This window comes from Xenophilus azovorans DSM 13620 (assembly GCF_000745855.1).
GTDB classification, from domain to species: Bacteria; Pseudomonadota; Gammaproteobacteria; order Burkholderiales; family Burkholderiaceae_C; genus Xenophilus; species Xenophilus azovorans.
In genome coordinates this window covers 112,702-169,162 of record NZ_JQKD01000004.1, presented here as the reverse complement: position 1 = coordinate 169,162, position 56,461 = coordinate 112,702, and the positions used below count along the sequence as shown (strand labels likewise).

The window sequence follows — 56,461 nt, the reverse complement described above, 5'->3', positions numbered from 1 at the left end:
CGCCGACGCCGAGCGCGCCAACCGCGAGGACGGCGTCACCGACCGGCTGGCCGAGAGTGATGCGCACGCCATCGCCATCCTGCGCGACCTGGTCGGCCACCTGGGCGATGTGCCCAAGCAGCGGCGCGACGTGGCCGAGCCGCGCGAGCCGCTGCACGACACGCGCGAGATCTACGGCCTCGTCAGCGCCGACCCGCGCGTGCCCACCAGCAACCGCGAGATCGTGCTGCGCCTGATCGACGGCAGCGACCTGCACGAGTTCAAGCCCGAGTTCGGCGACACGCTGATCACCGGCTTCGCGCGCATCCAGGGTTTCGACATCGGCATCCTGTGCAACAACGGCGTGCTGTTCTCCGAGAGCGCGCTCAAGGCCACGCAGTTCATCGACCTGTGCTGCAAGCGCGACATCCCGCTGCTGTTCATGGCCGACATCAACGGCTTCATGGTCGGCCGCGAGGCCGAGGAGGCCGGCATCGCCAAGCACGGCGCGAAGATGATCACCGCGATGACCTGCGCCAACGTGCCCAAGTACACCTTGATCATCGGCGGCTCCTACGGCGCGGGCTACCTCGCGATGTGCGGCCGCGCGTTCAAGCCCAATGCGATGATGATGTGGCCCAACGGCCGTGCCGCGATCATGGGCCCCGACCAGGCCGCCACCACCTTGGCGATGGTCAAGGACGACCAGCACAAGCGCGACGGCACGAGCTGGACCGACGCCGAGCGCGAAGCCTACAAGGCGCCGGTGCGCAAGACCTTCGAGGACTTCGCCAACGCCTACAACTTTGCGCGCAACACCTGGTGCGACCTGATCGTCGAGCCGGCCGAAACGCGCGACGTGATGGCGATGCTGCTCGACCTGGCCGGCCGCGTGCCGGCGGTGCCCTCGCGCTTCGGCGTGTTCCGGATGTAAGGCGGGCCAGCACCATGTTCAAGAAGATTCTGATTGCGAACCGCGGCGAGATCGCCTGCCGCATCGCCCGCACCTGCCGCCGCCTGGGCGTGGCGGTGGCGGGCGTGCACTCGGCTGCCGACCGCGACGCGCTGCATGTGCGCGAGATCGGCGAGTCCGTCGAGATCGGCGGTGCCGCGGCTTCCGAGAGCTACCTGCGCATCGACGCGGTGATTGCTGCCGCGAAGTCGGTCGGCGCGCAGGCCATCCACCCCGGCTTCGGCTTCCTGGCCGAGAACGCGGCGTTCGCGCGCGCGGTCGAGGCCGCCGGGCTGGTTTTCATCGGCCCGACGCCCGAAGTCATCGAGCGCCTGGGCGACAAGGCGGCGGCCAAGCGCGAGGCCGACGCGGCCGGCGTTCCCATCGTGCCCGGCAGCCAGTCGCCGAGCACCGACCCCGCCGAGATCGCCGCCACCGTGCGGCGCGTCGGTCTGCCGGTCATGCTGAAGGCCGCCGCGGGCGGCGGCGGCAAGGGCATGCGCGGCATCGAGACAATGGACGGCCTGGCGCAGGAGATCGAGTCGGCGATGCGCGAGGCGAAGAACGCCTTCGGCGATGCCGGGTTGATCGTCGAGAAGCTGATCCGGCGCGGGCGCCACATCGAGATCCAGATCGCCGGCGACGGCCAGGGCAAGGTCATCCATCTCTTCGAGCGCGAGTGCACGCTGCAACGACGCCACCAGAAGGTGATCGAAGAAGCGCCCGCCGCGAACCTGAGCGCGGCGATGCGCGACCGTATGGCGGCCGATGCCGTGCGCCTGGGCGAGCGGCTGAAGTACCGCGGCGTCGGCACGGTCGAGTTCATCGTCGGCGAGAAGGACTACCACTTCCTCGAGGTCAACCCGCGGCTGCAGGTCGAGCACCCGGTGACGGAGGCCATCACCGGCCTGGACATCGTCGAGCTGATGATGCGCATCACCTCGGGCGAGGGCCTGCCGCTGGCGCAGGAGGACGTGCGCATCAGCGGCCACGCGGTCGAGGCGCGCATCTGCGCCGAGGACCCGGCGGCGAACTTCCTGCCTTCCACCGGGAGGCTCTCGCACGTGGGCTTCCCGAGCGCGGGCGTGCGCGTGGAGACCGGTGTGGAGTCGGGCGGCGAGGTCACGCCGTACTACGACTCGATGCTGGCCAAGCTGATCACGCACGCACCGACACGCGACGAGGCACTCGACCGGCTGGAGCGGGCGCTGGACGACACGCGGGTCTTCGGCGTCACCAGCAACATCGGCTTCCTGCAGCGCCTGATCGACCTGCCCGAGACGCGCAAGGCGACCTTCCACACACGGCTGATCGACGAGCAGATCGAGGGCTGGGCGCTGGGCAAGGCCGAGCACGACGAACGCACACTGGCCATCGGTGCCATGCACTGGCTGCGCGGCGAGCGAGGTGACAGTGCCGGCAGCGCCCGCAGCCCGTGGGCCGCGTGGGGCGGCAGCGGCTGGCAGCTGAACAGCGGCGACGATGGCCTGGCACCGGTGCCCAGCGTGCACGTGGAAGGCTCCGACGGCGCCAGCGCCGAGATCCGCTTCGGGCCGGTGGCGCGCGACGGCAGCCTGCTCATCGGGGTCGGTACCGCGCGGCTGCGCCTGCGGCTCGGACCGGCTGGCGGAGAGGGCCGCTTCCTGGCCATTGCCGACGGCCTGCGCGAGCTGGTGACCGTGCACCGTGACGGCGACATGCTGCACGTGCAGGACGGCCGTGGCACGCACGCGCTGAAGGCGGTGCCGTACCTGTCCTACATCAGCGCGTCGGCACAGGCCAGCGGCGACGTGAAGGCGCCGATGATGGGGCTGATCCTGAAGGTAAACGTCGCGCCGGGTGACCGCGTCGACAAGGGTACGGTGGTCGCGATCCTCGAGTCGATGAAGATGGAGATGCGCATCACCGCGGACTGCGCCGGCACGGTGGCGGCGGTGAATTGCCGCGTCGGGCAGACGGTCGAGCGCAACGCGGTGGTGGTGTCGGTCATGCCGGAGTGACATTGGGGGGAAGGGTCCGCGGCCGATGGCCGCGCCCATCAGCGCCTCACCTTTCCCAGCAGGCTGTCGCCGATGATGTTGCGCTGGATCTGGTTGGTGCCCTCGATGATCTGCAGCACCTTGGCGTCGCGGAAGTAGCGGTTGATCGGCACGTCGGCTGAGATGCCCGCGGCGCCGAACAGCTGCACCGCGTCGGTGGCCACGCGCATCGCGGTGTCGGTGGCGAAGCACTTGGCCATGGCCGCCACCGGGGCCAGGGCGGTGCCGGTCAGGCCCGCGTCCACCGCTGCGGCGGCGCTGTACACCAGCTGACGCGCGGCCTCGGTTTGCGTGGCCATGTCCGCCAGCATCCAGCGGATGCCCTGGTACTCGCTCACCGCACGGCCCCAGGTGACGCGGCCCTGCACGAACTCGATGGCGAGATCGACCGCGCCCTGCGCCAGGCCCACGCCGCGCGCGCCGATCAGCGGCCGGCTCTTGTTGAAGGCTTCCATCACTGCCTTGAAGCCGCGCCCGTCATCGCCAATTCGGTTGGCCTCGGGAACGAAGACCTCGTCGAGGAAGAGGGGGCACGAAGGCACACCGCGCGCGCCCATCTTGTCCTCGTGGCGCCCGACCGTGAAGCCCTTGCTGCCCCGCTCGACGATGAACAGGTTGATGGCGCCCGTGGTGTCGGCCTCGCCGGTCTTGGCGGCGACGAGCACGAAGTCGGCCACCGGCGAGTTGGTGCACCAGATCTTCGAGCCGCTGATGCGGTAGCCTCCTTCGCAGCGGCGCGCGCGCGTCCGAATGCCGGCCACGTCGGAGCCGCTTTGCGGCTCGGTGGTGGAAAAGGCACCGCGCAACTGACCGGCGGCCAGCGGCCCGAGCAGGCGTTGCTTCTGCTGCTCAGTGCCGGCGGCGAGGATGGCGCCGAAGGGTACCCACTGCACGACCAGCAGGTACGCGGTGTTGTAGCAGACGCGCGCCAGCTCCTCGATGGCCACCGCGGCCGACAGCATGCTGCCGGTGCCGCCGTACTCGGCCGGGAACGGGATCGCGAACAGCCCGGCCTCGCGCAGCAGCTCGAACATGTCCTGCGGGTACTCGGCCGTGCGGTCGATGGCGTCGGCGCGCGGCGCCACACGCTCGCGCGCCAGCCGGCGCACCATCTGACGGATCTGGCGCTGCTCTTCGCCGAGGGCGAAGGCCGGCGCGTTGCTCGTGCCGGCGCCGAGCACCGTCATCACGCGGCCGCCTCGCTGCGGCACTTGATCATGCGCAGCGGCGTGTAGGTGATCGCCACCGTGCCGTCCTGCTTGACGATTCGGTTGCGCGTGCGCACGAGGCCGCGGCCCGGGCGGCTCTTGCTGCGCCGTGCTTCGATCACCTCGCACTCCACGTACAGCGTGTCGCCGGCGAACACCGGGCTGTGGACCTTGAAGTCCATCTCCAGGAACGCGTAGCCCGTGTGCTGCATCGTGGCGTGCACGAGCAGCCCTTCGGCGAAGGTGTAGGCCAGCGCACCGGGGGCCACGCGGCCCTTGATGTCGGACTCGGTGCGCAGGAACTCCAGGTCGGTGAACAGCACCTCGGTCATGCCGGTGCACGAGCAGAAGTTGACGATGTCCGCCTCGGTGACGGTGCGCCCGACGGTGCGGAACTGCCGGCCGAGCGGCAGGTCCTCGAAGTGCAGGCCGATGCCCAGGGTCTCCATGTGTTCTGCCTCGCTTGGTTCGGGTTCAGCGTGCGACCAGGTCCATCAACGCCGCCGACAGCGCCGGATAGCCGCTGTCGGCCGGAAGCACCGGGATGCGCCGCCCGTCGGTGTGCAAGCCCAGTGTGGGCTGGATGCGCTGCACCGGGCGCGCCTTTGCGGCGGCCAGGGCCTGGGCGGCATTGGCGCTGTTGCCGAGCAGCGCCAGGTTGCACAGGGTCGGGAAGATGATGACGCGGCGCCGTTCCGCGCAGTCGCGCAGCGCGTCGTGGGGATGGATCCAGAACGAGTCCACCGCCTCGCGGCCGTCGTGCGCGGCCACCTGGCCGGGCGGCGCCTCGGCGATGTAGAAGTAGGTGTCGAAGCGCTTGGGAGAAATCTCTGGCGTCACCCAGTGCGCGAACGGCTGCAGCAGGTCGAGCGCCAGTTCGAGGCCCTCGCTGTGCACCATGTCGACGAAGGCCTCGGCCGACGCGGCAATGCGCTCGTGCCAGCGCTGCCACAGATCCCCGAGCGCCGCGGCGTCGAGCAGCCGCCCGTAGCGGCGCGCCAGCAGCAGGCCGCTCTCCTCGAAGGCCTCGCGCACGGCGGCGATGCGCAGCACGAGGTCGTCCTCGACGAAGTGCACGCCCGATGGGACATGCTGGCGCAGCAGCGCGGCACGGTCGGCCGCGTCCACCTTGCCGCCCGGGAACACCGCCGCGCCGCGGGCAAAGTCGATCTCGTGGTGACGCACGACCATGAGGGCCTCGAGGCCCTGCGGCCCATCGCGCACCAGCACCACCGTGGCAGCCGCCAGCGCCTGCACACTCGGAGGAGCCACGGGGTCTGCCATGGAGGCTCCTTGCTTCAGACGCGCAGTTCCTGGGCGATGATCGTGCGCTGGATCTGCGAGGTACCGCCACCGATGGTGGCCTGCATGCCCTCGCGGAAGTAGCGCTCGACGTCGGCTTCGGGCGTTGTGCCCAGGCCGCCGAAGATCTGCACCGCCTGGCGGCTCACGGTCTGCAGCGTCTCCGACGCGAACAGCTTGGCCATCGCCACCTCCTTGCGGCAGGGCAGGCCCCGCGCCGCCAGGTCGGCAGCCCGGTAGGTGAGCAGTCGCGCCGCGTCGGTCTGCGTCTGCATGTCGGCCAGCATGTGGCGGATGACCTGGAAGTCGAAGATGGGCTTGCCGAATTGCACGCGCTGCTTGGCGTAGGCCAGCGCATCGTCCACCGCGCCCTGGGCGTTACCGACGTAGCTGGCCGCCACTGCCACGCGCTCGAGCGCCAGGTGTTCGCCGGCGATGATCTTGAAGCCCTCGCCCGGGGCGCCCAGCATGTTGGACGCCGGGACGCGCACGTTGTCGAGGAAGATTTCGGTGGTCACGACCGAGCGGCGCGCCAGGGTCTGCAGCGGCCGGATCGTGAGGCCCGGCAGCTCGTTCGGAACGATGAAGACGCTCAGACCGTCGCGCTTGTCGGGGGTCTGCGCGGTGCGCACCAGCATCAGGATCACGGCGCCGCGGTTGGCCGCGCCGCTGCACCACAGCTTCTGGCCGTTGAGCACGTAGTGATCGCCGTCTGCTTCAGCGCGTGTCTGCACGTTGGCCACGTCGGAGCCCGCGCCGGGCTCCGACATCGAGATCGGGAAGCGCACTTCGCCGCGCATGAAGGGCTGCAGGAAACGCTGCTTCTGATCCTCGGTGCCGTGCAGCGAGAAGTTCATCGCGGTGAAGATGCCGCCGGCGATGGCCACCGAGAAGTCCACGCCGTAGGCCGACAGCGCCTCGCACATCAGCGCGTAGGAGAACACGTCGCCGCCATCTCCGCCGTCGGCCTCCGGTACCAGCAGGCGGTGAAAACCGAGTTGGGCCGCCTTCTCGTAGGCCTCGTAGGGGAAGGCGCGGTCCATGTCGCACTTGCGCACGTACTCGCGGCCGACGTCGCGGTCGAGCCAGCGGCGGACCGAGTCCTTCCAGGCCTGGCGCTCTTCGTCGAGGAAGTTCATCGCTGCCTCAGTGCCGGGCTGCGTCGAAGGGCACGCCGGCGAGCAGCCCGGCCAGCGGCGACAGGTCGGGCAGTTCGTCGAGGCGGTCCACCAACCCGAGCAGCTCCTCGCACGCCTCGGTGCTTACCACCGGCGCCGCCATCGAGCGGAACTTGCACTCCAGCCGCGCGCGCTGTGCACGCAGGTCCGAGGCCGGCACACCGGCGTCGTGGCGCTGGCGCAGCGTGGCGCCAGCGCTCGTCTTGATTACCACTTCGGTCTTGGTCAGCTCGGCGCAATCGGCGTGCAGCTCCACGCGCACGCGGTCACGCAAGCACTGCAGATCGGGGTCGGCAGTCTGCTCGTCCGAATAGCTCGCCAACGAAGCCGTATCCACGCCGGCAATCGCCATCGCGACCGTGTGGCGCAGGCTGAACTTGGCTTCGAGGCCGCTGCGGGGATCGGCGATGTTGCACACCCCGTCGCTGACGGCGGACGCGTGCACGATGACGCTCATCACATCGTCGGCACAGAGCTCGTGGCGCTCGGCCAGTTGGCGTGCGGCCTCGATGGCCGCATGCGTTCCATAACAGGCGGCGTGGTACTTGAACAGGTTCTGGCGCAGGTAGAGCCCGCATGCAGGGTCGCGCAAGGCCGCATCGGGATGGAAGTCGGGGCCATGCGTCGATGCGAAGCCCTGGCTGGCTTCGATCGCGTCCACGCGACTGGTGAAGCCGCGCGCCGCCAGCTGCGCGGCCAGCAGCCCGTCGGCACTCGCCTTGCCAGCGTGCAAGGGCTTGCACATCGTGCCGAACATCGACTTCAGGCCCGCCGCCTCGGTGGCCGCAATGCCCAACGCCACCGCGGTGTCGTCGGCGCGCAGGCCGAGCAGGTGCGCGCAGGCGGCCGCGGCGCCGAAGGTGCCGAGCGTGGCGGTAGCATGGAACCCCGCCGCGTAGTGGCCTGGCGAGACGGCCGCGCCGATGCGGCACAGCGTTTCGTAGCCGGCGACGAAGGCGGCCATGAACTCCGGCCCGCTGGCGCCGCGCGCCTCCGCCAGGGCCAGCAGCGGCGGCACCAGCACCACGCTCGGGTGGCCGCTGAAGCTCATGTTGACGTCGTCGAAGTCGAGCGCGTGCGAAGCAGCGCCGTTGACCAGGGCCGCCTGCCGGCAACTGGTCGCGAAGCCCTGGCCGACGACCGTGGCCTGCGCGTGCCCGCCCTGTTCGCGCGCCTCTTCGGCGAGCATGCGCGTCAGCGGTTCGTTGGCGCCGGCCAGGCACACCGCGATCCAGTCGAGCACGCACTGGCGCACGAGCTCGCGCACGTCGGCGTCCAGCGCCTCGTGCCGCCACGCGGCGGCGCGCTCCGCCAGCGCGGCGGTGAGGCAGGGCGCGCTGCCGACGCGGCCGACGGCCATGGGGGCTCGTGCCAGCGGCGAGAGGGGCGAGTAGGAGGTGTTCGCAATCATGTCAACGTCCTTTCCACTGCGGCTTGCGCTTCTCGCGGAAGGCGCGCGGCCCTTCCAGCGCGTCTTCGCTGAGATACACGGCGTCGAAGGCCCGCCAGGACGCGCGCAGTGCCGCCGTGCGGCCCATCTCGGTGGCCATGCGCACCATTTCCTTGGCGCCGCGCACCGTGAGCGGCGCGTTCACGAGGATGCGTGCGGCCAGCTCCCTGGCGCCTTGCAGGGCTTGCCCCGGTGGCGTGACCCGATTGACGTAGCCGAGCTCGTAGGCGCGCTGGGCCGACAACGGGTCGCAGGTCATCGCCACTTCCATCAGAATGCGCTGCGGCAGCATGTGGATCACCGGTGAAGCCCAGGGCATGCCGCGGCCCACGCGGCCTTCGGTGATGGCGAACTTGGCCGTTTCGTCGGCCACGCACAGGTCACACATCTGCGCCAGCAGCCAGCCGCCGGCAAAGGCGTAGCCCTGTACGGCCGCGATCACCGGCTTGGTGACCTCGATGGTCTCGCCAAGCACGGGCATGAAATTGCGCGGCGGGATGCGCAGCGCGGTGTCGGCGGCTTCGACCAGGTCCATGCCGGCGCAGAAGGTGTCGCCTGCACCGGTCAGGATCGCGATCTGCGCCGACTCGTCGGCCTCGAAGCGCGGCCAGACCTCGAACATGGCCTGGCGCACGGCGCGGTTGATCGCGTTCTTGCGCTCGGGGCGGTTGATGGTGATGACGGCGATGCCGTCGCTGACTTCGTAGAGGAGTTCGTTGCTCATGCGGTTTCGCGCGTCTTTCCAGGAGCGGGTGAATGCCGGCCCGCGTAGCCCAGCGCCTTGGACAGCCCGGCCGCGGCTTCCTGCGCCGCGGCCGTGAGCCGCTGGGCGGCGGCGCGGCCACGGTCGAGCGGCGCAGCCACGATGATGGCGGCGTCGACGCGGCCGTCGTGCTCGAACACCGGGGCTGCGAAGCCGGCGACGTCCGACGTCACCTCGCCGAGCGTCGAGCCCCAGCCCTGCTCGCGCGTGCGCTTGATCACGCGGGCGAGCTGCCGCTGGTCGGTCAGGGTCTTGGCAGTCAGCGGACGCAGCTCGACCGTCCGCAGGTATTCGGCCAGCCAGGCCGGATCCTGGTGCGCCAGCAGCACCCGACCGGCGGACGTGGCGTACAGGGGCCGCGTGGTGCCCACGGGCACCGAATAGCGCACCAGCTGTTGGCTTTCGGCGACCTCGACGTAGGTCAGCGTCCGGGCGGACCTGTCGATCACCGCCAACACCACCGTCTCGCCCGACCTCGCTTGCGCCGCGTGCAGGAAAGGCACTGCCATCGCCGCCAGCGAGCGCGCCGATACCAGGGCGGCACCGAGCACGAAGGACTGCGGGCCGAGCCGATGCATCACACCGTCGCGTTGCACATAGCCCTCGCTGAGCAGCCCGCGCAGCAGCACGTGCACGCTGGTCTTCGGTGCGCCGAGCATCGGGTGCAGCTGCGCGAGCGTGAGGCCGGCAGGCTGGGCTGCCAGCAGTCGAAGCAGGGTCAGCACTCGCGACAGCGACATCGGTGCCGCGTCGGCCCGCGCTGGCGCATCGGCCAGCGCGGCCGCCGATGCGTCGAGCGGCACAGCCCGCGATTCCAGTGTCTCCATGGGTGTTCTGATATCGGAACGAGTGTTCGGGTGAGCGACCACGTTAACAAGCCCGGTCCGACGCGTCAACGGATCGAGCCTCCGTGGTGACCCTAGGGTCGGCAAGAATCAAACTAACAGTTGTTCGAGTAACATGGGACCCATGCAATCTGCTGGTGCGGCAGCATGACCGTCGATGACGACACTTCCTTGATCTGGCAGCCCGCTGCCGAGCGCTCGGCAGCGGCCCGCATCACCGCTTTCCAGGGTTGGCTCGCGCGCGAGAAGGGCCTGCGTTTTGCCGACTACGAGGCGCTCTGGCGCTGGTCGGTCGGCGACATCGACGCGTTCTGGGGTGCACTGGTCGAGTACTTCGACCTGCCACTGGAGGGAGAGCGGACACCGGCGCTGGCCGAGCGCTCGATGCCCGGGGCGCGCTGGTTTCCGAACACGCGCACGAACTACGTGAACCAGATCTTCCGCCAGCGCAGCAGCGAGCGTCCGGCGCTGATGTTCCGCAACGAAGCCGGCGCGAGAGACGAAGTCTCTTGGGAGCGTCTGGAATGCGAAACGGCCGCGCTCGCCCAGTGGCTGCGCGAGCAAGGTGTGCGCCCGGGCGATCGCGTGGCGGCCTACCTGCCGAACATCCCTCAGGCGGTGACCGCCTTCCTGGCCGCGGCAAGCGTCGGCGCCGTGTGGTCGCTGTGCTCGCCCGAGATGGGGACGGCTGCGGTGGTCGACCGCTTCCGCCAAATCGAGCCCAAGGTGCTGATCGCCGTCGACGGCTACCGCTGGAGCGGCCGCGCGCACGACCGGCGCGAGATCGTCGCCAGTCTGCTGCAGGCGTTGCCGAGCGTGGAGCGGCTTGTGCTCGTGCCTTACCTGGATGCAGCCGCCGACGCGCAGGCCTGGCTGCGCGGCGTGGCCTGGGCCGAGACGATCGCGCGCGCCACGCCGCTGCGGGTGGAGGCGCTGGCCTTCGACCATCCGCTGTGGGTGGTGTACTCCTCAGGCACCACCGGCCTGCCCAAGGCCATCGTGCACGGCCACGGCGGCATCCTGATCGAGCACGTCAAGACGATGGCGCTGCACAACGACGTGCTGCCCGGCGACCGCTTCCACTGGTACACCACCACCGGCTGGGTGATGTGGAACCTCAACGTTGCCGCGCTGCTGGTCGGCGCGGTGATGTGCATCTACGACGGCAACCCGGCCTGGCCCGACTACGGAACGCTGTGGCGCTTCTGCGGCGAGATGAACCTCGACTTCTTCGGCGCCGGTGCGGCGTTCTTCTCGATGTGCGAGAAGAACGGCATCGAACCGCGCCAGCTCGCGGCGCTGGGCCGGCTGCGCACCATCGGCTCCACCGGCTCGCCGCTGGCGCCGCAGAGCTACCGCTGGGTGTACGAGCAGGTGCGCCGCGACGTGTGGCTGACGCCGATGTCCGGCGGCACCGACTTCGCCGGCGCCTTCGTCGGCGGCGTGCCGACGCTGCCGGTGTACGAGGGCGAAATGCAGGCGCGCTGCCTCGGCGCCGACGTGCAGGCCTGGGACGAGGCCGGGCGCGAGTTGGTCGACGAGGTGGGCGAGCTCGTCTGCGTGGCGCCGATCCCGTCGATGCCGCTGTACCTGTGGAACGACTCCGGCGGCAAGCGCCTGCAAGAGACCTACTTCGACGTCTACCCCGGCGTGTGGCGTCATGGCGACTGGCTGCGCATCACGCCGCGCGGCGGCGCCGTCATCTACGGCCGCAGCGACGCCACCATCAACCGACACGGCGTGCGCATGGGCACCAGCGAGCTGTACCGCGTGGTGGAGGCGATGCCCGAGGTGACGGACAGCCTGGTCGTCGACCTCGAGTACCTCGGGCGCGAGAGCTGGATGTCGCTGTTCGTGACGCTGCGGCCGGGCTGCGCGCTCGAGCCGGGGCTGGTGGACCGCATCAAGGGCGCGATTCGCGGGCAGCTGTCGGCTCGCCATGTGCCCGACGACGTGATCGAGGCGCCGGAGATCCCGCGCACGCTTACCGGCAAGAAGCTGGAGGTGCCGCTGAAGAAGCTGTTGCTGGGCCAGCCGGCGGAGAAGGTGGCCCATCGCGACGCGATGGCCAACCCGGCGAGCCTCGACTGGTTCATCGATTTCGCGCGGCAACGTGCCGCCGTCACCGCGAAGGAGCGAGCGCCATGCGCAGACGGATGATCCTCATGGCCGCCGGTACCATGCTCGCCCTGGCGATGCCGCACGCGGGCTGGGCGCAAACGCGTTATCCGGACAAGCCGGTGCGCATCATCGTGCCGTCGACCCCGGCCGGCGTGCTCGACAACGTGGCGCGCGCTGGCGCTGCGCCTGGCCGACCGGCTCGGGCAGCCGATCGTCATCGACAACAAGGGCGGTGCCGGCGGCAACATCGGCGCCGAGGCGGCGGCGCGCTCGCCAGCCGACGGCTACACGCTGTTCATCGGCTTCAACGCCACGCACGGCGCCAACCTGGCGCTGTTCGGCAAGCTCGCCTACGACCCGGTGGCCGACTTCGCGCCCATCAGCCTGCTCGCAGCGGTGCCCAACGTCATCTCGGTGCACCCGGCGGTGCCGGTGAACAGCCTCGCCGAACTGGTGGCGCTGGCCAAGTCGCAGCCGGGCAAGCTGAGCTACGCCTCGTCGGGCAATGGCACCTCCACGCACCTGGCGGCCGAACTCTTCAAGGCCACCGCGGGCATCGACATGCTGCATATCCCGTACAAGGGCAGTGCGCCGGCGGTGGGCGATGTCATCGCCGGCCAGGTGCCGGTGCTGGTGGACAGCGTGTCGTCGTCGACGGCGCACGTCAAGGCCGGCAAGCTCAAGGCGCTGGCGGCGACGAGCCTGAAGCGGCTCGCGGTGCTGCCCGAACTGCCCACGGTGGCCGAGTCCGGTTATGCGGGCTTCCAGTCGACCGCCTGGGTCGGGCTGCTGGCGCCTGCGGGCACGCCGCGGCCGGTGATCGAGCGCCTGCACACGGCGGTGCTGGACGTGATGGCACTGCCCGAAACGCGCGAGCGCCTGGCCGCCTTCGGCGGCGAGGTCACCACCTCCACGCCCGAGGAGTTCGCAGCGCACATCCGTTCGGAGATGGCGCGCCTGGGCAAGGTGGTGCGCGACGCCAATATCAAGGTCAACTGAACCGAGCTTCCCTTCAACCGCTACAGGAGATTTACGAGCATGTCGGACAAAGAGGTCTATCTCGAGGTCAAGGACTACGTCGCCACCATCACCATCAACCGGCCCAAGCAGCTCAACGCCTTCACCGGCGACAACATCGTCGAGATGCAGCGGCTACTGGATGTCGCGGCCAATGACCGCAAGGTCGGCGTGATCGTGCTCACCGGCACCGGTGACCGCGCGTTCTGCGTCGGCGGCGACGTCAACTGGGAGAAGGGCAGCGGCGGCAAGAGCGGGCTGGAGGACCTGAACTTCACGTTCAATCGCCAGATCGTCGAGTGCCCCAAGCCAGTGATCGCGCGCGTCAGCGGCTACGCTATCGGCGGCGGCCACCACATCGCCTACTTCTGCGACCTCACCGTGGCAGCCGACCACTCCATCTTCGGCCAGAACGGGCCGCGCGTCGGCTCGCCGGCGGGTGGCTACATCGTTTCGCACGCGGCCAACGTGCTCGGCCATAAGCGCGCCCGCGAGCTGTGGATGCTGTGCCGTCGCTACACGGCCCAGCAGGCGCTCGACTGGGGTTTGGCGAACTCGGTTGTTCCCAAGGAAAAGCTCGACGACGAGGTGCGCAAGTTCGCCGACGAACTGCTGGCGCTGAGCCCCACCTGCCTGCGCATCCTCAAAAGGTCCTTCTATCACCACATGGCGCCGATCATGCAGCGCGACATGAAGGAGCTGATCGAGGAGGTTGCGCCGAACTACTTCGAGACCGGCGAGCAGTTGGAAGGCGCTACCGCCTTTCTCGAAAAGCGCAAGCCGGACTTCTCGCGCTTTCGTTGAGGGCGGGCAAGGTTTAACCTTCCTCCGTGTGCGATACGGCGACGAGAGTGCTGCACGGGGCGTGCGTCAACGGCGACGCGCCGACCGATCTCCTCGGCCGCGTTGCAATGGGCCAGATGCACCTGGACGCGAATGCCGCCGCTGCGAAGTTGCGCCTAAACTTCGTCCAGAACGCGCTGAACCTCGTCGCGTTTGAGCGCCGTCGAGCCTGACGACGCCCCATCCTTGGACAGCGATTCGCCCCGCGGGGCGCTACGATGGTCGGCAGGTGGGCCGCTGCCACGGCAGCGCGTGCTAGCTCGGGGGTGATCGGGGTCAACCTGCTATGGATCGCGCTGGAGCGGTGGCTGATGCTCCACATCGACACCTACACGGCGCACAGGACGCTGCCAATGGCACGACCGTCAAGCCGTTGCGCGGCTTGACGGGCCTGCTGGCACAGAGCGACGCCACCACGGCGCTGTGGCAGTCAGGGGCGGCGAACTACCTCGGCAGCGTGTTCGCCGCGCAGGGCTCCGGGGTGGCCACCGCGACCCCTTCTTGCTGGTCGGGCTGACCTTCACGCTGGCGCTGCTGTCGGCACTGCTGATGGCCCGTCGTGCGACGAGGCGTTGAGCTTCACACCGGGCGGCGGCGCACGAGCAGCTTCCAGGTCCCTTCGACGACCACCTCGCCGCGCTGGTTCAGCGCTTGGCGGCGGAAGGCCACCACGCCGCGGTCGGGCTTCGATGTCTCGTTCTTCGCCGCCACTTCCACGCGCACGCGCAGCGTGTCGCCGATGAAGATGGGCTTCGGAAAGCGGCACTGGATGTCGAGCAACCCCATCAGGCTGGGCTCCAGCTGCTGGTTGAGCAGCATGCGCGTGACCAGCCCCGACATCAGCGCCAGCACCAGCAGCCCGTGCGCGATGCGCTGGCCGTAGGGCGTGCCGGCTGCATACTCGGCGTCGACGTGCAGGCGGTTGAAGTCGGCCGACAGGCCCGCGAAGTTGACGACATCGGCCTCGGTCATCGTGCGCGTCGGGCTGTCGAAGGCGGCACCGACCTCCAGGTCTTCGAAGAAGCAGGGCTCTGGCCCCACGCTCGACAGCTGCATGAAGCTACTCCGGTTGCGCCGCGGGCAGCGCGAGCACCTGCTCGACGAGTTGCGCCTTGAGCACGCGGCCGGTCAGGTTCTTCGGCACCTCGGGCATGAAGACGACGCGGCGAGGTTTCTTGTAGGCGGCCAGCCGGGCGGCGGCGAAGGCGGCCAGTTCGTCCGCCGCGGGCGCGGCACCGGGGAGCGGCACGACCACGGCGCAGATCAGCTCGGTCAGCCGCTCGTCGGGCAGTCCGATGCAGTGCACCTCGGCCACGGCGGGGTGCTGCTGCAGCACCTGTTCGATCTCGGAGGCGTAGATGTTGATGCCACCGCTCTTGATGATGTCGCGCTTGCGGCCGACGAAGTGCAGCAGCCCGTCGGCGTCGATGCGGCCGAGGTCGCCGACGGTGAGGTAGTCGCCGCGGCGCGTGCTTTGGGTGAGTTCTTCGTCCTCGAAGTAGCCGTCGTACTGCGAGTCGCTGCGGCAGCAGATCTCGCCCACCTCGCCGGGCGCCACCTCGTGGCCGTCGTCGCCCAGCAGTTTCAGGTCGACGCCGAAGAACGGCCGGCCGACGCAGTTGCCTTCCAGGTGGCGGCTGACGTCGGCACCGTCGAGGTTGGCATAGGGTCCGACCTCGGTGGAGGCGGCGTAGATGTTGAGCACCCCTTCGCCCAGGCGCTCGAGCAGCCGGCGCTTGAGCGTGCCCGACAGCGTGCCCGCACCCGACTGGATGACGCGCAGGCTCGACAGGTCGGCATCGCGCCAGCGCGGCTGATCGACCATCGCCTGCAGCATCGCCGGCAGCAGCATGGTGGATGTGATGCGCTCGCGCTCGATCGCCTCGATCGCCGCGCCGGCGTCGAAGTGTTCGAGCAGCGTGACGCTGGCGCCCAGGTACAACGGCAGCAGCGTGTACACGCAGCCGGCACTCAGGCACAACGGCAGGGCGGCCAAGGTACGGTCGTCGATGCCGAAGCCCTGCGCGATGGCGCGCTGCTCGAAACCGAAGCGAGAGCGTAAAGCGCCCTTCGGCCGGCCCGTGGTGCCCGAGGTGTGCAGCATGATCGTGCTGCCCTCGCGGCCTTGGGGCGGGGCTGGCGCGGCGGACTGCAGGAGTTCTTCCCAGCGCCAGGCGCCCGCGGGCGCGTCATGCGGGAAGTCGGCAAACACGATCGGCTGCCACGCGGCATCGGCCAGCGCCCCGGCGCGCTCGGCGAAGCCCGAGCCGAGCAGCACGAAGCGCGCGTGCGCGGCCGCGATGCCGTGGCGCAGGTCGTGGTCCGCGAGGCGGTAGTTCAGCGGCGCCGGCACGGCGCCGATGCCGGTCAGCGCGAAGTAGGCCACCAGCAAATCGGGATGGTTGTACGACAGCATCGGCACCTTCTCGCCCGGTGCGATGCCCAGCGCCGCCAGCGCTGCCGCGGCGCGCTCGGCGCGCGCCAGCAGCTCGGGGTAGCGCCAGGCCTGCTCTCCAAATCGCAGCGCCTCGCGGTGCGGCAGGCGGCGTGCGTTCAGGCGCAGCGCATGCAGCAGCGGCATGCCCATCGTGTCGGCTCCTTCAGGTGCGTTCAGGTGGCGTAGCGTCCGCCCGTCACGTGCAGCGTGGCGCCGGTGATGTACCCCGCCGCTTCGCTGGCGAGGAAGCACACGGCGGCGGCGATGTCGCGCGGCACGCCTAGGCGACCGATGGGCGTGCGGGCGAGCGCGTTGTCGCGGATCTTCGCGTAGTGCGGCAGCTTGCGCACGCCGTCGGTCTCGATGAAGCCCGGCGCGATGGTATTGACGGTGATGCCGTCGCGGCCGAGCTCGAGCGCCAGCGCCGCCGAAAAGCCCAGGATGCCGGCCTTGGCCGCCGAGTAGTTGGCCTGGCCGGGGTTGCCCAGGTGCGCGCGGGAGGAGATGTTGACGACGCGCCCCCACTTCGCTGCGGCCATCAGCGGCGCCACGGCCTGGGTGCAGAGAAACGCGCCCTTGAGCACGGTGTCGACCACCGCATCCCAGTCCGCTTCGCTGAGGCGGGTGATGCGGGCATCGCGCGCGAAGCCGGCGTTGTTGACGAGCACGTGCACGCCACCGAAGGCGGCCACCGCGGCCTGCGCCAGGCGCTCGACATCGGCTTGGCGCGTCACGTCGGCCGCCACGGCGATGGCCCGGTGGCCTGCGCCTTGCAGCGCCGCGCAGTGCGCCGCGGCGGCGTCGCCGTTGATGTCGGTGACGACGATGCATGCACCTTCTTCCGCCAGCGCCAGCGCCGTCTCGGCGCCGATGCCGCGCGCCGAGCCGGTGACGATGGCGACCCGGTCCTTCAGACCCAGCTGCATGTCGCGCCCCTCGGTCGCATGGCTGCTAGCACGCTCAAGCCAGCAACTCGTCGTCGTGCTCGCCGATGAAGGGCGCCGGCCCCGGCCGCGCCGCCGGCGTGCGGCTGAAGCGCGGCGCCGGCGAAGGCTGCACCACGCCTTCGCTTTCGAAGAAGGTGGCCCGCGCAGCGTTGTGCGGGTGCGCGGCTGCTTCGACGGTGGTGAGCACCGGGGCGAAGCAGACGTCGGTGTTCTCGAACAGCGCGCACCAGTGCGCTGCCGGCTGCGTGCGGAACAAGGCGGCGAGCCTGGCCTTCAACGCCGGCCAGGCCGCCGGGTCGCGCTGGCGCGCAAACTCGGGGTCCTTGTCGAGACTGAGCTTTTGCAGCAGCAGCGCATAGAACTGCGGCTCGAGCGAGCCGATCGAGACCCAGCGGCCGTCGGCGCATTCGTAGGTGTCGTAGAAGTGCGAGCCGCCGTCGAGCAGGTTGGTCTGCCGCTCGTCGCGCCACAGGCCCAGCGCGCGCAGCTCGCAGACGATCGAGGTGAGCAGCGCGGCACCGTCGAGCACCGCCGCGTCCACCACCTGACCCTTGCCCGAGGTGCGCGCCTCGAGCACCGCGCAAACGATGCCGAACGCCAGCATCATGCCGCCGCCGCCCAGGTCGCCGATCATTGCCGCCGGCGCCACCGGCCCGCCTTCCTTGCGGCCGATGGTCGCCAGCGCGCCCGACAGCGCGATGTAGTTGATGTCGTGGCCGGCGGCCTGCGCCAGCGGGCCGTCCTGCCCCCAGCCTGTCATGCGCCCGATGACGAGCTTCGGGTTGCGCGCCAGCAGCACGTCGGGCCCGAGGCCGAGGCGCTCCAGCACTCCGGGGCGGTAGCCCTCGATCACCGCGTCGGCGCCGTCGATCATCGCCAGCACCTTGTCGCGGTGGGCCGGGTCCTTCAGGTCCACCGCCACCGAGCGCCGGCCGCGGTGCAGCACGCTGCGCCGGCCCGAGGCCAGGAAGCCGGGCGCGCCGCGGTCCTTACCCTTGTCCGCCTTCCGATCCAGGCGGATCACTTCGGCGCCCATGTCCGACAGCATCATGGCGCAGAAGGGGCCGGGGCCGATGCCGCCGAACTCGATGACCTTCAAACCCTGCAGCGGACCCGGCATGCCTTGCCTCTCCATCGACGATGTGTCGGATTCAACCCAGCCAGCGCTTGCGCCGCCGGTAGTGCTTGACCTCGCGGAAGCTCTTGCGCCCGCCCTCGCGGTCCAGGCCGAGGTAGAACTCGCGCACGTCCTCGTTGGCGCGCAATTCGTCGGCGCGGCCCTCGAGCACGATGCGCCCGCCTTCCATCACGTAGCCGTAGTCGGCGATCTCCAGCGCGACGCGCGTGTTCTGCTCGACGATCAGCAGCGCCAGCCCCTGCGCGCGCAACCGGTGCAGCACCGCGAAGACCTCCTCGATCATGCGCGGCGCCAGGCCCAGCGAGGGCTCGTCGATCAGCATCAGCTTGGGCTCGGCCATGATGGCGCGGCCGATCACCAGCATCTGCTGCTCGCCGCCCGACAGGTAGCCGGCGGTGCGCGTGCGCAGATCGGCCAGGCGCGGGATGGCGTGGTACACGCCGTCGAGCGCGCGGCGCATCTGCGCGGCACGCGGGAACATGTGGCCACCGATGATCAGGTTCTGCTCCACCGTCATGTGCGGCAGCACGCGCCGGCCCTCCATCACGTGCACCAGGCCGCCGCGCACGACGCTGGCCGTTTCGTGGCCGTGGATGGGGAGGCCGCGAAAGGCGATGCTGCCGCCCGAGACGCGTCCGTCGTCGGACTCGATGACACCCGAGATGGCCTTCAGCGTGGTGCTCTTGCCGGCGCCGTTGGCGCCCAGCAGCGCCACGCAGCCCCCCGGCGCGACCTGCAGCGACACGCCCTTGAGCGCCAGGATCACCTCGGCATACAGCACCTCGACGTTGAGCAGCGCCAGCAGCGGCGCTCCTGCGGCGCCCACCGCCGGGCCCGCGCCAGTGGCGCCCGGGGTCTCGCTGCGCCGCGCCTCGCCCACGGCGGACTCGCTCACATCGGCCACCGGCTCACCACTTCGGGATCGCGGGCACCGGGGCGTCGGCGGCCACGCGGACGACCTTGCCGTCCTTCATCGTGGCGACGTTCACCTTCGCCGTCCCGGTGGGGAATGGGTTCTCCGGGTTGAAGTCCACGCCGGGCAGAATGCCCATCAGCTCGGCGCCGCTGAAGGCGGTGCCCAGCAGCACCGCATGCACGGCCTCGCCAGTGACGCCGGCGGCGCCCTTGGCCTTGGCCGCCGCCTCGACCGAGCGGACGGCGACGATGGCCTGCCCCAGGCCGAGCATCGTCATCGAGTTCCAGTTCGACTTCAGGCCGTACTTCGTCTGCAGCATCGCAAAGAACTTGCGCGCCGGCGTGTCGTCCTCGCTTGCGTCGGCGATCGCGCCGACCTCGAAGTCGCCGGCGAAGCCGTTGGGGTTGCCCAGCGCCTTGGACGAACCGAGCAAGCCGTTGTGCAGCGACAACATGATCGGGATGTTCTTGCCCAGCGCCTGCAGCGCACGCTTGGTGGCCACGGCCTGCGCGGTATTGGTCTGGATGACGATGACGTCGGTGCCGGCGTTGGCCAGGCGCCGCACCTGCAGCGTCAGGTCGGCGGGCTGCACCTCGGTCCAGATGGCCTCGACGAAGGTGGCCTTTTCCGGGTTGGCCTTGGCGTAGGCCTGCAGGCCCTTGGCCATGTCGGCGTAGGCCGGCGTGGCCTCCGAGGTGATGATGGCCACCTTGACCGGTCGCTTGCCCTCGAGCCTGGCAGTGCGGAACCACTCGAGGAAGCCGGCCGCCTCGTGCGGGTAGGTCGGGCGCACGTTCAGCGCCCACTGCCCGGGCTTCCAGCCGAAGCCGTAGGCGGCAGTGCCGAACAACATCGGCACCTTGTCCTCGGGCAGGCGCTGCTGCAGCGCCGCGGCGTCGGGCCCGCCCAGGCCGAGCACGATTGCCGGCTTCAGCTCGGCCTTGATGCCCGGCCACAGGCTCGCGGTCTGGGCCACGTCGTAGCGGGTGTCGTAGGTCTTGATGGCGATGCGCACGCCCATCTTCTCGCCGACCTCCTTGTTCCACCAGTCGACCACGGCGTTGCGCCCGCCCTGCATGTCGTTCATGACGTTGGCGTAGGGCCCGGCGAAATCGGCGAGGGCGGCGATGTTGACGGTGGTCTGCGCCGAGGCCGCCGAGCCGAGCGCAAGGCCGGTGGCGAGCACGAGGCCGCTGGAGACGAGATGGCGCCGATGCATGAGGATCTCCTCGTGGTTGAAGCGCCGATGTCGGCGCGGGTCGGTGGTCGGGTTCAGTGCGGGAAGGGCCACAAGCGATAGGTGGCCTTGAAGATGTTCCAGCGGTGCATCAGGCCCTTGGGCTCGAGCAGCAGGAAGCCGGTGATCACCAGCCCCAGGAAAACGTTCATGCTGGCGAAGACCAGATCGGTGCTGAGCGCCGGGAAGCGCTCGATCAGGTCGGGTCCGACGCTGGTGATGGTCTCCTGCACGGCGCGGATGACCACGGTGCCGATCAGTGCGCCGACGATCGAGCCGAGCCCGCCGACGATCATCATCGCGATGAACCAGATCGAGTTGAACAGCGTGAACTGGTCGACCGAGACGAAGCGGATCTGGTAGGCCCACAGCGCGCCGCCGATGCCGGCGTAGAAGGCGCCGACGACGAAGGCGCGCGCCTTGGTGCCGGCCACGTCAATGCCCATCATGCCGGCGGCCACGTCGTCGTCGCGCACCGCCTCGAACGCGCGGCCGTGGCGGCTGCGCAGGATGCCGAAGGCGCCGAACACCATCACCGCGGTGGCGGCGAGGAAGAGGTGGTACAGCGCGCGGTCGCTGTCGAACACCAGGGCCCCCAGCCGCGCCGGCTGCAGGCTGAAGCCGTTGACCCCGCCCAACCACGACGAGGGCAGGTTCAGCACCACGAACACGAACAGGAACTGCGCGGCGATGGTGGTCAGTGCCAGGTAGAAGCCCTTGATGCGCGAAGCGGTGAGCCCGAAGGCCCAGCCGGCCGAGGCGGCCAGCACGCCGCCCACCGGCACCGCCACCCAGAACGGCAGGCCGAGCTTGACCTCCATCACGCTGGCGCCGTAGGCGCCCACGCCCATGAAAGCCGCCTGGCCGAGGTTGATCTGCCCGGCGCAGCCGGTGGTGATCTGCAGCCCGACGACGACGATGGCGGTGATGAACATCAGGTTGGCCACCGCCACCAAGCGCGGCGAGGCGAACCAGGGAAACACCAGCAGCGCCGCTGCGAACAGCGCCAGCGCGAGCCACTGCGCGCGCGTGCGCACGAGCGCACTGTCGTGCTCGTAGCGCGTGAAGAAGGTGCCGGAGGGATCCATCGCGGGCAGACTCTTTCAGACCCGCTCGATGCGCTTCCAGCCGAACATCCCGTTGGGACGCACCGCCAGCACGACGAGCATGAAGATGTAGGGCACCACCGACGCGGCGTTGCCGCCGATCAGAGGGTCGATGTAGGCCGAGGTGAGACCCTGCACGACGCCGACGATCAGGCCGGCCAGCAGCAGCCCGCGGATCGACTCCAGCCCCGCGAGCAGGGCCACCGGCAGCGCCGCGAAGCCGATCTCGGACGACAGGAAGGTCAGCGACTTGCCGCTCAGGTAGACGATGGACGAGATCACCGACAGCACGCCGCCCAGTGCCCACGCGAAGGCGATCGAGCGGCGCACGCTGATGCCCATGGACAGCGCGATCTGGTGGTCTTCGGCCACCGCCGACATCGCCAGGCCCGTGCGGCTGCGGTTGAAGAACCAATGCAGGGCGAGCGCGAAGACCACCGCCACCACGCCGGCCGCGGCGAGCGGGCGCGGGATGATCATCTCGCCGACGATCAGCGGCGCGAGCGGGATGAGCGCGGGGAACGCGCGTTCCTGCGGCCCCCAGATCACCAGCACCAGGCCGCGCGTGAGAATGAGCAGGCCGATCGTGACCATGATCATCGAGAACACCGATTCGCCGATCAGGCGGCGGAAGAACAGCCGCTCGATCGCCAGCCCCACCACCACCGCGATGACCAGCGCCGCGGCGATGCCCAGCGCCGGGTGCAGCCCGCGCGAGGCCACCGCCCACCACACGAGGAAGGCGCCGAGCACCAGCATCTCGCCGGTGGCCATGTTGAACACCTTGCTGGCGCGGTAGATGACGACGAAGCCCATCGCCACCAGTGCGTACAGCAGGCCGAGCAGGGCGCCGTTGAGGGCGTAGTTGAGGAACTCGATGATCATGTCGTGCCCGCCGCTGTAATCACATCGGTGCCTGTCACCTTGGCGCGCAGCACGCCCTGTCGGCCGTCCTGGTAGGTGACGGCGATCTGGCAGTCGATGTCGGTGGCGCCGCCGTACAGCCCTTCGATCAGCACGCGATAGCGCTGTTCGAGGAACTCGCGGCGCAGCTTGCGCGTGCGCGTGAGCTCGCCTTCGTCGGCGTCCAGCTCCTTCGGGAAGTTGGCGAAGCGCACGACGCGCGAGCCCTCGGGCAGGAAGGCATTGATGCGCGCGATCTCGTCGCGCACCAGGGCACGGATCTCCCGCCGCTGCGACAGATCGGTGAAGGTGGAGAACGCGATGCGGCGCTCCTCGGCCCAGCGCGAGGCCACGCCCATGTCGATGTTGACCAGCGCGCCCACCCAGGGTCGCGTCGCGTCGCCCAGCACCATCACGTCCTTGATGAAGGGCGAGAAGCGCAGCCGCGTCTCGATGAACTGCGGCGGATACGCGTGTCCTCCGGCGAGCTTGACGAGGTGCTCCACGCGGTCGAGGAAGACGATCTCGCCGCGCTCGGTGGCGCGCACCGCGTCGCCGCTGGCGAACCAGCCGTCGCGGTCGAGCGCGGCGGTCTTCTCTGGCTTTTGCCAGTAGCCGAGGAAACCGGTGCCGCCGCGCAGCAGCAGCTCGCCATTGGCATCGACCCTGGATTCCAGCGCCGCGCCGAAGCCCGGTGCCACCGTCAGCAGCGGCCCCACGGTCTCGAGGTCGTAGCGCTCGCCGCGGTGGCCGGCGATGAGGCCGAACTCCGAGCAGCCGTAGATGTTGCGCAGCGGCACGCCCAGGGCGTGGAACAGGCGGAACACGTCCGGCGCCATCGCGGTGCCGCCCGAGACCGCGATGCGCGAACGCAGGAAGCCGAACTGGTCGCGCACCGCGTGCAGGGTCAGAAGTTCGGCGAGCGGCAGCAGCAGGCGAGCCGACAGCGGCGCGGTGCGCCCTTCGAGACGCGCCACGCGCACCGCATGGCCCACGCGTACGCTCCACCGGTACAGCGCGCGCGGCAGGCGGCTGGCGTGCAGCATGCGCGCCTCGATGGTGGCGGCGATGCTCTCCCACTGCCGCGGCCCGAACAGCACCATGTGCGGCGACAGCTCGCGGATGTTGGGCAGCACCTGATCCGGGCCCTCGGGGAAGTTGACCACCAGCGGCAGCATCAGCCCGAGCGTGACGCCCAGCAGCTGCTCGGTGATCCAGGCCAGCGGCGTGTAAGACAGGTACTCCATGCCGGGTTCCAGCGGCAGCGCGCTGAGCATGCGGCTGGCGTTGTCCACCAGCCAGCGGTGGCTGACCATCACGCCCTTGGGCTTGCTGGTGGTGCCCGAGGTGTAGGTGAGCAGCGCCAGGTCGTCGAAGCGCCCCGCTTCGACGGCCTGCTCGAAGCGCTCTGGGTGGCGCTCGTGCTCCTTGCGGCCGGCGGCGCACAGGGTGTCGAAACCGTGCAGCAGGTCGTGCCGGTACGACCACATGCCGGCGTCGTCCCAGTAGGCGATGCCGCACAGGCCGGGCAGCTTGGCGGCGATGGCCAGTGCCTTGTCGACCTGTTCCTGGTCCTGCGCGAAAATGAATCGGGCCTGCGAGTCTTCGCACAGGTAGAGCAGTTCGTCGGCCGTGGCGTCGGGGTAGATCGACACGGTCTTCGCGCCCAGCGACTGGGCCGCGAACAGCGACCAGAAGTGCTCGGGCTCGTTTTCGCCGACGACGACCGCGGTGTCGCCGCGCTCGAGGCCGAGTGCCGCCGCGCCAAGCGCGAGGGCGCGCACGGTGTCCTGCACCTCGGCCCAGGTGTGGCAGCGCCAGATGCCCTTGCGCTTGACGCGCTGCGCCAGTTGCTGCGGCCGCGTGCGCGCGTGGGCCAGCAGCATCTGCGGAAGCGTCTGAGTCTTCATTGCTGTCGCCGCGACGGCGCCACGGGCCGGCTCGGCCATCGCGGCGCCGCTGCCGGCAGCCTGCTTCAGGCTAACGTCCATTGCGTTCAAGCGGCCGCTCCCAGATAGGCCTGGATCACCGCCGGGTCGGCCTGCACCTGGGCCGGCGTGCCGTCGGCGATCTTGCGCCCGAAGTCGAGCACGGCCACGCGATCGGCGAGGTCCATCACCACACCCATGTCGTGTTCGACCAGCACCACCGGGATGCGGCGCGCCTCGCGCACGTCGATGACGAAGCGGGCGAGGTCTTCCTTCTCCTCGGTGTTCATGCCGGCCATCGGCTCGTCCATCAGCAGCACCTTGGGCTCCATGGCCAGCGCGCGGCCGAGATCGACGCGCTTGCGCAGGCCGTAGCCGAGCGAGCCCACCGGCTGGTGGCGGATGTTCTCGATCTCGAGGAAGTCGACGATGTCCTCGGCCACCTGGCGATGCCGGGCTTCCTCGCGCTGCGTCCACGGGAAGTAGGCAAAGGCCTGCAGCAGGCCGCCGCGCATGTGCGCGTGGCGGCCGATGAGGATGTTGTCCAGCACCGTCATGTGCGGGAACAGGTGCGTGCCCTGGAAGGTGCGCACTACGCCCTGGCGCGCGATCTCGTGCACCGGGCGGCCGAGCAGGTCGCGTCCTTCGTACGCGAGCCGGCCCTGCTGGGGGCGGTAGAAGCCGCTGAGCACGTTCATCAGCGAGCTCTTTCCCGCGCCATTGGGGCCGATCACGGCGAGCATCTCGTCGGCGCGCACCTCGATGCTCACGTCCGACAGCGCCGTGACGCCGCCGAAGCGCAGGGTCACGCCTTCGGCCTTCAGCACCGCGGCCGTCGTGGACGAGGGGGCTGTCGACGTCACGTCAGGAGAAGGCATTGAGACCGGTCAGCGCGCGGCCGATGATCAGCTTCTGGATCTCGGTGGTGCCGTCGGGGATGGTCATCATGCGGGCGTTGCGGAACAGCAGCTCGACGCCGAAGTCCTTGGTGATGCCGTTGCCGCCGTGGATCTGCACCGCCTTGGAGGCGACGTCCACCGCAATTTCCGTGGCATAGCACTTGGCCATGGCACTTTCGACCTCGCTGCGCACACCGTGGTCGATGAGGTTGAAGGCGCGGTAGATCAGGAGACGCGCTGCGTCGAGCTGGATCGCCGAGTCGGCCAGCATGCCCTGGATCAGCTGGTGCTGGCCGATCGGCTTGCCGTGCTGGCGGCGTTCCTTGGCGTAGGCCACGGCCTTGTTCAGCGCCGCCTGCGCGATGCCCACCGAGGTCAGGCCGACCATGGGCCGCGCCTTCTCGAACAGCACCAGCGTGTTCTTCAGGCCGGTGCCGGCCTGGATCATCATGTTGCCGGCCGGCACGCGCACGTTGTCGAAGAAGAGTTGCGCGGTGGAGGTGCTGTTCAGGCCCAGTTTGTCGATGTTGCGGCTCTCGTAGCCGTGCTCCTGGCGGTCGACCAGGATCATCGACAGGCCGCGCGCGCCCTCGTCCGACGTGCGTACGATGACCATGCAGAAATCGGAGTAGTGGCCGTTGGAGATCCAGGTCTTCTCGCCGCTGACGATGAAGTGGTCACCGTCGGCCTTGGCGCGGCAGGTGACCTCGGCGACGTTGCTGCCCACGCCCGGCTCGCTGATGCCGCTGCAGGCGATGATCTCGGCGCGCACCATGCGCGGCAGGTACTTCTGCCGCATCGCGTCGTTGCTGCACACCTCCAGCGAGTAGGCGCCCAACTGCTGGATCAGCAGCGAGATGGCGACGTCGCCCGAGACGCGGGCGAGGTTGTCGTACATCATCGCGTAGGTCAGCCACGGCATGCCCAGGCCGCCGTTCGCTTCCGAGATCAGGCCGTTGCCGCCCATCCCGTAGGGCAGCATCATCTGGAAGATCTCCAGCATGCGCTCCTTCTCGATCAGCTTGTCGGGCTGGTAGCGGCGCACGATGGGCTCGAGCCTGGTGTCGAGGAAGCGGTTGAAGCCCTCGACGGCGAGGCGTTGTTCGTCGGTCGGCAGGAAATTCATGATCGGTCGGCTTGTCGGAGGCTTGTTGCGGCGGGCCGTCAGCGGCCGAGGATGGTGATGGCGCAGACGGCTTCCTCGATGCCGTAGAGGCCGCCGCCGTTCTCGGCCATGGCCAGCCGCGCGCCCTGCACCTGGCGCGCGCCGGCCTCGCCGCGCAGCTGCGTGACCAGCTCGTGCAACTGGCCGATGCCGGTGGCGCCGATCGGATGGCCCTTGGATTCGAGCCCGCCCGAGGTGTTGATCGGGATGCGCCCGCCCACCGTGGTGGCGCCGCTCTCGGCCAGCGCGCCGCCGGCACCGAACTCGCAGAAGCCCAGGTTCTCGGACTGCACGATCTCGCCGATGGCGGTGGCATCGTGCACCTCGGCCACCGAGATGTCCTGCGGGCCGACGCCGGCGCGCTCGTAGGCGAGCCTGGACGCCTTCGCGGTGATGTGCCCGCCCACGTCCTCGGGCTTGCGCGTGGTACCGGTGGCCACCACCGAGGCCAGCACACGCACGGCGCGGCGCCGGTCGGCGAGGCGCGCCAGCGCCGCCTCGGAGCAGACGATGGCGGCGGCGGCGCCGTCGCTGATCGGCGCGCACATCGGCAGGGTCAGCGGGTAGGTGATCGGCGGCGCCGCGAGCACCTGCTCGACGGTGTAGGTGTTGCGGTACTGCGCCAGCGGGTTGTGCGCCGAGTGGCCGTGGTTCTTGGCGGCGACCGCGGCGAACTGCCGCTGCGTGGTGCCGAACTCGCGCATGTGGAAGCGGCCGAATGCGGCGTAGATGTCCATGAACAGGCTGTAAGGCGCCTTCGAGGTGCTGCCGTCGGGCGGCTCGATGCCGCGGCCCATGGCCAGCAGCGTCGTCTTGTTGCCCTCGATGTCCTGCAGGTCCCAGGCCCCGTCGAAGACACTGAACATCTTGGCCTTGTCGGTGCAGAACATCTTCTCGGCGCCGACGGCCAGTGCCACCTCCACCTCGCCCGAACGCACCGCCTGCACTGCCAGGTTGAAGGCTGAGCTGGCGCTGGCGCAGGCGTTCTCCAGGTTGTAGACCGGGATGCCCTCGATACCCAGCGGGCGCAGCGCGATCTGGCCGCGCACCATGGTCTGACCCTCGAGCACGCCCTGCGTGGCATTGGAGAAGTAGGCGGCCTGGATGTCGGCGACGGCCAGCCCGGCATCGGCCAGAGCGGCGGTCACCGCGTCGGCGGTGAGCTGCTTGATGCTGCGGTCGAGGAACTTGCCGGTCGGCGTCATGCCGACGCCGGCGACGTAGGCGGGGGGGAGGGCGGCGGTGCTCACGGGCATTCCTTGAAAGGGTCAGCAGCCCTTGAACTCGGGCTTGCGCTTGCCAACGAAGGCGGCGACCCCTTCGCGGATGTCGTGCGAGTGGCGGTGGGCATCCAGCACCAGGCGCTCCAGGCGCAGCGCGGTGGCCTGCGGCTGATCCAGCCCGTCGGCCACGGCCTGCTTCATGCGCCGCAGCACCAGCGGGCTCTTGGAGGCGATGCGCGTGGCGAGCTTGTCCACCTCGGCAGCGAGTTCGGCGTCGGGGACGACGCGGTTCACCAGGCCCAGCGGCACCAGCTCGGCCGCCGGCAGCGTGTCGCCGGTGAACAGCAGGTACTTGGCCGCCGTGGGGCCGATGCGCCGCGGCAGCACGGCCGCGCCGCCTGCGCCAGGAAAGACGCCGAAGTTGGCGTGCGCATCGCCGATGCGCGCGCCTTCGGCGGCGATGATCAAGTCGCAGGCCATCGCCAGCTCGAGGCCGCCGGCCATCGTCAGGCCGTTGAGTGCAGCGATGGTGGGTTTGGGCAGCACGCGCAGCCGGTCGATCATCCCGGCAATGCGGTCGAGAAAGGCGTTGAGCGGGTCTTCATCGTCCGGCGCAGCGGTGCCACCTTCGAACACGCCCTTCAGGTCGGCGCCGGCGCAAAAGGCCCGCCCCGCGCCGGTGAGCACCGCCACGCGCACGTCGCGGTCGCGCTCAATGCGGCCGATGGCATCGGCGAGTTCGTCGCACAACGCGTCCGACAGCGCGTTCATCGCGTCGGGGCGGTTCAACGTGAGCCAGGCGGTCTGCGCCCGCCTCTCGTAGCGCAGCGCCGTGTACGAATGCAAGGCTGTCTCCTTGGATTTTGTGTTCTTGGCGGGCCGCGCCCAGGAAGAGCGCGCCAGCCTCCAGATTCGTCGACAAGGTTAACGGGGCGTTGTAAAACTGTCAAGCGTTAGGTAGACTCAGGCCGACCCGTGGCGCCCCGACTTCGGCGCGAGTCGCGATCAACCCGAACCAAGGATGCAGAGCAAGGCATTGCCCCTGACCGTCGCCGACCTGCTGCGCAAGCAGGCGGTCGTGCGCCGCGACGCGCCCGCGCTGCAGGACGCGCAGGGCGCGCTGAGCTTCGGGCAACTCGATGGCTGGGCCTGCCGCATCGCGCAGGCCCTGCTGGCCGGCGGCGTGGGTGCCGGCGATCGCATCGCGGTGCTGGCGGAGAATCGGCGCGAGTACATCGGGCTGCAGCTCGCGGCGGCCAAGATCGGTGCCATCGTGGCCTGCCTGAACTGGCGGCTGGCGGACGGCGAGGCGGCGCATTGCCTCGGCCTCGTGTCGCCGCGCCTGGTGTTCGTCTCGCGGCGCCATGCCGATGTGCTGGCGCGCATCGGCTGGGCGGACTGCCCGGTGATCGGGCTGGATGCCGAGTTCGACGGCCTTCTTGAGGGCCGCAGCGAGGACGATCCACAGCAAGAGGTCGACGCCGAGCAGGGCTTGGTCATCCTCTACACCAGCGGCACCACCGGCCTGCCCAAGGGCGCCGTCATCAGCCAGCGCGCGATGGTGGCGCGTGCGATGTGCTTCGCCGCCGACTACGGCATCGGCGCCGAACACGCCTACGTGGCCTGGAGCCCGCTGTTCCACATGGCCGCCACCGACTTCAGCCTGGCCACGCTGATGCTCGGCGGCAAGGTCGTCGTGCAGGACGGTCTGGACATCGAACGCCTGTGCGCGACCATCGAGCGCGAGACCATCGGCTGGCTGGTGGCGATGCCCGGCATGATCGACCTGCTCATCGAGGGTCTGAAGCGCCACCGCACGCGCCCGCGCGGCGTGCGGCTGGTGGGCGCGATGGCCGACCTGGTGCCACTGCAGCAGATCGCCGAGCTGACCGGCCTGCTCGGTGCGCCCTACATCAACAGCTTCGGCGCCACCGAGACCGGTCTGGCGCCGGCCTCCGGCGCGCTGCTGGCGCCGGGCGTCGTGCCCACGAGCCTGGCCAAGCGCGAGTCGGGCTTCTGCCGCGTGCGGCTGGTCGACGCCGACGACCGCGACGTGCCACCGGGCACACCCGGGGAGGCCGTGCTGCGCGGCCCGACGCTCTTCTCCGGCTACTGGAACGCGCCCGAGGTGAACGCGCACGACTTCCGCGGCGGCTGGTTCCACATGGGCGACCTGTTCGTGCGCCGCGCCGACGGTTCGCTCGACTTCGTCGACCGCGTCAAGTACCTCATCAAGTCCGGCGGCGAGAACATCTACCCGGCCGAGATCGAGCGCGTGCTGCTGGCCCAGCCCGCGGTGGCCGACGCCGTGGTGGTGCGCCGACGCGACGAGCGCTGGGGCGAGGTACCGGTGGCCTTCGTCGCCGTGCAGCCGGGTGCGGCTGCCGACGGCGAGCCCCTGCTGAGCCGCTGCCGCGAGCAGCTCGCCGGCTTCAAGGTTCCCAAGGAGATCCGGTTCGTCGAGCTGGCCGCGTTCCCGCGCAGCAGCACCGGAAAGATCCAGCGCCACGAGGTCGAGCGTCAATGGCTCGCCGAATGAACCGCGCCGTGGCCACGTGCCGGCCCCGCGGCATCAACGTCTTGTCCAACCCCAGGAGCTTTCCATGAGCCACACAGTCATCGTTGCCGGCGTCGGCATGATTCCCTTCGCCAAACCCGGCGCCAGCGAGCCCTACAACGTGATGGGCGAGAAGGCCGCGCGCCAGGCGCTCCAGGATGCCGGCGTGGACTACAAGGCCATCGAACAGGCCTTCGTCGGCTACGTGTATGGCGACTCCACCTGCGGCCAGCGCGCGCTGTACCCGCTGGGCATGACGGGCATCCCGGTGCTCAACGTCAACAACAACTGCTCCACCGGCTCATCGGCGCTGTTCCTGGCGCGCCAGGCGGTGCAGTCGGGCGCTGCCGAGTGCGTGCTGGCACTCGGCTTCGAGCAGATGCAGCCCGGGGCGATCAAGGCCGCCTTCCCCGACCGCCCGACGCCGTTCGAGCAGTTCGACCAGGTCACCGACGAACTAGTCGGGCACCCTGAGATCCCGCTCGCGCTGCGCTACTTCGGCGGCGCCGGCAAGGCGCACATGGACAAGTACGGCACCAAGCTCGAAACCTTCGCCGCCATCCGCGCCAAGGCCAGCCGCCATGCGGTGAACAACCCGCTGGCGCTGTTCCGCAAGGAGGTCAGCGTGGACGACGTGATGGCCGCGCCGATGATGTGGGAGGGCGTGATGACGCGCCTGATGGCCTGCCCGCCCACCTGCGGCGCCGCCGCGGCCGTCATCTGCTCGGAGGCCTACGCCAAGAAGCACGGCTTGAACCGCCAGGTGCGCATCGCCGCGCAGGCCATGACCACCGACTTCCCCAGCACGTTCGAGGCGCACGACATGATGCGCGTGGTCGGCTACGACATGGCCAAGGAGGCCGGCCGCAAGGTCTACGAGGCGGCCGGCATCGGCCCGAAGGACATCGACGTCGTCGAGCTGCACGACTGCTTCGCGCAGAATGAGCTCATCACCTACGAGAGCCTGGGCCTGTGCCCCGAGGGCGGCGCCGAGAAGTTCGTGCGCGATGGCGACAACACCTATGGCGGCAAGGTCGTCACCAACCCGTCGGGCGGCCTGCTCTCCAAGGGCCACCCGCTGGGCGCGACCGGGCTGGCGCAGTGCTACGAGTTGACGCACCAGCTGCGCGGCACGGCAGAGCAGCGGCAGGTGAAGGGTGCGCGCACCGCCCTGCAGCACAACCTGGGGCTCGGCGGCGCCTGCGTCGTGACCCTGTACCAAGCGGCTTGAATGCCATCAACAAAGGGCCAACACCCATGATCGACAGGAAGCACATCGGCTATGCGCCGCCGCCCACGCTGTGGACGGTTGAAAAGGGGCGCATCGCCTTCTTCGCCAAGGTGATCGGCCTCACCGACCCGATCCACACCGATGAAGCCGCGGCCAAGGCCGCGGGCTATCGCGGCATCGTCGCGCCGCCCACCTTCTTCTTCGGCGCCGAGAGCGATGCCGGCGTGTCGATGAAGATGATCCAGGAATTCGAGATCGACCTGGGCAAGGTGCTGCACGGTGAGCAGCACTTCGACTACCACGCCCCGGTGTGCGCCGGCGACACCCTGCGCATCGAGACCAGGGTCACCGACATCTACGACAAGAAGGGCGGCCTGCTCGAGTTCGTGGTGCGCGAGTCCAAGGTCACCAACCAGCTCGGCGAGCACGTCGCCGACATGCGCGGCATTCTTGTCGTGCGCCACGGTTGAGAAGTGAGAGGAGACGCACGATGAGTTTCGATCCCAAGAACGTGAACGTGGGCGACGCCATGCCCATGCTCGAGCTGCCGCCGATCTCGCGCACCACGCTGGCCCTGTTTGCCGGCGCCTCGGGTGACCACAACCCCATCCACATCGACCTCGACTTTGCCCGCAAGGCCGGCATGAAGGACGTGTTCGCGCACGGCATGCTGTCGATGGCCTACCTGGCGCGCGCGCTCACCCAGTGGGTGCCGCAAAGCCGCGTGCTCAACTACGGCGTGCGCTTCGCGGCCATCACCCAGGTGGCCGACCGCGTGCAGTGCAGCGGCAAGGTCGTCGAGAAGCTCGAGTACCGCGGCCGCCCCTGCGCGCGCATTGAGCTGACGGCCTTGCGCAACGGCGAGCAGGTCACGCTCAGCGGCGACGCCATCGTCGCGCTGGACTGACCCCGCATCCACACCGAATCCCATTCTCTGGAGACACCCATGAAGAAGCTCGAAGGCAAAGTGGCCATCGTTTCCGGCTCCGGCCGCGGCATCGGCCGCGCCATCGCGATGAAACTGGCCGGCGAAGGCGCCAAGGTCGTCGTGAATGACCTCGACGCCGGACCGGCCGAAGAAACCGTCGCCGCCATCAAGGCCGCGGGCGGCCAGGCCCTGGCCTGTGCCGGCAGCGTCACCGCCGAAGGCTTTGCCGAGAAGTTCGTCAAGACCGCGATCGACGGCTTCGGCGGCCTGGACATCATCGTCAACAACGCCGGCTACACCTGGGACAACGTGGTGCAGAAGATGACCGACGAACAGTGGCACGCGATCCTCGACGTGCACCTGACGGCGCCGTTCAAGATCCTGCGCGCCGCGGCCGACTACTTCCGCCACCAGTCCAAGGTCGAGGCCGATGCCGGCAAGGAAGTGTTCCGCAAGGTGGTCAACATCTCGTCGGTCGCCGGTACCGGCGGCAATGCCGGCCAGGCCAACTACTCGGCCGGCAAGGCCGGCATCATCGGCCTGACCAAGGCGCTGTCCAAGGAGTGGGGGCGCTACAAGGTCAACGTCAATGCGGTGGCCTTCGGCCTGATCAAGACCCGCCTGACCGAAGCCACCGCCGGCGGCAACGCCTCGATCGACGTCGAGGGCCGGCAGATCAAGGTGGGGGTCAACCCCGAGCTGATGACGATGATGGAGCGCACCATCCCGCTCGGCCGCGGCGGCACGCCCGAAGAGGCCGCGGGCTCGGTGTACCTGCTGTGCACGCCCGAATCCAACTACATCAGTGGCCAGGTGCTGATCTGCGGCGGCGGCATCTCGCTCTGAAGCCTGCAAGCCGCCGCGCCGCACGCGCGTCGGCTCGACCCGCTTTCGAAGAAGGTTTGCCACCCGATGGACCTGACATTCAGTGACGAGGACCGCGCCTTCCAGCGCGGCGTGCGCGCTTGGTTCGCGGCCAACACCCCCGAAGCCCTGCGGCGCAAGGTCCAGAGCGGGCAGATGCTGACGCGCGACGACATCGTGCACTGGCAGCGCCGCCTCGACGAGCAGGGCTACCTGGTCGTGGGCTGGCGCAAGGAGCACGGCGGGCCCGGCTGGACGCCGACGCAGCGCTATCTGTACGACCTGGAGCGCGCCGCCGCCAACGCGCCGGTGGGCCTGTCGATGGGCGTGATCATGCTGGGCCCGGTGCTGATCGCCTTCGGCACCGAGGCGCAGAAGGCGCAGTACCTGCCGCGCATCCGCCGCTGCGAGGACTGGTGGTGCCAGGGCTATTCCGAGCCCGGCGCGGGCTCCGACCTGGCGAGTCTGGCCACCACCGCGGTGGCCGACGGCGACGACTACGTCATCAACGGCTCGAAGATCTGGACCACCTACGCGCACTGGGCCACGCACATGTTCTGCCTGGTGCGCACGGCCAGCACCGGCAAGAAGCAGGAGGGCATCTCCTTCCTGCTGATCGAGATGGACCGTCCCGGCATCGAGGTGCGGCCCATCGTCTCGATCGACGGCGAGCACCACCTGAACCAGGTCTTCTTCACGGACCTGCGCGTGCCGCGCAGCAACCTGGTGGGCAAGGAAGGGCAGGGCTGGGAGATCGCCAAGTACCTGCTCACGCACGAGCGCACCAGCATCGCCGGCGTGGCCGACTCGAAGGCGGCGATGGCCAACGTGTTGCGCTCGGCCGAATCGCGCGGCTGGGGCGGTGGACGGCTGATCGACCAGCCCGGCATGTCCGCCCGCCTGGCGCGTGCCGAGATCGACCTGATGGCGCTGGAGTTCACCAATCTGCGCGTGCTCTCCTCCATGGCTGCGGGTAAAGCGCCGGGCCCGGAGTCGTCGATGCTCAAGCTGATGGGCACCGCGGTGCAGCAGACATTGTCGGAGCTGGCGCTCGAGGTCGGCGCCGAACAGGCCTGGCCCTGGCACGCGCAGGGCGCGCTGGCCGATTCACCCCACGCCCATGCGATGGAGCGCTTTGCCTTCCTGCGAGCCGCCACCATCTACGGCGGCAGCGACGAGGTGCAGAAGACGGTGCTGGCCAAGTCCATGCTGGCCGGCGTGGCACGTTGAACGGATGACACGCGCATGGACCTGAACCCCACCCCCGAACAGAAGATGCTGCGTGATGCGGCGCAGAAGTACTTCCGCGCCGAGTACCGCTTCGACGCGCGCGCGAAGCGGCTGGCGTCAGCCGACGACGCCGTGGCCGGGGCGGCGCACTGGACGCGCTTTGCCGAATTCGGCTGGCTGGGCCTCGGCCTGCCGGAGGCCGTGGGCGGCTTCGGCGGCATGCCCGAGTTGATCGCCGTGTGCGAGGCGATGGGCGCGGCGCTCTCACTCGAGCCCTACGTCGCATCCACCGTGCTGGCGGCCCAGGCGGTGGCTGCTGCGGCCGACGCCGGGCAGCAACTGGCGCTGCTGACGCCGCTGGTCGAAGGGCGCAGCCGGCTGGCGCTGGCCTGCACCGAGGCCGACTCGGGCCCCACGCTCGCGTGGGTCGAAACGCGCGCAAAGCGTCAGGGCAGCGGTTGGGTGCTCGACGGCCGCAAGACCGGCGTCGTCGGCCTGCCGCAGGCCGACATGGCCATCGTCAGTGCGCGCCTCGACGGCCGCCCGGGCGAGCGCGCCGGTCTTGCGCTGTTCGCGCTGCCGGTGGGCACGGCCGGCGTGCGCATCGAACCCTACCGGCGCTACGACGGCGTGTCCGCCGGCGAGCTGCGGCTCGACAGCGTGCAGCTCGACGCCGCGGCACTGCTGGGCGACCCGGGGCGTGCACTGGAGGCGCTGGAGCGCGCCGTCGACCTGTCGACCATCGCCGCCTGCGCCGACGCGCTGGGCGCGATGACGGCCGTGCTGCACAAGACCGGCGCCTACCTGGCCACGCGCAAGCAGTTCGGCGCGCCGCTGGCGAGCTTCCAGGTGCTGCAGCACCGCATGGTGGACATGTTCGCGGCGCTCGAAGCGTCGCGCTCGATGGTGGTGATGGCGGCGCTGCATGCCGATGCTGCACCGGCCGAGCGGGCGCGTGCGGCGTCGGCGGCCAAGGTGGCGGTCGGCGAGCGCGCGCGCTACGTCGCCCAGCAGGGCGTGCAGTTGCACGGCGGCGTCGGCATGACCGAGGATCTGGACATCGGCCACTACTTCCGCCGCCTGACCCTGTTCGAGAAGGCCGACGGCGGCATCGACCACCACCTGCAACGCTTCGCGCAATCGCAGCGCAAGGAACTCGGGACGCGGCCATGACGGTGATGCCCTCCACGGTCTCGCCCGGCGGCGAGGCCTTCGCGCGCAACCACGAGGCTTACCTCGCGCGCATCGCCGACCTGCACGCACGCCGTGCGCGGGCGCTCATCGGCGGGCCCGAGAAGGCGCGCCGCCTGCACCAGCAGCGCGGCCAGCTGCTGCCGCGCGAGCGGCTGGCAGCGGTGCTCGACCCCGGCTCGCCGTTCCTGGAGTTCGGCCAGCTCGCGGGCGAGGGCCTGTACGAGGGCGTGCCGCCCGGCGGCAGCATCATCACCGGCGTGGGCCTGGTCAGCGGCCGGCCGTGCATGCTGATGATCCACGACGCCACGGTGAAGGGCGCCACCTACTACGGCATCACCGCGAAGAAGCACGTGCGGGCGCAGATGTTCGCCTGGCAGCACCGGCTGCCATGCATCACGATGGTCCAGTCCGGCGGCGCCAACCTGCCCGAGCAGGCGCACATCTTCCCGGACGACGGCCAGTTCGGGTCGATCTTCTACAACCAGATCCGCATGTCGGCCGAGGGCATCACGCAGATCGCCACCGTGCATGGCCCGTCCACCGCGGGCGGTGCCTACCTGCCGGCGCTGTGCGACATCGCCGTCATCGTGCGCAAGCAGGGCGCGATGTTCCTCGGCGGGCCCGAGCTGGTGTATGCGGCCACCAAGGAAGAGGTCGATGTCGAGACGCTGGGCGGCGGCGAGATGCACAGCCGCGTCAGCGGCGTCACCGACCACCTGGCCGAGAACGACGGCCACGCCATCGCCATCGTGCGCGACATCGTGGCCAACCTCGGCACGCCGCCGAAGCAGCGCTGGAACGTGGCCCCGAGCCGCGCGCCGCTGCACGACCCGCGAGAGATCTACGGCATCGTCAGCGCCGACACGCGCCACCCCACCGACAACCGCGAGGTCGTCGCGCGTCTGGTCGATGGCAGCGAGTTCCAGGAATTCAAGCCGCTGTACGGCGACACGCTGGTCTGTGGCTTCGCGCGCATCAAGGGCTTCCAGGTCGGCATCCTGGCCAACAACGGCGTCATCTTTTCCGAGGCTGCGGTCAAGGGCGCGCACTTCATCGAGCTGGCCTGCCAGCGCGACATCCCGCTGCTGTTCGTGGCCGACGTGTCGGGCTTCATGGTCGGGCAGGCGGTGGAGCGCGAGGGCATCGCCAAGCACGGCGCCAAGTTCATCACCGCCATGGCCTCGGCCAGCGTGCCGCGCTACACGCTCATCACCGGCGGCTCGTACGCCGCGGCGTACCTTGCGATGTGCGGGCGGCCGTTCAAGCCGCATGCGATGCTGATGTGGCCGAGCGGCCGTGCCGCGCTGATGGGCCCCGAGCAGGCCGCCACCACGCTGACGATGGTGCGCGACCGCATCCACGAACGCGAAGGCATGAGCTGGACCGACGCCGAGCGCGAGCGCTTCAAGCAGCCGATCCGCGAGCAGTTCGAGGCCTTCGCCAGCCCCTACAACTTCGCCTCCAACCTGTGGTGCGACATGGTCATCGACCCGCTAGAGACGCGCGACACGCTGGCCCTGCTGTTCGAGCTGGCCGGCCGCCAGCCGCAACGCGACACGCGTTTCGGCGTGTTCAGGATGTGACGGTGATGCTCGGCTCCGTCCTCCAGGGCCTGCGCGTCATCGACCTGACGCAGAACGTCGCCGGCCCGTACTGCACGCAGGTGCTCGCCGACCTCGGCGCCGACGTCATCAAGATCGAGCGGCCGGGCGGCGGCGACGACGCGCGCGCCTGGCGGCCGCCCGAGATCGGCGGCATGGGCACCGGCTTTGCGGCGCTGAACCGCAGCAAGAAGAGCGTCGCGCTCGACCTCGACCGGCCCGAGGGCCAGCGCATCGTGGCGCAGCTGGCCGCGGGTGCCGACGTGCTGGTGCATTCGCTCAAGCCGGGCAGCGCCGAGGCGCGCGGCCTGGGCGACGAACCGCTGCGCGCCGCGAACCCACGGCTCGTGTACTGCGCCATCAGCGCCTTCGGCGAGGCGGGGCCGATGCGTGGCCTGCCCGGCTACGACCCGCTGATGCAGGCCTTCACCGGCATCATGAGCGTCACCGGCCACGAAGGCGACGAGCCGGCGCGGGTGGGCGTGTCGCTGATCGACCTGGGCACCGGCATGTGGGCCGCCATGGCCGTGCTCGCGGCCCTGCTGCAGCGCGCCACCACCGGCCAGGGCTTGCGTGTGGGCGCCAGCCTGCTGGAGACCGGCCTGGCGTGGATGGCGGTGCCGATCGCCAACTACCTGGCCACGGGCCGGCTGCCGCGCAAGATGGGCTCGGGCATGGCTATGATGGTGCCCTACGAGCTGTACGACACGGCCGACGGCCAGGTCTTCATCGCGGCCGCCAACGACCGGCTGTTCGCCCGCATCTGCGACGCGCTGGGCTGCCCTGAGCTGGCGCGCGATGCGCGCTTCGTCGACAACCCCTTGCGCGTGGGCCACCGTGACGCGCTGCACGAGGCGCTGGCAGCGCACACGCGCACGCGCAGCACCGCCGAGTGCATCGCCCTGCTGCGCGCGGCCGGCGCGCCCTGCAGCGAGTTGAACAACGTGGCCCAGGTGCTGGAGCAGGAGCAGGTTCAGGCCCTGGGGCTGCTGACCGACGTGCCGCTGCCGCAGGCACCCGGGCACCGCGCCATCGGCCTGCCCTTCAACAGCGGCGGCGAGCGTGGCCGCACGCCCACGGCGCCACCGGCGCTGGGCGCCGACACCGCGGCCGTGCTCCATGCCTTGGGCATCGATGCAGCGGCGCAGGCCGCGCTGCAGCGCCTCGGCGTGATCGGCTGAACCGACCGGAAGGAGTCAATTTCCCATGCCGATGAACTTCGACTACACCGACACCCAGGCCCAGATCCGCGCCGCCGTGAAGGAGCTGTGCGCGCGTTTCGGCCCCGCGTACTGGCGCCAGCTGGCGCAGGACGGCCAGTACCCCGAGGCCTTCGTCGATGCGATGGCCCAGGCCGGTTGGCTGGCCGCACTGATCCCCGAGGAATACGGCGGCGCCGGCCTGCCGCTGCTCGACGCCTGCCTGATCCTGCAGGAGATCAACCAGAACGGCGCCAGCGCCGTGCACTGCCACGCGCAGATGTACACGATGGCCTCGATCATGCGCCACGGCAGCGAGGCGCAGAAGCGCCGCACGCTGCCGCGCATCGCCGACGGCAGCCTGCGCCTGCAGGCCTTCGGAGTGACCGAGCCCGACGCCGGTTCCAACACGCTGGCGATCAAGACCTTCGCGCGCCGCGTGCCCGGCGGCTACGTGCTCAACGGGCAGAAGATCTGGACCTCGCGCTACAGCCATTCGCACCTGTACCTGCTGATCGCGCGCACCACGCCGCTCGCCGAGGTGAAGAAGAAGACCGACGGCCTGAGCCTGTTCCTGATCGACATCGCCAAGGCCGGCAAGGCGCTGCAGTCGCGCCAGATCAAGACGATGATCAACCACCACACCTTCGAGGTGTTCATCGACAACCTGGAGCTCGCCGACGACGATCGCATCGGCGAGGAAGGCAAGGGCTTCCACTACCTGCTCGATTCGCTGCACAGCGAGCGCCTGCTGGTGGCCAGCGAGGCCATCGGCGACGGCCACTGGTTCGTCGGCAAGGCCGCGGCCTATGGGCGCGAGCGCGTCGTGTTCGACCGCCCGATCGGCTCCAACCAGGGCGTGCAGTTCCCGATCGCGCGGGCGCACCTCAACGTCGAGGCGGCCGAGCTGATGCGCAACAAGGCGGCCACGCTGTTCGACGCCGGCCAGCCCTGCGGCCGCGAGGCCACGATGGTGAAGTACCTCGCCAGCGAGGCCGCCTGGGAGGCGGCCGAGGCCGCGATGACCACCTTTGGCGGCTACGGCGTGGCCTGCGAGTTCGACATCGAGCGCAAGTGGAAGGAAAGCCGCCTGTTCCGCACCGCGCCGATCTCCAACAACCTGGTTCTGGCGCAGGTGGCCGAGCATCTGCTTGGCATGCCGCGTTCGTACTGAGACCGCACGATGGGAACCTACGAGACGCTGCGCGTCGAGCCAGCCCCGGGCACCTCCCCCGACGAGGGCGTGCGTTGCCTGGTGCTGAACCGACCCGAGGTGATGAACGCGATGAACACGCAGATGTTCGTCGACCTGCGCGCCGCACTGCATGATCTGGCCTACGACGACGGCCTGCGCGTGCTCGTCGTCACCGGTGCCGGCGAGCGCGCCTTCAGCACCGGCGGCGACCTGAAGCAGCGCGACGGCATGACCGACCAGCAGTGGCGGCGACAGCACCAGCTGGCCGAGGAGGTGCTGCTGGCGGTGAAGGACTTTCCGTGCCCGGTGATCGCCGCCGTGGAAGGCCATGCGCATGGCGGCGGTTGCGAACTGGCGCTGATGTGCGACTGGATCGTGGCCGCGCGCTCGGCGGTGTTCTCGCTGCCCGAGGTGCGGCGCGGCATCATGCCCGGCGGCGGCGGCATCCAGAACCTGGTGCGCGCGGCCGGGGCGCGGCGCGCCAAGCAACTGCTGCTGACCGCGCGCCGCTTCAGCGCGGAGCAGGCTGCACAGTGGAACATCACCACCACGCTGGTCGAGCCCGGCCAGGCGCTTGCCACCGCGGTGGCCGAGGCGCGCGAGGTGGCGCTGGCCGCGCCGATGGCCGTGCACTACGCCAAGGTGGCGGCGTCGCGCGGCGGCGAGGTCGACTTCCACAGCGGCTACGCGCTCGACATTGCCGCCTACAACGTGCTCGTGTCGTCGCAGGACCGGCTCGAAGGCGTGCGCGCCTTCAACGAGAAGCGGCCGCCGCGCTGGAGCGGGCGCTGATGTTCCGGCGCATCCTGATCGCCAACCGCGGCGAGATCGCGTGCCGCATCGCGCGCACCTGCCGGCGGCTGGGCATCGCGCCGGTCGGCGTGCATTCCTGCGCCGACCGCGATGCGCTCCACCCCTCGGTGATGGACGCGTCCATCGGCCTGGGCGGCGCCAGCGCCGCCGACAGCTACCTGCGCATCGACGCCGTCATCGACGCCGCACGCCGCACCGGTGCGCAGGCCATCCACCCCGGCTACGGCTTCCTGGCCGAGAACCCGGCGTTCGCTGAAGCCGTGGAATCGGCGGGGCTGGTGTTCATCGGGCCCACGGCCGATACGCTGCGCCGGCTGGGCCACAAGGGCCAGGCCAAGGCCGAGGCGCGCGCGGCCGGCGTGCCCGTGCTCGGTGGCGGCGAGGACGCCAGCGCCGACGCCGAGACGGTTGCCGAGCGCGCACGTTCGGTCACGTTGCCGGTGCTGCTCAAGCCCGCGGCCGGCGGCGGCGGCAAGGGCATGCACGTGGTGCGGCAGGCGAGCGAGCTGCACGCCGCCATCGGCACCGCGATGCGCGAGGCGCGCAGCGCCTTCGGCGATGCGGCGCTGATCGTCGAGCCCTATGTCGAACGCGGGCGCCACGTCGAGGTGCAGATCGCCGGCGACGGCCGCGGCGAGGTGATCCACCTGTTCGAGCGCGAGTGCACGCTGCAGCGCCGCCACCAGAAGCTGATCGAGGAGGCGCCCGCCGCGCCGTTGCCCTCGGGGCTGCGCGAGGAGTTGCTCGACGATGCGCTGCGGATCGCGCGCCGACTCGACTACCGTGGCGTCGGCACAGTCGAGTTTCTCGTCGCCGGCGATCGGCACTGGTTCCTCGAGGTCAACCCGCGCCTGCAGGTCGAGCACCCGGTCACCGAGGAGGTGACCGGCGTCGACATCGTCGAACTGATGCTGCGCGTGGCCGCAGGCGAAGGCCTGTCCGTACGCCAGGCCGACGTGCGCGTGCGCGGCCACGCCGTGGAAGCGCGGCTTTGCGCTGAGGACGCCGAGCGCGACTTCCTGCCCGCCACCGGGAGCATCGAGCAGATCGCCTTCCCGGGAGGTGGGGTGCGCGTCGAAAGCGGCGTGCGCGCCGGCTCGGAGGTGACGTCGCACTACGACTCGCTGCTGGCCAAGCTCGTGGCGCACGCAGCCACCCGCGACGAAGCGCTCGACCGCGTGCAGGCCGCGCTGGCCCAGACGCGGGTGCTGGGCGTGACCACCAACGCCGATTTCCTGCGCCGGCTGCTGGCGCGGGCCGAGGTGCGCGATGCCAGCTTCCACACCCGCAGCATCGATGAATGGCTTGCCCGGCCGGATCGCACGGCCCAGGTGGTGCCGCCGGCCATCGTGGCCGCGGCCGGCCTGTGGTGGATGCTCGACGAGCGCGCGCGTGCTCCCGACTGTGGGGCCTGGTCGGCGGCCGATGCCACAGGCTGGCAGATGCACGCCGGAGACGACCCGGTGAGCGCCGTGCCCGCGGTGCTGCTGCGCGACGGCACGACGGTCCACGAGGTGCACCTGGGCATCCCCGGACCCGACGGTTTCACCACCGTGCAGGTGGGCGACACGCGCCTGCGCCTGGCGCTGCGCGCGCAGCCCGGCGGCGGCTGGCAGGGCGAGCAGGGCGGCGAAGTGCAGACGCTGGCCTTCGCCCGCCGCGGGACGAACCTTTTCGTGCAAGCCGGCGGCGCCGGCCACCAGATCGATGTGCAGCCCTACCTGGCCCGCGCGGCGGCCGGCTCTGCCGGGTCCGGCGAGCTGCGCACGCCGATGATGGGCACCATCCTCGCCACCCATGCCGAGGTCGGCCAGGCCCTGCGCGCCGGCGACGTGGTGGTGACGATGGAGTCGATGAAGATGGAAATGAAGATCTGCGCCGAGCGCGATGGCGTGCTGGCGAGCCTGAGTGCCGTCGCCGGCCAGACCGTGGAGCGTGGCCGCGTGGTGGCGGTCGTCGTCGCCGCCGCCGACGCTCCCGACCCTGCCCCGGCCGATGCCGCCACCTGACAACCCGCCTGGAGAACCCGTTGGACTACAAGACCATCCGCCTCACGCGCGACAGCGCGTATGTCGCCCGCCTCACGCTCGCCCGCCCCGAGATCCAGAACGCGCTGAGCCTGGACGTGGTGCGCGAGCTGCTGCACGCCATCGCCGCGATCGGCGCCGACACGAAGCTGCGTGCGGTGGTGCTCAGCGGCGAAGGCAAGTCGTTCTGTGCGGGCGGCGACCTGACCTGGATGCAGACGGTGCTGTCGCAGAGCCGCGAGCAGCGCATCGCCGACTCGCTGCCGCTGGCCGACCTGTTCTACGAGTTCGACCGCCTGCCCAAGGTGGTGATCGGTCGCATCAACGGCCCGGCCACCGGCGGCGGCTTCGGCATGACCTGCATCTGCGACGTGGCCGTCGCGGCCAGCACCGCGCGCTTCTCGCTCACCGAGGCGCGGCTCGGGCTGGTGCCGGCCAACATCGGCCCGTACGTCGCGCGCAAGATCGGCCTCGCGCGTTCGCGCCGCTACGGCCTGACGACGCAGTTCATCGACGCCGCGCAGGCCGAGCGCATCGGCCTGGTGGACCGTGTCGTCGCGCCCGAAGACCTGGACCGCGCGGTGGATGAGGAACTCGATCTCGTGCTCTCGCTGCCGGCGAGCTCGATCGCGGCGACCAAGCAGCTGTTCAACGACGTGCACGGCCGGCCACCGCGCGAGTGCATGGACTACACCGCCAACGCGCTGGCCGATGCCTGGGAGACGCCCGAGGCTGCCGAAGGCATCGCCGCCTTCCTGGGCAAGCGCGCAGCCAACTGGAAGGTGGCCCGATGAGTACCGCCATGAACGACGCCGACACCGTGCTCTACGAGGTGCGTGACGGCATCGCCACCGTCAAGATCAACCGCCCCGAGATCCGCAATGCGCTGTCGCCGGCGGCAGCCAACCGCCTGTACGAATGCTGGGACCAGGTCGATGCCGACAAGGACGTGCGCGTCGCGATCCTCACCTCGGCCGACTGCGGCACCTTCTGCTCCGGGCTCGATCTGCGCGAGGCCTCGCGGGTGAAGAAGGAGGAGGGCGTGGACATCCTCACGAAGATGAAGGACCCGTTCCACGCCCGCCAGCGCCGCGTCGCCAAGCCGATCATCGCCGCGATGACCGGGCACCTGATCGCCGGCGGCATGATGCTGTCGCTCAACTCCGACCTGCGCGTCGGGCTGAAGGGCACCCAGGTTGGTATCACCGAGACGCGCATCGCCGGCCGCGGCAGCCCGTGGGCGATTCCGCTGCTGTGGATGCTGCCGCAGCCGCTGCTGATGGAGATGGTGCTGACCGGTGAGCTGTACCCGATCGAGACCTTCCACGAGCTTCGCTTCATCAACTACCTCGAGGACACGCCCGACGCGGTGCGCGCCCGCGCACAGGCGCTCGCCGAGCGCATCCGCGATAACGCGCCGCTGTCGGTGATGGCGGGCAAGGAGTCGATCCTCACCGCGATGAGCGCGGGCTGCGACGCCGGCATGGCGCTGGCGCACAACATCTACCGCGCCGCCTACGCCAGCGAGGATGCGCAGGAAGGCCCGCGCGCCTTCGCCGAGAAGCGCAAGCCGGTGTGGAAGGGCCGCTGAGCCCGCAGCACCGCGAAGGAACAACCGCATGTGCAGCATCGACCCCCTGATCCGCAACAACCGCGCGTGGTCGGCCCGATGCCGCGCCGAGGACCCGCAGTTCTTCACGCGGCTCGCGGGCCAGCAGACGCCACGCTACTTGTGGATCGGCTGTTCCGACAGCCGCGTGCCGGCCAACGAGATCGTCGGCCTGCGGCCGGGCGAGATCTTCGTGCACCGCAACGTCGGCAACCTGGTGGTGCACTCGGATCTGAACTGCCTGACGGTACTGCAGTACGCCGTGGAGGTGCTGAAGGTCGAGCATGTGCTGGTGGTCGGCCACTACGGCTGCGGCGGAGTGCAGGCGGTGGTCGAGCAGCGCCGCACCGGGCTGGCCGATAACTGGCTGCGACACATCGAGGACGTCGCGCGCAAGCATGAAGCCCGGCTCGAAGCAGCTTCGTCACCCGCCGAGCGCGCGCAGAGACTGTGCGAGCTGAACGTGATCGAGCAGGTGAGCAACGTGTGTCGTACCACGATGCTGCGCCGGGCCTGGGCCCGAGGCCAGGCGGTGGCTGTGCACGGCTTCGTCTACGGGCTCGAAGACGGGCTGCTGCACCGGGTCAGCGACGCGGTGGGCGGCATCGAGTCGCGGGAGTCCGGCTACATCGATGCTCTGGCCGCGCTTGGCGTTCCGTGAACGCGGTTGGCCGAAGCGCCGAGCCGCCGCCCGTCAAGCCGACAGCCTCGCCCGCAGATCCGCCACGGCCTCCGGGTTGACCAGCGAGGACAGATCCCCCGGGTTGTCGCCGCGGTATACCGCGCGCACCACGCGCCGCATGATCTTCATGTTGCGCGTCTTGGGCAAGTCGCTCACCAGCAGCACCTGGCGCGGGCGGTACGAGTTGCCCATGCCCTTGACCACGGCTGCCGCCAACTCCTGCTCGAGCGTGCCGTCGGCCGCCACACCGGGCATCGGCACGCACACGCAGACGATGGCCGAGCCCTTGACCTCATCGGGCACGCCGATCACCGCCGCTTCCGACACCTTGCCCGTGCCGGTGAGCAGCGTTTCGATCTCGGAAGGGCCGGTGCGCTTGCCAGAGACCTTGATGGTGTCGTCGCTGCGGCCGAGGATGTAGACGAGGCCGTCCTCGTCGCGCATCGCGAAGTCGCCGTGCACCCACAGGCCGGGGATGGTGCGCCAGTAGCTGTCGAGATAGCGCTCGTCGTCGCGCCACAGGCTCTTGGTGAAGCCGATGTTGGGGTTGCGCAGCACCAGTTCGCCCACCTGGCCAGGGCCTACGGGCTGGCCGGCTTCGTCGACGATGTCAACGCCCACGCCCAGGCCGCCCATGCCGAAGGAGCCCGGGCGCAACGGGTGGTGCACGGTGCCGGTGAAGTTGCAGCCGCCGACCTCGGTGCCGCCGACGATGTTCAGGAACGGCAGTTTCTTCTTGCACACATGCTCGAAGAACCAGCGCCAAGGCGATTCGGTCCAGGCCTCGCCGCCGGAGACGGTGATGCGCAGCGCCGAGAGGTCGTAGCGCTCGACGTCCTGGTCGCCGTGGCGCATCAGTCCACGGATCAGCGTGGGCGCCACGCCGAGGTAGGTGACCCGGTGGTCCTGCAGCAGTCGCCAGAAGCGGCCGGTGTCGGGGTAGTCGGGCGTGCCCTCAGCCACCAGCAGGCTGCCGCCGAAGTAGCTGGGGATGCAGGCGCACATCGCGCCCACCATCCAGCCCATGTCGCTCATGAAGAAGAAGCGGTCATCCGCGCGGAAGTCACCGCAGATGTGCATGTCGCGCGTGACCATCGAGCCGAGGAAGCCCACGTGCGTCCAGACGCAACCCTTGGGCTTGCCGGTGGTGCCCGAGGTGTAGAGCAACACTGCGGCGTCGTCGGCGGCCATCTCGGCCGTCTGCCGCTCGGCCGCCTGCCCGGCCACGGCCGTGGCCCAGTCGAGGTCGCGCCCGGCGGTCATCGGGCAGGGCAAGGCATCGCCCAGGTGGCGCAGCACCAGCACGTGTTCGACGCTGGGCGTCGACGCCAAGGCCTCGTCGAGCACCGACTTCATCGCGCCGGGGCTGCCGCGGCGCCAAGTGCCGTCGACCGTGAGCACGACCTTGGCCTCGCCGTCGTTCAGGCGCGCCACCAGCGGCTGCGGCCCGAAGCCCGAGAACAGCGGCATGATGACGGCGCCGATCTTCAGCACCGCGAAGAAGGCGATGAAGGTCTCGGGCAGGTTGGGCATGTACAAGCCCACGCGGTCGCCGCGCTGCACGCCCAGCGCCTCGAGCGCGCCGGCCAGCCGGCAGAGCTCGGCGTCGAACTCGCGGTAGCTGAGTTCGCGACGCGCGTTCGGGGCCTTGGGGTCCTCACCCTCCCAGGTGATGAAGGTGCGGTCCCAGGCGGGCGTGCCGCGGTGGCGGTCGATGCAGTTGAGCACGATGTTGGTCGTGCCGCCGACGCACCAGCGCGCCCACTCGATGCCGCGCGAGGTGTCGAGCATGCGCTCGCAGGGCTTGTAGAAGCGGAAGTCGCAGAACCCGAACACCTGCTCCATCAGCCAGGCCGGGTCGGCGTCGGCGCGGCGCTGCAGGCTGGGCAGGTCGCCCTGGCCCGTGTGGCGGATGAAGGCCGTCAGGTTGGACCCGGCGATGGTGGCCGCCGAGGGCAGCCAATCGAACGGTCGTTTGGTAGAATCCATTGGCGCGAGATTAGCGCATGGCGCATCCGACGTCCAGCGCGCGCGGCGACGGCCGCCGCGGCACGACGGATGCCTGCTGCCGAACCGGTGCCCAAGGTCGCTACGAGGAACCCCCGATGCACGTCGACGATGCCATCCGCAGCCGCAAGTCCGTGCGGCGTTTCCTGCCCACGCCGGTGCCCGCGTCGACGGTGCACCATATCCTGCAGGTCTCGGCGCATGCGCCGAGCGGCAACAACGTCCAGCCCTGGCGCGTCTATGCCGTTGCCGGTGAACCGCGGCAACGCCTGTGCGACGCCATCGTGCAGGCCGCCACCACCGACGCCGACCGGCATCAGCCCGAGTACGCCTACTACCCGACGCAGTGGGTCGAGCCTTACCTCGATCGGCGCCGGCGCTGCGGCTTCGGCCTGTACGCCACGCTGGGCATTGCGCGCGACGACGCCGCCGCGCGCGAACGGCAGATGCTGCGCAACTACGTCTTCTTCGACGCCCCGGTGGGCCTGCTCGTCACGCTCGACCGGCGCCTGAACACCGGCAGCTTCATGGACCTGGGCATGTTCATCCAGAACATCATGGTCGCGGCCCGGGCCCAGGGCCTGCATACCTGCGCGCAGGCGGCGTTTGCCTGGTTCCACAAGATCGTGCGCGAGCAGCTGCCGCTGTCGGAGCACGAGATCCTGGCGTGCGGCATCGCGCTCGGCCACGAGGACTTGGCAGCGCCCGAGAACGCCTTCATCACCGAGCGCGCCAAGCCGGAAGAGTTTGCGCACTTTGCGGGCTTCGAGGTGGCGCCTTGACGGACGCCATGCGCGGCTGACCAACGCCGGGCGGGGGCGGCAGGCCGATGAAGACGCTGCTCATCGTGCACCACACCATGACGGGCGGCACCGCGCAGATGGTCGAGGCCGCGGTGTGCGCGGCGCGCAGCGAGGGCGGTGTCGAGCTCGCGCTGCGGCGCGCGTTCGAGGCCACCGCAGCCGACGTGCTGGGCGCCGACGGCTACCTGTTCGCCACGCCGGAGAACCTGGCCGCGATGTCCGGCGCGCTGAAGGACTTCTTCGACCGAACCTACTACGCCGCGCTCGACCGCATCAACGGCCGGCCCTATGCCGTGATGGTCTGTGCCGGCACCGACGGCAGCATGGCGGTGCGCCAGATCGAACGCATCGCCACCGGCTGGCGGCTGCGCGCGGTGGCGGAGCCGCTGATCGTGCGCACGGGGGCGCAGACCCCCGAAGACATCCTCGCGCCCAAACGCATCGACGAGGCCGCGCTGCGCCGCTGCGCCGAACTGGGCCAGGCGCTGGCGGCGGGGCTGGCGAGCGGCGTGTTCTGACGGAAGCCTGCAACCCGGGCCCGGGCTGCCGCCGCCACAGTCACACCGGGCTCACCAGGGAGCGCGTGTAGACGCGGTAGGTGCCCAGCCCGCGCGCGACGAGCGGGCCGTCCATCGCGTTGTGCCGCAACTCCACCGACACGTAGGCCACGGTCTTCCCGATGTGGTCGGGCGAGCCAGTGGCAAACAGCACGCCATCGCGCACGCCGAGCATGAAGTCGGTGGTCAGCGTGACGGTCACCGACGACAGGATGCGCTGCCCCGTGGCGGGCACCAACTGGCCAACCAGGGAGCGGCCGCCGATGGCGTCCAGCAGCGTCAGACTCACGCCGCCGTGCAGGACACCGTGCGGGTTGAGCAGATCGCGCCTGAGATGCAGCCGCAGGTACGGTCGATCCCCTTCAGTGAGGGTCTCGTACCCGACCAACTCCTGGAACGGGCCATGCGCATGTGTCGGGACAGACACAGGCTTGTCGCTCAATCGGTCACCGGAATCGGATCGGACACCCGGTCAAACTTCCCTCCCTTGGCGTCGGAGCGAAGCACGAGCACGCTGCTGGGCGACTGCCGCTGCGTGGCGCTGAAGCTGATCGGCGAGGTGAGGCCGTCAGTGCCCAGGTTCTTGGTGGTCTCCAGCTTCTCGACCACGCAGGAACGCGTCAATGCCTTGCCGCAGCGGCGGATGGCGTCTTCCATCAACAGCGCACCGACGTAGGCGGTGATGGAGTAGCGATTGAGCAGTTTCTGTTCGTCGGCGCTGAGATACTTTTGCGTCAGCGCGATGAACTTGGCCATGCCAGGCACGGCCAGGTCGGTGAGCGGGGGCACGTAGTCGGCCACGTAGTACCCGTCTCCGGCCGGGCCGGCCAGGGCCTGCACCGGCGTCAGGTGTGCCGAGTGGATGGCCAGGAAGGTGATGGGCATCTGGTTCTTCGCGGCCTCCTTCAGCAGCATCGAGTGTTCGGCCACCACGCCGCCCGAGGCGATGAAGGTGGCCCCGGCCTGCTTCAGGCTCAGCATCTCGGCCGAGAAGTCCTTGGTGCCGCGCTTGAAGGAGATCTCGGCCACGCTCGCCAGGCCCAGCGCCTTGACGGCTTTCTGGTAGCCGCAGCGCACGTCGGTGCCGAACTCGTCGTCCTGGTAGACCAGCGAGAACTTCTCCTTCTGCAGGTTCTTGCTCCTGACCAGGTGCGCCATGCCGGCGGCCAGTTCCTGGCAGTAGGTCGGGCCGAGGATGAACACCGTCTTGCGCGGCGGCGTGAAGTGCGAGGCCGACACCGCCATGCCGTTGATGGTGGGGATCTTCTGCTCCTCGATGTAAGGCAGCATCGCCTGGAGCATCGCAGCGCCCGACGTGCCCAGCAGCGCGAAGATGTTCTCCACCTCGTTGAGCCGCTTGACGCCCTGCAACGCCCGCTGCGGCACGTAGCCGTCGTCGTCCTGGCGGATCTCGACCTTGCGGCCATTGATGCCGCCGCGGGCGTTGATGTCCTGCTCCCACACCTTCAAGGCCAGCATGTGGGCCTTGCCGAGCAGGCTGGGTGGGCCGCTGACCGGTGTCACGGATCCGAGGATGATCTTCGTGTCGGTGACACCCGGCTCCGCGGCCGTGGCAGTGAAGGCGAACGCCGAGGCGGCCAAGGCGGCGATCAGGTGGCGCGGGGCGAGAATGTTGTGCATGGGTGGGGCAGGGGTGCAGGGAGGGGGCAGGAACGGCGGCCGCCGGCTACTTGTCCGACAACCAGTCCGAAGCGCGCTCGAACTTGCCGTTGGCGACGTTGGCTTTCAGCAGGATCGGTCGCGTGCCGCTCTGGCGGATGTTGGGGCCGAAGGTCAGCGGGGCCATGATGCCGTCGCTGGCGAAGTTCTTGGTCTGCTCGAGCTTCTGCACCAGGCAGGCGCGTGTCAGGTTGCGGCCGCAGGCCTGCAGGGCCGACTCCAGCAGCATCGCAGCCACGTAGCCGGTGAGCGAGTAGCGGTTCATCGCCTTCACGTCGTCGGCGGTGAGGTACTTGTAGGCCAGCGCGTTCAGGCGGCCGATGCCCTGCGTCTCGGTGTCGGTGATCGGCGGCACGTAGTCGGCCACCAGCAGGCCCTCGGCGGCGCTGCCGGCCAGTTGCAGCACCGCGCCCAGGTGCGAGGGGTGCGCCGCCAGGCGGATGACGTCCATGCCGTTCTTCTGGATCTCCTTGAGCATGGTGGCGGTCTCACTGATGATGCCGCCCACGAGCACGAAAGTGGCGCCTGACTTCTGCACTGCCAGCACCTCGGCCGAGAAGTCCTTCTGCGCCCGCTTGTACGGCACGTCGATCGTGCTGCTCAGGCCGGCGGACTTGAGCGCCGCGTCGTAGCCGCACTTGACATCGGCGCCGAAGTCGTCGTCCTGGTAGATCAGCGCGAACTTGGCCTTCTGCAGCTTGCGCGTGGCGATCAGATGCTTCATCACGCCAGTGACTTCCTGGCAGTAGGTGGCACCGATGTTGAAGACCGTCTTGCGCGGCGGGTTGAAGTGCGTGCCGGCGACGGCGGCGAAATTGATTGCCGGGAGCTGGTTCTCCTCGATCGTGGGCATCATCGCCATCAAGTGCGAGGAGCCCGAGGTGCCGATGACGGCGAAGACCTTGTCGACGTCGACGAGCTTCTTGATCGCCTGCACCGAGCGCTGCGGCACGTAGCCGTCTTCCTCCACGCGCAGGTCGATCTTGCGGCCGTGGATGCCGCCACGCGCGTTGACGTCCTTCTCCCACACGCGCAGCGCGATCACGCCGGCCTTGCCGATGAGGCTGGGCGGGCCCGTCTGCGGCAGTACGCCACCGATGACGAGGCGGTCGTCGAAGACGCCGGGGTCCGCGGCCTGCGCGGCGCCGGCGAATGCGAGCAGCGCGGCTGCCCACAGGGGGCGCAGGCTGCGAAGAACGATCGTGCTCATGTCGGACTCCTCTCGTGGTGAGCGGGGCTGCGGGCCCCGGCCGGTGGGGATATCAGTAGCGGAACGGCCAGTGCGTCCAGTAGTGCTTGAGGTCGCGCCAGCGGCCGACCAGGCCGTCGGGCTCGAAGCGCAGGAAGAGCACGATGGCCAGGCCATAGACGATGCCCTTGATCTCGAAGGCGGCCGTGGACAGCGCGCCCGAGCCGAGCGCGCTGAACAGCAGGCCCAGGCCCTCGTTGAGCACGAAGATGAAAACCGCGCCCAGCAGCGCGCCCGACACCGTGCCCAGGCCGCCGACGATCAGCATCGACAGCGCCTCGATCGACACCAGCAGGCTGAAGCTGTCGACGTTGAGGTAGCGGGTGTAGAAGGCCAGCAGCGCACCGGCCACGCCGGTGTAGAAGGCGCTCACGGTGAAGGCGAGCAGGCGCCAGCGCACCAGGTTCACCCCCATCGCGCGCGCGGCGATGTCGTGCTCGCGGATCGCCATCAGCGCCCTGCCGACGCGGCTGCGCTGCAGGTTCAGCGTGGCGAACACTGCCAGCAGCAACACCGCCAGCACCACGTAGTAGTAGCCGCCTTCGGCCGCGAGTGGCTGGCCGAGCAACGCCGGCTGCGGCACCTTCAAGCCCTCGGAGCCGCCGGTCAACTCGCCACCGTTGAGGATGAGGTGGTTGATGATCACCGCGAAGGCCATCGTCGTGATCGCGAGGTACAGGCCCTTCAGACGCAGCGAGGGCACGCCCACCACCAGGCCGGCGGCCGCGGCAGCGGCACCACCGGCCAGCAGCGCCGCGGGCATCGGCCAGCCGTAGCGTCCGGCCACGATGCCGGCCGCATACGCGCCCACCGCCAGGAAGCCGGCGTGGCCCAGCGAGATGAGGCCGGTGGTGCCGGTGAGGATGTTCAGTCCCAGCACGCCGACGGCCGTGACCATCAGCAGCAGCAGCAGCGAGACGAAGTACTTGCCGATGAGCAGCGGCGCGAGCGCGATCGCCGCCACCAGCACCAGTGACCAGACGATCACCGGCACCGAGTCGGTCAGCGCCAGCAACTGGCGGTAGTCTTCCTTGAAGTTGCCGCTGCGCATCAGACTCGCTCGATCTCGGCTTTGCCGAACAGGCCGTAGGGCCGGACCATCAGAACCACCAGGATCAGCACGAAGCCGGCGATCTCCTTCATGCCGCGGCCGATGTAGCCTTCGGAGAGGTTCTCGGCCACGCCGATCAGCACGCCGCCGAGCGCGGCGCCGAACACCGAGTCCAGCCCGCCGAGGATCACGGCAGGGAAGCTGCGCAAGCCCGTCAGCCACATGCCTGGGTTGAGGTCGTAGATCACGCCCACCAGCACGCCGGCGATGGCTGCCAGACCCGCCGACAGCGCCCACGACAACGCGAAGATGCGCTTGACGTTGATGCCCATCAGCAGCGCCGTCGTCTGCAGGTTGGCGGTGGCCCGCATCGCGATGCCGGTGCGCGAGAAGCGGAAGAAGGCCCACAGCCCGCCGACCACGCAGGCCATGATGCCCAGCGCGTAGAGCTGCGCCGGATACAGCCCTGCCGGGCCGATGCGGATGGGCGTGGTGGACAGGCCGGTGGCCAGCGGCATCGGGTCGGCGCCCCAGATCAGCACCACCACCGAGCGGATGATGACCGCCAGGCCGATCGTCACCATGACGGTGGAGAACACCGGCTGCCCCAGCATCGGGCGGATCAGCAGCACCTCGACCAAGAGGCCGATGAGCACCGAGACCCCGATCGACGCCAGCAGCAGCGGCCAGAAGCCGAGCTTGAAGGTGCCCACCAGCGTGAAGCCGATGTAGGCCACCAGCATCATCAATTCGCCCTGGGCGAAGTTCACGACGCCGGTGGCGCGGAAGATCATCGCGAAGCCCATGCCGATGAAGCCGTACACCAGCCCCACCGCCACGCCCGAGATCAGCAGTTGAAGGAAGTAGTCCATCAGGCCGTGCCCCCGCCGTAGATCACTTCGATCTCTCGCGCGAACTTCTTGCCGATGATGTTGCGGCGCACCTTCTGCGTGGCGGTCAGCTCGCCGTCGTCGTGGTCGAGTTCCTTCTCGAGGATGAGAAACTTGCGGATGTTCTCCACCCGCGCGAAGAGCTTGTTCACACGCCGCACCTCCATGTCGACCAGCTCGCGCACCTCGGGCAGCTGCGACAGGCTGCGGTAGGTGGTGAAGGCCAGGCGCTTCTCCTGTGCCCACTTGCCGACGGTGTCGTAGTCGATCTGCACCAGCGCCGAGAGGAAGTGCCGCCCGTCGCCCAGCACGATGGCCTCGCGGATGTACAGGCTGTCCTTCAGCGCGTTCTCGATCTCGGAGGGCGAGATGTTCTTGCCGCCGCTGGTGATGATGATGGCCTTCTTGCGGTCGACGATCATCAACTCCTGGTTGGGTGCCAGCGCCACGATGTCGCCGGTGTGCAGCCAGCCGTCCTGCACCGTCAGCGCGGTGGCGTTGTTGTCGTGGATGTAGCCCTTGAAGACGGCCGGGTGTTTGACGACCAGCTCGCCGTCCTCGGCGATCTTCCAGTTCAGGCTTTCGATCGGGGTGCCGGTGGCGCCCAGGCGCTCGGCCTTCGCGTGCTGGTGGAAGATCACGCCGCCCGATTCCGTCATGCCGTACACCTGATAGACCGGCAGGCCCAGGATGCGGAAGAACTTCAGCACCTCGGGCGAGACGCTGGCGCCGCCACAGAAGCCGCAGCGCATGCGGTCCAGCCCGACGAACTTCTGCAGGTTGCGGAACATCAGCAGCCACAGCAGGCCGAACTGCAGCCGGTCGGCCAGCGTGCGCTGCCCGCCACGCTGCTCGACGCGCTCGAACAGCGTCTTGCCCGACTCGAAGCAGCGCGCGAAAGCCCAGCGCTGCAGGCGCGTGGCGTCCTGCATGCGCATCAGGATGCCCTGCTGCAGCTTCTCCCAGATGCGCGGCACGCCGAGGAACACCTTGGGCGCGATTTCGCGCAGGTTGGCGGCCACGGTGTCGATCGACTCGGCGTAGTTGACCACGCCGCCGGTCATCATGTGCATCACCGTCGAGAAAGCGCGCTCGGCCACGTGGCAGAGCGGCAGGTAGCACAGCACTTCCATGTTGTGCCGGTCCAGGCCGAAGCAGCGGCGCAGCTTGTCGGTCGTGACGAGCAGGTTGCGGTGCGACAGCATCGCGCCCTTGGGCGGCCCGGTGGTGCCCGAGGTATAGACCAGCATGCAGGTGTCGTCGGGCTGCGTCGCGGCGATGCCGTCATCGAAGGCACGCGCCTGCTCCGGCGACTCGGCGGCGTATTGATCTCCCAGCTCGAGCACCTCGTCGAAGGACAGCAGCTTGTCGCGCGGATAGCCGCGCATGCCCTTCATGTCCACCGCGATGATCTTGGCCACGTCGGGCAGCCCGACCTCGTGCTTGCTCATCGCGTCCAGCACCTTGTCGACCTGCTCCTGGTCGCCGCACACCACGAAGCGGCTGTTGGAGTGGTGGACGATGTACTGCAGCTCCGGCCAGGGGTTGGTGGGGTAGATGCCGACCACCACACCGCCGATGGCCTGTGTGCCCAGGTCGGCGAACATCCACTGCGGCGTGTCCTCGCTGGCGATGGCCAGGCGCTCGCCGCGCCGGAAGCCCAGCTTCAGCAGGCCGAGCGCGAAGCGCCGAGCGGCGTCGTGATAGTCAGCCCAGGTCATCCGGTTCCAGATGCCGAGGTCCTTCTCGCGCAGCGCCAGTGCGTCGGGCGTCGTGCGCGCCCAGTGCTGCAGCAGCTTGGGCAGCGTGTGCTCGCCGTTGTTGAGCGCGGCGTCCAGGCCGCTGTCGCTGGTGAAGCTCATGCGGCCTTCGCCCCGCCCAGATAGGCCTCGATCACGGCCGGGTCGGCCGAGACCTGCGCCGGTGTGCCTTCGGCGATCTTGCGGCCGAAGTTCAGCACGCAGACGCGGTCGGAGATGTCCATCACGATGCCCATGTCGTGCTCGACCATCAGCACGGTGACGCCGAGTTCGTCGCGGATGTCGAGTACGAAGCGCGCGATGTCCTCGGTCTCTTCGGTGTTCATGCCCGAGACCATCTCGTCCAGCAGCAGCAGCCTGGGCTCGGTGGCCAGCGCACGGCCCAGTTCGACGCGCTTTTGCATGCCGTAGGACAGCGCGCCCACCGGCATGTCGCGGATGTCCTCGATCTCGAGGAAGTCGATGATCTCCTCCACCTTTCGGCGGTGTTCCAGCTCCTCGCGCCGCGCGCGGCCGAGGAACCAGGCGGCGTCGAAGACGTTGGTGCGCATGTGGCAGTGGCGCCCCACGAGCAGGTTCTCCACCACGCTGGCGTGCTTGAACACGGCCAGGTTCTGGAAGGTGCGCCCGATGCCCCTCAGCGGCATGCGGTGCGAGGGCATGCCCGTGATGTCGCGGCCGTCGTAGTGGACCGTGCCGGCCGATGGGGGCACGATGCCGCTGATCATGTTGAACGTGGTCGTCTTGCCGGCGCCGTTGGGGCCGATCAGCGAGTAGATCTCGCCGCGGCCGACATGGAAGCTCACGCCGGAAACCGCTTCGACACCGCCGAAGCGCTTGGTCAGGCCTTCGACCCTGAGCAGACTCTCGTGCCGCATACGCGCCTCAGGACAGCCAGCGCTTGCGGCGCTTGTAGTGTTTGACCTCGCGCATGCTCTTGCGTGTGCCGCCTTCTGCGAAGCCGAGGTAGAACTCGCGCACATCCTCGTTGCGCAGCAGCTTGTCGGCCGGGCCGTCGAGCACGATGCGTCCGTTTTCCATGATGTAGCCCTCGTCGGCCACGGCCAGCGCGGCCTGGGCGTTCTGCTCGACCAGCAGGATGCTCACGCCGCTGTCGCGCCGCAACTGCGTGACGATGCCGAAGATCTCCTCGCAGATCTGCGGCGCCAGGCCCAGCGTGGGTTCGTCGAGCATCAGCACCTTGGGCTCGGACATCAACGCACGGCCGATCGCCACCATCTGCTGCTCGCCGCCGGACAGGTAGCCCGAGATCGTCGTTCGCTTCTGCGTCAGGCGCGGGAACAGGGCGTAGGCCCGCTCCAGGCCGCGGCGGGAGTCGGCGGCGCTGCGCGTGTAGCCGCCCATCAGCAGGTTCTCTTCGACCGTGAGCTGGTCGAACAGCCGCCGCCCCTCGGGCACCATCACGATGCCCTGCCGGACGATGCGGTCTGGCGCCATGCCGGCCAGCGGGCGGCCCTCGAAGCTGATCTGCCCGGCTTTGACTTCGCCGTCTTCCGGATAGAGCACGCCGGAGATGGCCTTCAGCGTGGTGGACTTGCCGGCGCCGTTGGCGCCCAGCAGCGCCACGATGCGGCCCTTGCCGAGCGTGAGCGACACCTCGCGCACCGCCTCGATGGTGTTGTCGTAGACGATCTGGACGTTGGTCAGCGCGAGCATGCCATTTGCACTCGTTGCAGTTCAGCCGCCGGCGAACTTGCGGAAGTCGGGCTTGCGCTTC

53 protein-coding genes (2 of these 53 running past the window's edge) are annotated in these 56,461 nt (G+C 69.5%); 23 read left to right on the top strand and 30 right to left on the bottom strand.

Going from position 1 to position 56,461, the window contains the following annotated elements:
* Positions 1–913, top strand: the 3' portion of a protein-coding gene (locus Q392_RS02190) for a carboxyl transferase domain-containing protein (RefSeq protein ID WP_038200754.1). The gene continues 659 nt to the left of window position 1, outside the view; 913 of the gene's 1,572 nt are visible here — the last part of the coding sequence; its start codon lies off the left edge, out of view; it ends in the stop codon at positions 911–913.
* A gap of 14 nt (positions 914–927) precedes the next feature.
* On the top strand, positions 928–2,931 hold the full coding sequence (locus Q392_RS02185) for an acetyl/propionyl/methylcrotonyl-CoA carboxylase subunit alpha (protein ID WP_038200753.1): 2,004 nt from the start codon (positions 928–930) through the stop codon (positions 2,929–2,931).
* A gap of 38 nt (positions 2,932–2,969) precedes the next feature.
* Here Q392_RS02185 and Q392_RS02180 read toward each other — a convergent pair whose 3' ends face one another.
* The 7 genes from Q392_RS02180 to Q392_RS02150 are packed head-to-tail and all read right to left on the bottom strand — an operon-like array spanning position 2,970 to position 9,698.
* Positions 2,970–4,157, bottom strand: coding sequence for an acyl-CoA dehydrogenase family protein (locus Q392_RS02180; protein ID WP_051952798.1), 1,188 nt, complete (start codon positions 4,155–4,157; stop codon positions 2,970–2,972).
* Positions 4,157–4,627 (bottom strand): MaoC family dehydratase, encoded by a 471-nt coding sequence (locus tag Q392_RS02175; RefSeq protein ID WP_038200752.1) that lies wholly within the window; start codon positions 4,625–4,627, stop codon positions 4,157–4,159. Before Q392_RS02175 ends, Q392_RS02180 begins: the two co-directional genes overlap by 1 nt.
* A gap of 25 nt (positions 4,628–4,652) precedes the next feature.
* Positions 4,653–5,462, bottom strand: a complete 810-nt coding sequence (locus Q392_RS02170; RefSeq protein ID WP_064262163.1) for an NUDIX hydrolase — start codon at positions 5,460–5,462, stop codon at positions 4,653–4,655.
* A gap of 14 nt (positions 5,463–5,476) precedes the next feature.
* Complete coding sequence (locus tag Q392_RS02165) at positions 5,477–6,619, bottom strand: acyl-CoA dehydrogenase family protein (RefSeq protein WP_038200751.1); 1,143 nt, start codon at positions 6,617–6,619, stop codon at positions 5,477–5,479.
* A 7-nt stretch (positions 6,620–6,626) separates the two neighbouring features.
* The gene (locus Q392_RS02160) at positions 6,627–8,069 is read right to left on the bottom strand and encodes an MmgE/PrpD family protein (RefSeq protein WP_051952718.1); all 1,443 of its coding nucleotides are present in this window, start codon (positions 8,067–8,069) and stop codon (positions 6,627–6,629) included.
* Position 8,070: 1 nt separating this feature from the next.
* Positions 8,071–8,832, bottom strand: a complete 762-nt coding sequence (locus tag Q392_RS02155) for an enoyl-CoA hydratase-related protein (protein ID WP_038200750.1) — start codon at positions 8,830–8,832, stop codon at positions 8,071–8,073.
* A complete protein-coding gene (locus Q392_RS02150; protein ID WP_057598124.1) occupies positions 8,829–9,698 on the bottom strand; it encodes an IclR family transcriptional regulator in 870 nt (289 codons plus the stop codon). Before Q392_RS02150 ends, Q392_RS02155 begins: the two co-directional genes overlap by 4 nt.
* Positions 9,699–9,863: 165 nt before the next feature.
* Here Q392_RS02150 and Q392_RS02145 point away from each other — a divergent pair, with 165 nt between their 5' ends.
* The 4 genes from Q392_RS02145 to Q392_RS32600 all read left to right on the top strand — a co-directional run bounded on the left by Q392_RS02145 (position 9,864) and on the right by Q392_RS32600 (position 14,214).
* Positions 9,864–11,876: an acetoacetate--CoA ligase gene (locus tag Q392_RS02145; protein ID WP_038200749.1), complete on the top strand. Its 2,013-nt coding sequence runs from the start codon at positions 9,864–9,866 to the stop codon at positions 11,874–11,876.
* A gap of 66 nt (positions 11,877–11,942) precedes the next feature.
* Positions 11,943–12,836, top strand: a complete 894-nt coding sequence (locus tag Q392_RS02140; protein WP_342665579.1) for a tripartite tricarboxylate transporter substrate binding protein — start codon at positions 11,943–11,945, stop codon at positions 12,834–12,836.
* A 39-nt stretch (positions 12,837–12,875) separates the two neighbouring features.
* A complete protein-coding gene (locus tag Q392_RS02135; protein ID WP_038200748.1) occupies positions 12,876–13,658 on the top strand; it encodes an enoyl-CoA hydratase-related protein in 783 nt (260 codons plus the stop codon).
* 412 nt (positions 13,659–14,070) lie between these two features.
* Positions 14,071–14,214, top strand: coding sequence for a hypothetical protein (locus tag Q392_RS32600; protein ID WP_157007720.1), 144 nt, complete (start codon positions 14,071–14,073; stop codon positions 14,212–14,214).
* 62 nt (positions 14,215–14,276) lie between these two features.
* Here Q392_RS32600 and Q392_RS02130 read toward each other — a convergent pair whose 3' ends face one another.
* From Q392_RS02130 to Q392_RS02070, 13 genes are all read right to left on the bottom strand, one after another.
* Positions 14,277–14,753, bottom strand: a complete 477-nt coding sequence (locus tag Q392_RS02130; protein ID WP_038200747.1) for a MaoC/PaaZ C-terminal domain-containing protein — start codon at positions 14,751–14,753, stop codon at positions 14,277–14,279.
* A 4-nt stretch (positions 14,754–14,757) separates the two neighbouring features.
* Positions 14,758–16,284, bottom strand: a complete 1,527-nt coding sequence (locus Q392_RS02125) for a class I adenylate-forming enzyme family protein (protein WP_051952714.1) — start codon at positions 16,282–16,284, stop codon at positions 14,758–14,760.
* A gap of 23 nt (positions 16,285–16,307) precedes the next feature.
* On the bottom strand, positions 16,308–17,060 hold the full coding sequence (gene fabG / locus Q392_RS02120) for a 3-oxoacyl-ACP reductase FabG (RefSeq protein WP_038200746.1): 753 nt from the start codon (positions 17,058–17,060) through the stop codon (positions 16,308–16,310).
* Positions 17,061–17,094: 34 nt separating this feature from the next.
* Positions 17,095–18,201, bottom strand: a complete 1,107-nt coding sequence (locus Q392_RS02115) for a CaiB/BaiF CoA transferase family protein (RefSeq protein WP_038200745.1) — start codon at positions 18,199–18,201, stop codon at positions 17,095–17,097.
* A 31-nt stretch (positions 18,202–18,232) separates the two neighbouring features.
* Positions 18,233–19,114 (bottom strand): ABC transporter ATP-binding protein, encoded by an 882-nt coding sequence (locus Q392_RS02110; RefSeq protein WP_412179559.1) that lies wholly within the window; start codon positions 19,112–19,114, stop codon positions 18,233–18,235.
* A 13-nt stretch (positions 19,115–19,127) separates the two neighbouring features.
* On the bottom strand, positions 19,128–20,354 hold the full coding sequence (locus Q392_RS02105; RefSeq protein WP_038200896.1) for an ABC transporter substrate-binding protein: 1,227 nt from the start codon (positions 20,352–20,354) through the stop codon (positions 19,128–19,130).
* Between the two features lie 53 nt (positions 20,355–20,407).
* Positions 20,408–21,460 (bottom strand): branched-chain amino acid ABC transporter permease, encoded by a 1,053-nt coding sequence (locus tag Q392_RS02100; protein WP_038200744.1) that lies wholly within the window; start codon positions 21,458–21,460, stop codon positions 20,408–20,410.
* A gap of 15 nt (positions 21,461–21,475) precedes the next feature.
* Positions 21,476–22,363 (bottom strand): branched-chain amino acid ABC transporter permease, encoded by an 888-nt coding sequence (locus Q392_RS02095; RefSeq protein ID WP_171023932.1) that lies wholly within the window; start codon positions 22,361–22,363, stop codon positions 21,476–21,478.
* Positions 22,360–24,291 carry an AMP-dependent synthetase/ligase gene (locus Q392_RS02090; RefSeq protein ID WP_038200893.1) on the bottom strand — a complete coding sequence of 644 codons (1,932 nt, stop codon included), beginning with the start codon at positions 24,289–24,291 and terminating at the stop codon, positions 22,360–22,362. Before Q392_RS02090 ends, Q392_RS02095 begins: the two co-directional genes overlap by 4 nt.
* An 86-nt stretch (positions 24,292–24,377) precedes the next feature.
* Positions 24,378–25,187: an ABC transporter ATP-binding protein gene (locus Q392_RS02085; protein ID WP_051952712.1), complete on the bottom strand. Its 810-nt coding sequence runs from the start codon at positions 25,185–25,187 to the stop codon at positions 24,378–24,380.
* Positions 25,174–26,334 carry an acyl-CoA dehydrogenase family protein gene (locus Q392_RS02080; RefSeq protein ID WP_038200742.1) on the bottom strand — a complete coding sequence of 387 codons (1,161 nt, stop codon included), beginning with the start codon at positions 26,332–26,334 and terminating at the stop codon, positions 25,174–25,176. Before Q392_RS02080 ends, Q392_RS02085 begins: the two co-directional genes overlap by 14 nt.
* A 38-nt stretch (positions 26,335–26,372) precedes the next feature.
* On the bottom strand, positions 26,373–27,623 hold the full coding sequence (locus Q392_RS02075; RefSeq protein WP_275576951.1) for a thiolase family protein: 1,251 nt from the start codon (positions 27,621–27,623) through the stop codon (positions 26,373–26,375).
* An 18-nt stretch (positions 27,624–27,641) separates the two neighbouring features.
* Positions 27,642–28,442, bottom strand: coding sequence for an enoyl-CoA hydratase/isomerase family protein (locus tag Q392_RS02070; RefSeq protein ID WP_051952709.1), 801 nt, complete (start codon positions 28,440–28,442; stop codon positions 27,642–27,644).
* A gap of 190 nt (positions 28,443–28,632) precedes the next feature.
* Between Q392_RS02070 and Q392_RS02065 the strand changes: the two genes are divergently transcribed.
* The 15 genes from Q392_RS02065 (at position 28,633) to can (ending at position 44,705) form a co-directional block, all read left to right on the top strand.
* Positions 28,633–30,135 (top strand): class I adenylate-forming enzyme family protein, encoded by a 1,503-nt coding sequence (locus Q392_RS02065; protein WP_239656133.1) that lies wholly within the window; start codon positions 28,633–28,635, stop codon positions 30,133–30,135.
* Positions 30,136–30,199: 64 nt separating this feature from the next.
* The gene (locus Q392_RS02060) at positions 30,200–31,384 is read left to right on the top strand and encodes a lipid-transfer protein (protein ID WP_038200734.1); all 1,185 of its coding nucleotides are present in this window, start codon (positions 30,200–30,202) and stop codon (positions 31,382–31,384) included.
* Between the two features lie 26 nt (positions 31,385–31,410).
* A complete protein-coding gene (locus Q392_RS02055; RefSeq protein WP_038200733.1) occupies positions 31,411–31,854 on the top strand; it encodes a MaoC family dehydratase N-terminal domain-containing protein in 444 nt (147 codons plus the stop codon).
* 20 nt (positions 31,855–31,874) lie between these two features.
* Entirely contained in the window at positions 31,875–32,291 is a 417-nt protein-coding gene (locus tag Q392_RS02050) for a MaoC/PaaZ C-terminal domain-containing protein (protein WP_038200732.1), read from the top strand.
* A 39-nt stretch (positions 32,292–32,330) separates the two neighbouring features.
* Positions 32,331–33,158 (top strand): SDR family NAD(P)-dependent oxidoreductase, encoded by an 828-nt coding sequence (locus tag Q392_RS02045; protein WP_038200730.1) that lies wholly within the window; start codon positions 32,331–32,333, stop codon positions 33,156–33,158.
* A gap of 66 nt (positions 33,159–33,224) precedes the next feature.
* Positions 33,225–34,406 carry an acyl-CoA dehydrogenase family protein gene (locus tag Q392_RS02040; RefSeq protein WP_038200729.1) on the top strand — a complete coding sequence of 394 codons (1,182 nt, stop codon included), beginning with the start codon at positions 33,225–33,227 and terminating at the stop codon, positions 34,404–34,406.
* Between the two features lie 15 nt (positions 34,407–34,421).
* Positions 34,422–35,579 (top strand): acyl-CoA dehydrogenase family protein, encoded by a 1,158-nt coding sequence (locus tag Q392_RS02035; RefSeq protein ID WP_038200727.1) that lies wholly within the window; start codon positions 34,422–34,424, stop codon positions 35,577–35,579.
* A complete protein-coding gene (locus tag Q392_RS02030) occupies positions 35,576–37,183 on the top strand; it encodes an acyl-CoA carboxylase subunit beta (RefSeq protein ID WP_038200726.1) in 1,608 nt (535 codons plus the stop codon). The genes Q392_RS02035 and Q392_RS02030 overlap by 4 nt, the downstream gene beginning before the upstream one ends.
* A gap of 5 nt (positions 37,184–37,188) precedes the next feature.
* Positions 37,189–38,382: a CaiB/BaiF CoA transferase family protein gene (locus tag Q392_RS02025; protein ID WP_038200891.1), complete on the top strand. Its 1,194-nt coding sequence runs from the start codon at positions 37,189–37,191 to the stop codon at positions 38,380–38,382.
* Between the two features lie 31 nt (positions 38,383–38,413).
* On the top strand, positions 38,414–39,574 hold the full coding sequence (locus tag Q392_RS02020; protein ID WP_038200890.1) for an acyl-CoA dehydrogenase family protein: 1,161 nt from the start codon (positions 38,414–38,416) through the stop codon (positions 39,572–39,574).
* Between the two features lie 9 nt (positions 39,575–39,583).
* Complete coding sequence (locus tag Q392_RS02015) at positions 39,584–40,387, top strand: enoyl-CoA hydratase/isomerase family protein (RefSeq protein ID WP_051952705.1); 804 nt, start codon at positions 39,584–39,586, stop codon at positions 40,385–40,387.
* Positions 40,387–42,417, top strand: coding sequence for an acetyl/propionyl/methylcrotonyl-CoA carboxylase subunit alpha (locus tag Q392_RS02010; protein ID WP_051952703.1), 2,031 nt, complete (start codon positions 40,387–40,389; stop codon positions 42,415–42,417). Before Q392_RS02015 ends, Q392_RS02010 begins: the two co-directional genes overlap by 1 nt.
* Positions 42,418–42,437: 20 nt before the next feature.
* Positions 42,438–43,229 carry an enoyl-CoA hydratase-related protein gene (locus Q392_RS33345; protein WP_038200725.1) on the top strand — a complete coding sequence of 264 codons (792 nt, stop codon included), beginning with the start codon at positions 42,438–42,440 and terminating at the stop codon, positions 43,227–43,229.
* 8 nt (positions 43,230–43,237) lie between these two features.
* A complete protein-coding gene (locus Q392_RS02000; protein WP_038200887.1) occupies positions 43,238–44,026 on the top strand; it encodes an enoyl-CoA hydratase/isomerase family protein in 789 nt (262 codons plus the stop codon).
* A gap of 28 nt (positions 44,027–44,054) precedes the next feature.
* Positions 44,055–44,705 carry a carbonate dehydratase gene (gene can, locus Q392_RS01995; RefSeq protein ID WP_038200724.1) on the top strand — a complete coding sequence of 217 codons (651 nt, stop codon included), beginning with the start codon at positions 44,055–44,057 and terminating at the stop codon, positions 44,703–44,705.
* A gap of 33 nt (positions 44,706–44,738) precedes the next feature.
* Here can and Q392_RS01990 read toward each other — a convergent pair whose 3' ends face one another.
* Positions 44,739–46,715 carry an AMP-binding protein gene (locus Q392_RS01990; protein WP_038200723.1) on the bottom strand — a complete coding sequence of 659 codons (1,977 nt, stop codon included), beginning with the start codon at positions 46,713–46,715 and terminating at the stop codon, positions 44,739–44,741.
* A gap of 116 nt (positions 46,716–46,831) precedes the next feature.
* On the opposite strand from Q392_RS01990, the gene Q392_RS01985 reads away from it, so the two are divergent.
* Both Q392_RS01985 and Q392_RS01980 read left to right on the top strand, forming a co-directional pair.
* Positions 46,832–47,515: a nitroreductase gene (locus Q392_RS01985; protein WP_038200721.1), complete on the top strand. Its 684-nt coding sequence runs from the start codon at positions 46,832–46,834 to the stop codon at positions 47,513–47,515.
* A 47-nt stretch (positions 47,516–47,562) separates the two neighbouring features.
* The gene (locus Q392_RS01980) at positions 47,563–48,054 is read left to right on the top strand and encodes a flavodoxin family protein (protein WP_038200720.1); all 492 of its coding nucleotides are present in this window, start codon (positions 47,563–47,565) and stop codon (positions 48,052–48,054) included.
* A gap of 40 nt (positions 48,055–48,094) precedes the next feature.
* Here the strand turns inward: Q392_RS01980 and Q392_RS01975 are convergent, their stop codons facing one another.
* The 9 genes in view from Q392_RS01975 to badI are tightly spaced (at most 52 nt apart) and all read right to left on the bottom strand, a layout consistent with a single transcriptional unit that may run on beyond the window.
* Positions 48,095–48,520: a PaaI family thioesterase gene (locus Q392_RS01975; RefSeq protein WP_245610622.1), complete on the bottom strand. Its 426-nt coding sequence runs from the start codon at positions 48,518–48,520 to the stop codon at positions 48,095–48,097.
* Positions 48,521–48,531: 11 nt separating this feature from the next.
* Positions 48,532–49,734, bottom strand: a complete 1,203-nt coding sequence (locus Q392_RS01970) for an ABC transporter substrate-binding protein (protein ID WP_038200718.1) — start codon at positions 49,732–49,734, stop codon at positions 48,532–48,534.
* 46 nt (positions 49,735–49,780) lie between these two features.
* A complete protein-coding gene (locus Q392_RS01965; RefSeq protein WP_038200717.1) occupies positions 49,781–50,983 on the bottom strand; it encodes an ABC transporter substrate-binding protein in 1,203 nt (400 codons plus the stop codon).
* 52 nt (positions 50,984–51,035) lie between these two features.
* Entirely contained in the window at positions 51,036–52,073 is a 1,038-nt protein-coding gene (locus Q392_RS01960) for a branched-chain amino acid ABC transporter permease (RefSeq protein WP_038200716.1), read from the bottom strand.
* A complete protein-coding gene (locus tag Q392_RS01955; RefSeq protein ID WP_038200715.1) occupies positions 52,073–52,945 on the bottom strand; it encodes a branched-chain amino acid ABC transporter permease in 873 nt (290 codons plus the stop codon). The genes Q392_RS01960 and Q392_RS01955 overlap by 1 nt, the downstream gene beginning before the upstream one ends.
* The gene (locus tag Q392_RS01950) at positions 52,945–54,825 is read right to left on the bottom strand and encodes an AMP-dependent synthetase/ligase (RefSeq protein WP_051952701.1); all 1,881 of its coding nucleotides are present in this window, start codon (positions 54,823–54,825) and stop codon (positions 52,945–52,947) included. The genes Q392_RS01955 and Q392_RS01950 overlap by 1 nt, the downstream gene beginning before the upstream one ends.
* Positions 54,822–55,601 carry an ABC transporter ATP-binding protein gene (locus Q392_RS01945; RefSeq protein ID WP_038200714.1) on the bottom strand — a complete coding sequence of 260 codons (780 nt, stop codon included), beginning with the start codon at positions 55,599–55,601 and terminating at the stop codon, positions 54,822–54,824. Before Q392_RS01945 ends, Q392_RS01950 begins: the two co-directional genes overlap by 4 nt.
* A gap of 7 nt (positions 55,602–55,608) precedes the next feature.
* Positions 55,609–56,400 (bottom strand): ABC transporter ATP-binding protein, encoded by a 792-nt coding sequence (locus tag Q392_RS01940; RefSeq protein WP_038200713.1) that lies wholly within the window; start codon positions 56,398–56,400, stop codon positions 55,609–55,611.
* 21 nt (positions 56,401–56,421) lie between these two features.
* Positions 56,422–56,461, bottom strand: partial view of a 2-ketocyclohexanecarboxyl-CoA hydrolase gene (gene badI, locus Q392_RS01935; RefSeq protein WP_038200712.1) — the final stretch only. Its footprint extends 746 nt past the window's final position; only the last 40 of its 786 coding nucleotides appear in the window; the start codon falls outside the window, past its right edge — the gene reads right to left on this strand; it ends in the stop codon at positions 56,422–56,424.

Excerpts from the sequence above, each read along its gene's own strand:
- Q392_RS02180 (WP_051952798.1), bottom strand. The coding sequence starts at position 4,157 with ATGACGGTGCTCGGCGCCGGCACGAGCAACGCGCCGGCCTTCGCCCTC.
- Q392_RS02000 (WP_038200887.1), top strand. The coding sequence starts at position 43,238 with ATGAACGACGCCGACACCGTGCTCTACGAGGTGCGTGACGGCATCGCC.
- Q392_RS01965 (WP_038200717.1), bottom strand. The coding sequence starts at position 50,983 with ATGAGCACGATCGTTCTTCGCAGCCTGCGCCCCCTGTGGGCAGCCGCG.
- Q392_RS01950 (WP_051952701.1), bottom strand. The coding sequence starts at position 54,825 with ATGAGCTTCACCAGCGACAGCGGCCTGGACGCCGCGCTCAACAACGGC.
- Q392_RS02040 (WP_038200729.1), top strand. The coding sequence starts at position 33,225 with ATGGACCTGACATTCAGTGACGAGGACCGCGCCTTCCAGCGCGGCGTG.
- Q392_RS02030 (WP_038200726.1), top strand. The coding sequence starts at position 35,576 with ATGACGGTGATGCCCTCCACGGTCTCGCCCGGCGGCGAGGCCTTCGCG.
- can (WP_038200724.1), top strand. The coding sequence starts at position 44,055 with ATGTGCAGCATCGACCCCCTGATCCGCAACAACCGCGCGTGGTCGGCC.
- Q392_RS02090 (WP_038200893.1), bottom strand. The coding sequence starts at position 24,291 with ATGAAGACTCAGACGCTTCCGCAGATGCTGCTGGCCCACGCGCGCACG.
- fabG (WP_038200746.1), bottom strand. The coding sequence starts at position 17,060 with ATGCAGCTGGGTCTGAAGGACCGGGTCGCCATCGTCACCGGCTCGGCG.
- Q392_RS02025 (WP_038200891.1), top strand. The coding sequence starts at position 37,189 with ATGCTCGGCTCCGTCCTCCAGGGCCTGCGCGTCATCGACCTGACGCAG.
- Q392_RS02155 (WP_038200750.1), bottom strand. The coding sequence starts at position 8,832 with ATGAGCAACGAACTCCTCTACGAAGTCAGCGACGGCATCGCCGTCATC.
- Q392_RS02165 (WP_038200751.1), bottom strand. The coding sequence starts at position 6,619 with ATGAACTTCCTCGACGAAGAGCGCCAGGCCTGGAAGGACTCGGTCCGC.
- Q392_RS02160 (WP_051952718.1), bottom strand. The coding sequence starts at position 8,069 with ATGATTGCGAACACCTCCTACTCGCCCCTCTCGCCGCTGGCACGAGCC.
- Q392_RS02045 (WP_038200730.1), top strand. The coding sequence starts at position 32,331 with ATGAAGAAGCTCGAAGGCAAAGTGGCCATCGTTTCCGGCTCCGGCCGC.
- Q392_RS02080 (WP_038200742.1), bottom strand. The coding sequence starts at position 26,334 with ATGAATTTCCTGCCGACCGACGAACAACGCCTCGCCGTCGAGGGCTTC.
- Q392_RS02175 (WP_038200752.1), bottom strand. The coding sequence starts at position 4,627 with ATGGAGACCCTGGGCATCGGCCTGCACTTCGAGGACCTGCCGCTCGGC.
- Q392_RS02115 (WP_038200745.1), bottom strand. The coding sequence starts at position 18,201 with ATGCCGGGTCCGCTGCAGGGTTTGAAGGTCATCGAGTTCGGCGGCATC.
- Q392_RS02135 (WP_038200748.1), top strand. The coding sequence starts at position 12,876 with ATGTCGGACAAAGAGGTCTATCTCGAGGTCAAGGACTACGTCGCCACC.
- Q392_RS01985 (WP_038200721.1), top strand. The coding sequence starts at position 46,832 with ATGCACGTCGACGATGCCATCCGCAGCCGCAAGTCCGTGCGGCGTTTC.
- Q392_RS02145 (WP_038200749.1), top strand. The coding sequence starts at position 9,864 with ATGACCGTCGATGACGACACTTCCTTGATCTGGCAGCCCGCTGCCGAG.
- Q392_RS02055 (WP_038200733.1), top strand. The coding sequence starts at position 31,411 with ATGATCGACAGGAAGCACATCGGCTATGCGCCGCCGCCCACGCTGTGG.
- Q392_RS01940 (WP_038200713.1), bottom strand. The coding sequence starts at position 56,400 with ATGCTCGCGCTGACCAACGTCCAGATCGTCTACGACAACACCATCGAG.
- Q392_RS02020 (WP_038200890.1), top strand. The coding sequence starts at position 38,414 with ATGAACTTCGACTACACCGACACCCAGGCCCAGATCCGCGCCGCCGTG.
- Q392_RS01980 (WP_038200720.1), top strand. The coding sequence starts at position 47,563 with ATGAAGACGCTGCTCATCGTGCACCACACCATGACGGGCGGCACCGCG.
- Q392_RS02050 (WP_038200732.1), top strand. The coding sequence starts at position 31,875 with ATGAGTTTCGATCCCAAGAACGTGAACGTGGGCGACGCCATGCCCATG.
- Q392_RS02130 (WP_038200747.1), bottom strand. The coding sequence starts at position 14,753 with ATGCAGCTGTCGAGCGTGGGGCCAGAGCCCTGCTTCTTCGAAGACCTG.
- Q392_RS01945 (WP_038200714.1), bottom strand. The coding sequence starts at position 55,601 with ATGCGGCACGAGAGTCTGCTCAGGGTCGAAGGCCTGACCAAGCGCTTC.
- Q392_RS02015 (WP_051952705.1), top strand. The coding sequence starts at position 39,584 with ATGGGAACCTACGAGACGCTGCGCGTCGAGCCAGCCCCGGGCACCTCC.
- Q392_RS02095 (WP_171023932.1), bottom strand. The coding sequence starts at position 22,363 with ATGATCATCGAGTTCCTCAACTACGCCCTCAACGGCGCCCTGCTCGGC.
- Q392_RS01955 (WP_038200715.1), bottom strand. The coding sequence starts at position 52,945 with ATGGACTACTTCCTTCAACTGCTGATCTCGGGCGTGGCGGTGGGGCTG.
- Q392_RS02035 (WP_038200727.1), top strand. The coding sequence starts at position 34,422 with ATGGACCTGAACCCCACCCCCGAACAGAAGATGCTGCGTGATGCGGCG.
- Q392_RS02100 (WP_038200744.1), bottom strand. The coding sequence starts at position 21,460 with ATGGATCCCTCCGGCACCTTCTTCACGCGCTACGAGCACGACAGTGCG.
- Q392_RS02085 (WP_051952712.1), bottom strand. The coding sequence starts at position 25,187 with ATGCCTTCTCCTGACGTGACGTCGACAGCCCCCTCGTCCACGACGGCC.
- Q392_RS02105 (WP_038200896.1), bottom strand. The coding sequence starts at position 20,354 with ATGCATCGGCGCCATCTCGTCTCCAGCGGCCTCGTGCTCGCCACCGGC.
- Q392_RS01970 (WP_038200718.1), bottom strand. The coding sequence starts at position 49,734 with ATGCACAACATTCTCGCCCCGCGCCACCTGATCGCCGCCTTGGCCGCC.
- Q392_RS02170 (WP_064262163.1), bottom strand. The coding sequence starts at position 5,462 with ATGGCAGACCCCGTGGCTCCTCCGAGTGTGCAGGCGCTGGCGGCTGCC.
- Q392_RS02060 (WP_038200734.1), top strand. The coding sequence starts at position 30,200 with ATGAGCCACACAGTCATCGTTGCCGGCGTCGGCATGATTCCCTTCGCC.
- Q392_RS02150 (WP_057598124.1), bottom strand. The coding sequence starts at position 9,698 with ATGGAGACACTGGAATCGCGGGCTGTGCCGCTCGACGCATCGGCGGCC.
- Q392_RS02125 (WP_051952714.1), bottom strand. The coding sequence starts at position 16,284 with ATGGGCATGCCGCTGCTGCATGCGCTGCGCCTGAACGCACGCCGCCTG.
- Q392_RS01990 (WP_038200723.1), bottom strand. The coding sequence starts at position 46,715 with ATGGATTCTACCAAACGACCGTTCGATTGGCTGCCCTCGGCGGCCACC.
- Q392_RS02010 (WP_051952703.1), top strand. The coding sequence starts at position 40,387 with ATGTTCCGGCGCATCCTGATCGCCAACCGCGGCGAGATCGCGTGCCGC.
- Q392_RS01960 (WP_038200716.1), bottom strand. The coding sequence starts at position 52,073 with ATGCGCAGCGGCAACTTCAAGGAAGACTACCGCCAGTTGCTGGCGCTG.
- Q392_RS02185 (WP_038200753.1), top strand. The coding sequence starts at position 928 with ATGTTCAAGAAGATTCTGATTGCGAACCGCGGCGAGATCGCCTGCCGC.